Below are 56,461 nucleotides of genomic sequence, written 5' to 3'. Positions count from 1 at the left end.
GGCCTTGCGCTTGGCGGCCTCATCGGAATGTTGTTTGGCTCCGGTTTTGGCGGGATGGCAGGTCTGTTTGGCATGCTGGTTCAGGGCTTGCTCATTGGCGGCGCTATTATGCTCTTGATGCGCTTTTTGCGCTCCCGTCAACAAACACAAGCAGCTGGTGTGCATGCCGGTGGTCACGCCCCGCAGCAAAGCGCGCCTTTCAACTTTTCTAATGCAGGGGATGCCCCGTCAGGGCCCGATAGTGGACGCGGGTTTTCCATGCCGAACGTGGGTGGTGGAACTCACGAGTCTTCTAGTGCGTCCGTACAGGAAGAGCCTGTGTTCGCAAGCGCTGCTGATGATCAGATCGGGATCACTGGTGAGGACTTCGACCACTTCGAGGCAATGCTTGCCAAAGTCTGGAAGGCGTATGCCAGCGAAGACTACAGTGCCATTCGCGAACTCACCACTCCAGAGATCATGGGCTTTTTTGCCGAGGAACTGGGACAGGCCGCTTCCAAGGGACTTGTGAATGAAGTGCGCGATGTGAAGCTGCTGCAAGGAGATCTCTCTGAGAGCTGGCATGAGAATGGCAGTGATTATGCTACCTTGGCAATGCGTTACTCTTCCATTGATGCAATGCGCGAGCGTGCCACTAATAAAGTGGTTGAGGGCAACGCGGAAGTTGCTGAAGAGCGTACCGAGCTGTGGACCTTCATTCGCTCTGGCAATGAGCAATGGAAACTCTCTGCAATCCAGCAAGGCTAAAACGAATTCCATCAAAAGAAGAAGGGGCGGTTATCGCCCCTTTTTTATTGTCTCGTACCGTATTTCGTTTCTCTCTGAACTTCTTTGAAAGCAGATACCCATCACGCGGGATAGCTTTCGCGGACTTATGAACAGGTACACCTTTTTAGGTCTTTGCCACCTTGCCTATATGGCGGCGGGAGAAGAGTAGCATTAACGACCCTATAGCCATAACGGCTCCAGCCACAACAGCCATATTGGTTGTAGTGCTCTCCGGCATCCAGCCCAAGGTATGCCCCATACTTTCCAAAATTAGAGACATAAAAGGCAATATGGCAGCGGTTGCTAAGTAGTTTTGCCCTCCGACCAACGAAATTGCCTGCAAGGAAAAATACATGCTCATTCCGCGAAATGTCAGACCAACCAGAGTTGCAAAGAGCCACATATGCGGATTCCAGATATGGGCCAATTCCAGTCTGGGAAGAAAACTCTCTTGCAGGGAGCTGGCGCTCATGATGTCTTGCGGATTTGTGTCTCCGGTATAAAGAGAGGCAAGGGTGAGCATTACCAGCATAACAGTTGCACTTGAAAGCAGCATAACACCGCTCAATGATGCGGTTTGTCTGGGAGTGTTGCTTTGGTTGCTTGGGTGTAACTCGGCCACAATGGTGGCCAGCGCAACTCCTAGCTCGCTGGCCACCATCAGGTAGACAGCCGGATTGCTATAGGTTCCATCCAGTGCAGCGATGAGTGCAGCTGTCCCCAACACAATGGATAGGTGGCCGGGGAGTTCCCCCCGTGTGGGCCAGCGGGAAAACAACAAAGCCGTGGCAATTGCCGAAAAAGGAATGGCAAGAAACGTAAAGAAACCAGCATTGGCGGCACTAACGTATAACAGGGCTGCGGAGTAACTACAGGCAGAGAAGACCCGCAGGCCCCCATAGAGCCAAGTATAACCGCTGCGCATGCTGGCCAAAGCCCCATTGGCACGCCCACCAATCATGATCAGGAAAATTCCACCTGCGGCCATCTGGATCACGGTAAAAATCCACGGATCCAGATTCTGAGCCAACAAAATACCCTTGGTGACGACAATAAGGGTAGACCAGCTGAGCATGGCAAGTGCGCAGATCAGCATTCCTTTAGTATTCATTGAGTAAATTCCTGCTAACAAAACTCGCCGGTTATCTTTAAACCTTCAATTGCTGTTGCGCCATCCTCCCTGTGAATTTGGCGGGGAGTGGCACCTGCATAAGTTTCCAGATGATCAGCTAGTATCTGTGAGTGAGTAACGATCCAGATCTGCGTCCGCTCGCTGGCTTTGGCGATAACTTTCGCCAGCGGCTCCAGTAAATCAGGATGAAGGCTGCTCTCAGGCTCGTTCAGGGCCACAAAAGCGGGTAGTCGGTAGGACAGAAGACCGCCCAGCAAGGCAAGATACTGTAAGGTGCCCTCAGATAGCTCATGGGCGGGGAAGGCGCGCCGGAAGTCTTCGGTTTTTAAGGAAAACCGGCAGTCCGTTCCATCTGCCTCCACAAGAAGTCTGGTGCCGGGAAAGGCATCTTCCACGGCTTCATAAAGATCATGGGCGTCTGCCTTAATATGAGTAAGAGTAGCAAATACGGCTGCCAGATCATGCCCGTTTGAGGACAGTGTGGGAGTTGTCACATTCAAACTGGGGCGGCGCAGGGGAGAAGAGCTGTCACTTCTAAATCCATGAAAAAAGCGCCAGTCGCTCAAAGCATGGCGAACCATGTCAAGCTCGGGGAACCGGGCTCCATCGCGAATATGATAGAGGGCAGTTTCGGAACTGAGAACCTCGTTGTCATAGGTCAGGCGTTCCCCGTCTTTGGCTCGCAAGAATATACTTGGCCCTTTGCGTTGCATAAGAGGGACATTCCTGCGGCCCGCATTCAACAGCAGTTCCTCTTCCTTCACCATGCTTTCCAGCGGCAATGCGGCCTCTGTGGCTTGTGGAAGGCCAATCGTAATTTTGTATGTGAGATCCCCAAGAGTTGCCCGCAGGCGTATCTGGGGCTTTTCACGCACCCGCCGTTCTCCAGCCCACATGACACTTTCAACGCCGCCTTCCTCTGCGATAGCGCGGGTAACGCGCCCTCGTGCGGCCTGTTGTAAAAGTTCCAAGGCTCGGTAAAGGTTGGTCTTTCCCGTACCATTTTTTCCCACAAACACGTTCAGCGCCCCAATATTCATAAATAGCGAGCGAACAGAGCGGTAATTATCTATGCCAATGGCGGAGAGGGGGGGAAGGGCCATCTATCATCAATCACTTTTGTGTGGTTGGGTAAGTTTGAAGAAAAAGATTCTCACATCCTTTTGAGTGTCCATAATTTATAGAATGATTTTCACGCAAAATAAATGCGAGCCAGTTTGTGTCGTGTTGAAAGGTGTTGCCATGAATGAGAAAAAATCTCCAGCTCCGGATGAGCGCCTCGAATCCGACAGTTTTGGAAAACTCGCTGTTCCAGCAGATAAGTACTGGGGTGCGCAGACCGCACGTTCCTTGATAAACTTCCCTATTGGGGATGAGCACATGCCACTGCCTCTGGTGCATGCGCTCGGCATTGTGAAACTTGCGGCGGCAGGTGTTAATTTGGAAGAGGGATGGCTGGATGTCAGGCTGGCCGACGCCATCAAACAAGCTGCGGAGGAAGTTGCCTCCGGTGATTTTGATGGGGACTTCCCACTGGTCGTGTGGCAGACGGGTTCGGGCACCCAATCCAACATGAATGCCAATGAGGTGATCTCCAATCGGGCAATTGAGCTTTTAGGCGGAGAGATCGGCAGTAAAACGCCGGTCCACCCTAATGACCACGTCAACATGGGCCAATCGTCCAACGACACCTTTCCAACCGCCATGCACATTGCAGCAGTTCGGGAAATTCACGCCAGCCTATTACCAGCGCTGGATCATCTCACCGAAACCCTTGCCAAGAAATGTGATGAGTTTGCCGGTATCATCAAAATCGGGCGTACACACACGCAAGATGCTACCCCCCTGTCATTGTCTCAGGAATTTTCCGGTTATGTAGCGCAGCTGGAGCTGGGACGGGAGCGGGTAGAGCAGGGGCTGGTGGGGCTCTACCGTCTCGCTCAAGGAGGAACGGCAGTTGGAACCGGCCTCAACTCAACTCCGGCCTTTGCTGATAGATTTGCTGAGAAGGTGGCAGACATAACCGGCCTTCCCTTTATCAGTGCTGGTAACAAATTCGAGGCCCTTGCCTCCCATGATGCCTGTGTTTTTGCCCACGGTGCGCTGAATACGCTGGCGGTTTCCCTGATGAAGGTTGCCAATGATATCCGCTTTTTAGGCTCAGGCCCCCGTTCGGGCCTTGGAGAGCTGAGCCTGCCGGAAAACGAACCGGGGTCCTCTATCATGCCGGGCAAGGTGAACCCCACCCAATGCGAAGCCATGACTATGATTTGCGCGCAGGTGATGGGCAACCAGACCACTGTGTCCATCGCCGGAAGTAACGGGCATTTTGAGCTCAACGTGTTCAAGCCCGTTATTGCCTATAATTGTCTGCAGTCCATCCGGCTGCTCTCTGATGGCATGATGAGCTTTTCCGAGCGCTGCGTGGCGGGCATCAAAGCTAATGAGGGGCGTATCGAAGAGCTGCTTGAACGCTCCCTCATGCTGGTCACCGCCCTTGCCCCTAAAATCGGCTACGACAAAGCAACTGAAATCGCCAAAACCGCCCACAAAAACGGCACAACCCTACGAGAAGAAGCCCTACGCCTTGGCTATGTCACGGAAAAAGAGTTCGATGAAGTCGTGAGGCCAGATGAGATGATCGGGCCTAGGTAATACCAAACGGCATTATTGCACAGTTGTTGGTTTGTTTGGACCCCGGCTCATTGGCCGGGGTGATGGAGGAGTGTGAGATGGCGCCTGATAACCCCAGAGTCATACCGGACAAGCGAAGCGCCGATCCGGTATCCAGAGCATAAGCTATCGCCTGTGCTTTATGATTGTGAGAAGTAAAGCGGAGTGATTATCGAACCTGTTCCTCTATCTGCTTGATAATATCCAGCGTGCGTTCGCTAAAGTGGACCGGTGGATAGTAGAGTTCTTTATCAAACTCATGCTGCGCTATGATTTTTTCAAAACGCCCCCAGAAGTCACGCGTCATTGGCCCTAACCGTGATAACATGACGTGAATGTTGGCTGCGGGAAATGAGCCTATCCGCATCTGGTAGTCGCCTTTGCCGAAGTTTAGTTGGATGTTGCATTGAGGGAAAATCTTCGATTTTTTATTCCTCCCGCCCCCCGGAGAACGGTGAGCAATAGAACACTCTACGGTACCTATAACTTCACCGCCGCGCCAGATCCAAAATTCTTGGCTGGCTAGAACAGGCTCGATGCCATTGCGAAGGTCCGTATCCCAAGAACGTCTATCTTGATGAAGACAAAATGACCACGGATCGTTTGGTGAGAGGTACGATACTGTTAGAACATCCTCTCGTTGCAACTGTGCGTCAGCTTTTGACCACTTTGCTAACGCCTGTATTTCCGTTTCGGTACACCGCTTATGAAGAGTAAAGATGTTACTGATCCGTGTTGATGACCCCAAGAGATTTGCCAGAGTATTCGGAAGAAAACTGATGTCTGTCCTATACTTCTTATCATTGCGTGGAACTTTGGAAGGGCCATCAATATATTGAAACGTGCGCCTGTTACAGATGCGCCCCGGTATTGTTTCTGCGTAGTTTTCCCGACAATTGGGGATGAGTTTGTTTTGATCCCAAATAATCCGGAGACCGAGCTTTGAATCGCGATCACTTAAATCAACGGATTCCAGAATTTTTTTGTGTTGCGCTGGCGTTTGCGCCTGCACCAAGCCAGACGGAAGTGCTAGGCACAGTAAGGTGAGTGGAATAAGGTGTCTATATTTCCCGAAGAATGCTGTTTTCATTTTAACCGTGTAAGAGCAAGAGAGGCTTTGTTTGCAGTAGATACAGCTTCAAGCACAGCGCACCGAGATAACTCAGTGAAGTGTTTTTTGTTTAATTCAGAAATGATAGCCGTCTTTGGGAAATCGCGAAAGGTTGTTTTCGTTAAAAATACAATCTTAATGTGAGGACGGGGCCCCATTGAACCCCATCTATAACTCTTTGAAATGTAGTCTTAAGGCCACTTTACAACGGGAGGCATGGAGGAGAGGATCGAGGCAACGTTGCCGCCGGTCTTCAAGCCGAATATTGTGCCGCGATCATAGAGCAGGTTGTATTCCACATACCTGCCACGGCGGATAAGCTGTTCTTCCCGCTGTGCTTCGGACCAAGGCTTCAAGAAGTTTTTGCGCACCAAGTCGGGATAAATTTTGTCGAACGCCAGCCCAACATCCTTGGTGAAGGCCAGATCATCTTCCCAGCTGCCGGAGTTGTGATAATCATAAAATATACCGCCTGTGCCCCGTGATTCATTGCGGTGCTTCAGGAAGAAGTACTCATCGCACCAGTTTTTGTAGTGGTCGTAATCGGCTGCATCATGGGAGGCGCAAGCGTCTTTCATGGCGGCGTGGAATGCGACAGTGTCGGGGTCTTCTTGAGTGCGCCGTGCATCCAGTACGGGGGTGAGGTCAGCCCCGCCACCGAACCACTGACGGGTTGTCACCACCATGCGGGTGTTCATGTGTACAGCGGGTACATGGGGGTTTTGCGGGTGGGCGATGAGCGAGATACCGGAGGCCCAGAAGCGCGGGTCTTCATTGGCACCGGGAATTTGTCCGCGAAACTCGGGGGAGAATTCGCCGTGAACTGCGGAAACATGTACGCCCACTTTCTCAAAGACGCGGCCCTTCATCATGGACATGACACCGCCGCCGCCTTTTTCGCCGGAGTGGTCGGTACGCTCCCACGGCGTGCGCTCAAAACGACCTGCAGGCAGAGCCGATAAAGGACCGTTGGCGTCTCCAAGCTCGTCTTCCAGAGCCTCAAAACTTGCGCAAATCCGGTCCCGAAGTTTGGCAAACCAGTCCGTGGCAATCTGTTTTTTCTCTTCAATGCCCTCAGGAACAGGGCCGCCGCGCTCGCTCATTCTATCTACTTTCCCGCGTTGATCTTTGTGATGGTTCTAGGGAGTTTAACGGACTTCCTCAAGAGGTATCTGCCTTAAAAGGAACCCGTCTGACGAAGGGCTTCCCCTAAAACCATACCTGTAGAAACTGCAATGTTGAGGGAGCGCATGCCGTTCTTCATGGGGATGATAAGGCGGTGATCCGCGTAGTCGTGCACTTCTTGTGGTACGCCGGAACTTTCGCGCCCCATCAGCAGAATATCGCTCTTGCTATACTCAAACTCGGTGTAAACATGGGCGGCTTTGGTGGAGAGAAGCAGTAGACGGCGCTCTTCCTTTTGCTGCCAAGACTGAAAAACCTCCCAACTTTCATGGCGAACCAGCTTGGCACGCTCCACATAGTCCATGCCAGCACGCTTTAAACTATGGTCGGACAAGGGAAAGCCGGCAGGTTCAATTAAATGCACGCTTACATCCATGCAGGCTGCGAGGCGTAAGATGGTTCCCGTGTTCTGTGGAATATCGGGTTGGTAGAGAGCGATGTCAGGCATGGTTTCCTAAAATATATCTGTTTTGAGGTCTCATAGCACATTTCTGCACAGCCTGAGAGAACAGAGTTTCCAGAGTTACCGCAAATTTGTGTTGCATAAAAAGCACAGTGCAACCACTATTGGATTATGCGGTTTTTTGGGGCTAGTCACCTTATGGTGAACTACCTATAACGGGTCTCGTTGCAATGCAGCCACTGCAACACTAAGCGTCGGGAGTTCTTCACTTCTGGCATGGTTATAGGCATTAAACAGAGGGAGCATTCTATGAAAAATTCTGATGTAGTTTACACATCCGTTGTACTTCGCAATGGCTTCCGTTGGTGCCAGACCGGACCGACAGTTTAGCTTTATCTAGCTGTCTTCGGTTTCTAGCCGCAAAATTCAAACTCTAAATCACCTTTATATCTGGGCAGACTCTGTGCCTCGTTTGGCAAGGCACGTCTGAGCTACCCTCTGACTTATATTTCTGGGAGTTCCCCATGTCGTCCTTCGAAGTGTTGATGGCGCCAATGGCATCACGCGTGTGGTCACGTGCGTTTACAGTTAAGAACCGTGAGCCGCAGATCAAAGAGCAAGAAAAAGAAACCTTCCGCGAATTCGTAGTCCGCGCCGTAACATACCTAGCCATTGTTGCAATGATAACAGTCGCAGGGTTTGGTTGGGCATTCGTGTCATCGCTGGCTTCCATCGAAGAAGTGTATACAAGAACACAAACTATCTCCGGTTCGTCCTTTCGTGAAAGTCTATGGTATACGTTCATCGGTGCGATGGCAGTTGGCTTTGGTTTGGCTTCCTTGATCTGGTGCATTTTTTCAAACCCGCAGGAAGAGGAACCGGTTAACCGAAAAACCGATATCCGCTTTCGCTGATAACCAATGGTGAGTGGCTAAGCTGCTCACCTTTCATAGGTCATTGATATGTTTTCTTATTTTGAAAAGCTCGTCGATCCTTTTCATAGGGATGCTGTCACGGCTCCCCCAAAGACGTTCTGGGCGTTTCTTTGGTATTACTCCAAGCCCTTCGCACCTCTTTTGGCAGCAATTGTAGCGCTGGGAGCTGCCATTGCGATTTTGGAAATTTACCTCTTCACCTTCCTGGGTGATCTGGTTAACTGGCTATCCACCGAAAATCCTGAAACATTTTTTGCGGATAACTGGAAGTATCTGCTTTGGATGCTCGTTGTTGTTCTTGGGATTTTTCCGGCGGTAAGCATTGCTTGGGAAGTCGTTTTCCATCAAGGGGTTGTGGGGAACTTCCCCATGCTGGTTCGGTGGCGTTCTCACCGTTACCTTTTACGCCAATCCATGAACTTTTTCCAAAATGAGTTTGCCGGGCGTATAGCAACCAAATTGATGCAAACGTCCATAAGCGTGCGAGAGGTTGTGACACGGATAGTTGATATCTTTGTCTATGTCTCCGTGTACTTTATTGCCGCACTCATTGTAATGGCATCGGCGGACTGGAAACTGGCAATTCCTATGGTGTTGTGGTTTGCCGCTTATGTATGTGTGCTGTATTATTATGTTCCCAGATTGCGAGAAATTTCGAGGGTTCAGGCGGACAAGCGCTCGGACATGACTGGTAAGGTCGTCGATGCATATACCAACGTCACCACCATAAAACTTTTCTCCCATGCTGAGAGAGAGGAGAACTACGCCAAAAAGTCCATGCTTGGTTTCATGGATCCTGTTTACAAGCAGATGCGGCGGGTGACGGAGCTCAATATCTGGCTGACGGTGATCAACAAGCTCCTTCTGTTTGGTGTGGGGCTTACCTCCCTTTTGCTCTGGCAGCGCTCACTGGTGACAACCGGTGATATCGCTATCGCCGTTGCACTTGTATTCCGCTTGCAGGGGATGGCGCACTGGATCATGTGGGAAGTTTCCGGCCTTTTCGAGAATATCGGCACTGTGCAGGATGGCTTGAAAATGCTTTCCAAGGAAACAGAGGTGATAGACAGCCCCAATGCGACTGAATTGGAGGTGAGCAAGGCCTCTATTGATTTCCAGAATGTCCGCTTTCACTACGGTAAGGAAAGCGGTGTGCTGGAAAATCTGGTCCTTCACGTCAAAAGTGGAGAGAAGATCGGCATTGTTGGCCGCTCTGGCGCTGGTAAATCAACCTTGATGAACCTACTGCTTCGCTTCTATGACCTTGAAGGTGGCAAAATCCTGATTGATGGTCAGGATATTTCCATGGTCACGCAGGAGAGCCTTCGGGCCAAGATCGGACTTGTTTCCCAAGACACGTCGCTTCTTCATCGCAGTATTGAGGATAACATCCTTTATGGTTCGGAAGGGGCCACGCGTGAGCAGGTGCTTGAAGCAGCTCGAAGAGCCCATGCATTCGACTTTATTGAAGCCTTGGAAGATCAAGACGGCAGGCATGGCTTGGAGTCCATGGTTGGGGAACGTGGGGTGAAGCTATCAGGCGGGCAACGCCAACGCATTGCCATTGCACGCGTGCTTTTGAAAGATGCACCAATTCTTGTGCTTGACGAGGCAACTTCCGCATTGGATTCAGAAGTAGAGGCGGCCATTCAAGAGAGCCTTAGCGAGCTCATGGGAGGTAAAACCGTCATCGCCATTGCCCATCGCCTTTCCACAATTGCCGCCATGGACCGGCTGGTCGTTATGGATCAGGGCCAGATTGTAGAAATGGGCAGCCACAGGGAACTGCTACAGCAAAATGGCGTGTATGCGAGTCTTTGGGCACGACAATCCGGTGGTTTTTTGTCGCAGGACACAGTTGACGCCGCCCAGTAAGAATCAACCACAGGTGTCTCGCCTTTTCTATAAAAGGCGAGGCATTTACTCAGATTAAGAGAGAGACGTCGGGTTAACCGCGAAAAAAAACTCTTTTGAGTTGTGTCAATACCCCCAATTTTCGGTAATTCCCAAGTTACATGCGACAATAAGTCCACTTCGGCCTCTGGGTTCTAGACAACTGCGGCTAATGGTGGCAGATAACCTGCGACATAATGGGTGCGCATTCTGCGTACTATAATCTTAAATCATACTTTGCAGGACTTACCATTACCGTTTACAGTTAATGGTGTGTTGCAGAGGTGGGGTAGTAATCTGTTTCGAGAGGACGCGACCTTGGAACACACGGACACGGCCGAACCAACACGCCGCGATTTTTTATATATCGCAACGGGCGCAGTTGGTGCAGTGGGCGCAGCAGCTGCGGTATGGCCTTTTATCCATCAAATGAATCCGGATGCTTCGGCGCTGGCACTCGCTTCTATTGAAGTTGACGTTTCTGCTATTGAAGTTGGGCAATCAGTTACTGTGACTTGGCGCGGTAAACCGGTTTTCATCCGTCAGCGGACTGAAAAAGAAATTGCCGAAGCAAATGAAGTTGCAGTTGAGTCACTTCCAGACATCAACGCACGTAACTCCAACATTGCTGACAATGCCGAGGCAACTGACGTGAACCGCTCTGCGGACGGCAAAGAAGCCTGGCTCGTCATGGTTGGCGTCTGTACACACCTTGGCTGTGTGCCACTGGGTGAAGCCGGTGATTTTGGTGGCTGGTTCTGCCCATGTCATGGGTCTCACTATGACACAGCTGGGCGCATTCGTAAGGGGCCTGCTCCTGAGAACATGCTTATTCCGCCGTTTTCCTTCCTTGACGATGAAACAATTCGCATCGGTTAACGGTTAGAGTTCTGGAGGCAGCAATGGCTGGTCATACTCAATATGTGCCCGAAAGTGCACCTGCAAAGTGGCTTGAGCGCCGTTTGCCGGTTATTTCACTTATTCGCGGCAGCTTTGTAGATTTCCCTACCCCGAAAAACCTGAATTACTGGTGGACTTTCGGTGGTATTGCATTTTTCGTTCTGGTTGTTCAGCTGATCACGGGTATTGCGCTTGTGATGCACTACGCACCGAACGAAGCACTGGCGTTTGCGTCAGTTGAGCACATCATGCGTGATGTGAATTTTGGATGGTTGATCAGGTACATGCATGCGAACGGCGCATCCATGTTCTTTATTGCCGTATACATCCATATTTTCCGCGGTCTTTACTACGGTTCATATAAAGAGCCCCGTGAAATCGCATGGATTTTGGGCGTAATCATCTTCCTTCTGATGATGGCAACCGCGTTCATGGGCTATGTTCTTCCTTGGGGACAGATGTCCTTGTGGGGCGCAACGGTTATCACAAACCTGTTCTCGGCCATTCCGCTTGTAGGTGAGAGCATTACAACATGGCTGTGGGGTGGCTTCTCTGTTGGTAACCCAACTTTGAACCGTTTCTTCTCCTTGCATTACTTGCTGCCATTTGTGCTGGTGGGTGTGATCATTCTTCACATCTGGGCTTTCCATACAGTTGGAAACAACAACCCGGCAGGTATCGAGCCGAAGACGGAAAAAGACACAGTTCCATTCCATCCTTATTACACAATGAAGGATTTGCTGGCGATTGTGGTCTTCATGATCTTCTTCGCTTACTTCCTGTTCTACATGCCGAACTACATGGGGCACCCCGATAACTATATCGAGGCAAACCCAATGGTGACGCCTGCGCACATTGTGCCTGAATGGTACTTCCTGCCGTTCTACGCAATTCTGCGTGCTGTTACTTTTGATATCGGTCCAATCCCATCCAAGCTTGGCGGTGTGATTGCCATGTTCGGCGCGATTGCCATGCTGTTCATTCTGCCTTGGCTGGATACATCCAAGATCCGCTCAGCAACATTCCGTCCGCTTTACAGATTGTCTTTCTATCTGTTCGGCTTCACCTGTGTAATGTTGGGCTGGCTTGGTGCTATGCCTGCAGAGCAGCCATACGTGGGCCTGGCTCAGTTGTTCTCTGGTTTGTACTTCGCACACTTCCTGATCATTCTGCCAGCGCTCGGCTTCATCGAGAAGCCAAAAGCCCTGCCGAATTCCATCAACGACGCTGTGCTGGGTAAAACCGGTCACGGTTCTACGGCATAGGGTAGGGGAGACGTACAATGAAAAAATTCATCGCACAAAGCACCCGTGCTCTTGCAGTTGTTGCAGGTCTTGCAGTTGCAGCACCGGCCTTGGCGGCTGGTGATGGCCCTCATGTAGAGCGTCAGTCCTGGTCGTTTGGCGGCATCTTCGGTCAGTACGACAAATCGCAGCTTCAGCGTGGTTTCCAAGTGTATCAGGAAGTTTGTTCTTCCTGTCACAGCCTGAACTACGTGTCGTTCCGCAACCTTTCACAGGCAGGTGGCCCTGGCTTCTCCGAGGATGAAGTTAAGGCACTGGCAGCTGAATACATGGTTGAAGACGGTCCAGATCCTGAAGGGGATATGTTTGAGCGTGAGGGTAAACCTTTCGACCACTTCCCGGCACCATTTGCCAATGAGCAGGCTGCACGCGCTTCCAATGGTGGTGCCTATCCGCCTGATTTGTCTTTGATGGCCAAGGCACGTGCCGTGACACGCGGTTTCCCGCTGTTCGTGTTCGACATCTTTACGGTTTACGCTGAAAACGGTCCAGACTATCTCTATGGTCTCTTGACTGGCTATAAGGATGAAGCACCGCACGGTGAGGAAGTTCCTGAGGGTCAATACTATAACCCGAACTACATGTCCGGTCACTTCATCTCCATGGCTCCGCCTCTGTCCGACGAGCTTGTCGAATATGAAGATGGTACGCCAATGACTGTTGACCAGTACGCGCGTGATATCTCCGCGTTCTTGATGTGGACTGCTGAGCCTAAACTGGATCAGCGTAAGAGCCTTGGCCTTGGTGTCATGCTGTTCCTGATCCTGTTCGCTTCGCTGTTGTACTTCACCAAGCGCAAGATCTGGCGCGATGTAGAACACTAAGCATCAGCTTATTTTGCAATCTTAAAGGTCGCCGAAATTTCGGCGGCCTTTTTCTTTGTCATTTGTCTATTATTATGCATTGTAGATCCAGCAGTTAAACCGCATGACACTGGGAGATTATGGCATGAAATCGGTTCTTGGTATTGTTGGAGGGTCGGGCCTTTATAATCTGCCGTTTTTCAAAAATGGTCGTTGGGAAAGAATTGAAAGCCCTTGGGGCAAGGCCTCCGATGATCTTCTGATCGGTGAAGTTGATGGGCTTAAGGTTGTGTTCCTGCCGCGTCATGGCCGAGGTCACCTGCTCTCTCCCTCCCATATCAATTACAGAGCAAATATTGACGTGCTCAAACGGGCTGGTGTGACGGACCTTGTCTCCATCTCAGCTGTTGGTTCCTTGAAAGAGGAATATACACCGGGACATTTTGTCTTGGTGGATCAGTTTATCGACCGTACATATTCGAGGGAAAAAAGCTTCTTTGGGGAAGGTTGTGTGGCTCATGTATCTTTGGCGGACCCCGTCTCGCCAAAACTGCTGGAGATAGTTGGTGCGTGTTGCGTGGAGGAAAATCTGGACTATCACAGAGGCGGAACATATTTGGCAATGGAAGGCCCTCAGTTTTCAAGCAAGGCGGAAAGTCACCTTTATCGGCAGTGGGGGTGCGACGTTATCGGCATGACAAACATGCCCGAGGCCAAGCTCGCCCGTGAAGCGGAAATAAACTACTGCAGCATTGCTATGGTGACAGATTACGACAGCTGGCACTCTGACCACGGAAACGTGGATGTGCAGACAATCATCAAAGTGCTGCATGACAATGTGGAAAATGCCCAGAAACTGGTAGCTAGTCTGGTACAGAAATTTCCCCGCGAATATGTCCCTTGCCCGATCGGATCAGACTGCGCCTTGGAATATGCCATCATGACTGCGCGTGAAAACTGGGACAAAGAGCTTGTTGCGAAACTGGATGCAGTGGCTGGCCGTGTTCTTGATGTACAGAGCTAAGCACTGCCACAAAGGGCTTTGACGTGCTATTGCACCTTTAAGACGCATGGTCTAGTCAATTGCTCTCATGCAATAGTAGGTTCCTTCAGTTCCGTAAGTTCAAGGTAGAAACGTGTCTGATAATTCAATCTCCGATGAGTTAAAAAACTCGATCCGTACAATTCCAGACTACCCGAAGGAAGGCATTCTATTTCGTGATATCACGACCTTGCTTGGCGATGCGCGAAGCTTCCGCCGGGCAGTGGATGCTCTTGTTCAGCCATGGGCGGGTTCCAAGGTCGATCAGATTGCAGGAATAGAAGCGCGTGGATTTATTCTCGGCGGTGCGGTTGCTCACCAGCTTTCTACCGGCTTTTTACCCGTTCGCAAGAAAGGTAAGCTTCCCTTCAAGACCTTGGAAATGGATTATGACCTAGAGTATGGAAAGGATACCATCGAAATCCATGTTGATGCTATCAACTCGGGTGATAAGATTATATTGGTAGATGACTTGCTTGCAACTGGGGGGACAGCAGAAGCTGCAGTCAAACTGTTGCGCAGTGCCGGGGCCCAGATCGTGGCAGCCTGTTTTATTGTGGACCTGCCTGAACTGGATGGACGCAGCCGTCTGGAAGCGCTTGGTGTTCCTGTTCGTACACTTGTGGAGTTTGAAGGCCATTGAACGATAAAGCGAATAGAGAAGCTCCAGAGTTTTCTGAGGGCTTCCTAAAGGAATTTCACGAGCTGCTGGAATGGCGCCGGGATGTGCGCCACTTCAAAACCGATGCGTTGCGGGAAGGGGTTCTGGAGCGCTTGTTAGCCTTAACCGATCTGTCGCCTTCCGTTGGAAACAGCCAGCCGTGGCGATTTATTTTAATTGAAGATCCTGAGTTGCGCGGTGCGGCCTATGATAACTTCCAAGGTGCCAATGAGCAGGCTCTCAAAGGCTATAATGGGCAAAGAGCCGCTCTTTATGCGCAATTGAAGTTGTCGGGTATGCAAGATGCACCTGTACACCTTGCCGTATTTTGTGATGAAGATCCCGAGCAGGGCAGAGGTCTTGGGCGGCAAACCATGCCGGAAACACTGCGGTATTCAGTGGTATCTGCGATCAATACACTATGGTTGGGCGCGCGCGCAGAAGGCGTTGGTCTGGGCTGGGTCTCTATTTTGGAGCCGGAGGAGCTGAAGGACGTGCTGAAGGCGCCAGATCACTGGTCCTTTGTGGCCTACCTTTGCATGGGATACCCGCAGGAAGAAAGATCTGTTCCTGAATTACAGACACGCGGTTGGCAAAGTCGCACACCGTGGCAAACCCGTGTGTACAAAAATAAATTTTCAGAAGACCTATAAAATGAGGGGGAGATAATATGGGAGTTATCGTCAGACCAACCACCAATGAAGACCACCAGCTGCTGTCTGATCTTCTTGTGCGCCGTTGGACCAGTCCGCAAATCCTCATTGATGGCGATCTCATTGATGCATCGCGCCTGCCCGGTTTCCTTGCTATGGACAAGGGAGAGTTGGCTGGTGCGGTGACGGTTATTAAACGGGAACGGGAATGGGAAATATTGACACTGGACTCGTTACATCGGTGGGGTGGTATTGGCACTTCCCTGTTGGATGCAGTCGTGAAAGAGGCATTGGAATATCAAATTCCCCGCCTTCTGGTGCGCACTTCCAACGACAATCTAGATGCCTTCCGCTTCTACCAACGCCGCCGCTTTCGTTTGGAAAAGGTGGTTCCTGATGTCATTGACGAAGAACGAAAACTCAAACCCGAAATCCCACTTTCCGGCCTCTACGGCATTCCTTTGCATGACGAAGTAATCTTTTCCCGCGATTTGAGGGAAGGGGAATAAGCTCGGCCAAGGTTTGATTAGGTCAGAGCTTTTATTCCCAATAATGTTATTGAGCGGATATGCCTTAGGTTTCTGGATTTGCCCCCATCAGGAGATGCTTTTCAAAGTATTTCCTTATGGGGCAACCGCTTTAAAAGCGTATTTTCGTAAAGTGAACACCGGTTTTAGGCCAAATTATACTCGCACCGTGAGACAAAGCGGTGTTCAGGAGCGTATCCACTTCCAATCCTCGTTCTTTATCCATCCAAACAAACCGAGATCAGCTCACAAGGCTATGCTGCGTTCTTTTTGGGTTCTTTGATATTGAACTGTGATACTTGACCATCTATTGCTGCTTGCAAAAATGCTTCCCACTGCGAAATCATACCCTCGCGATTATAAGGAAGTATTTTTTGCAAAGACTTTTTACCAAGTCTCACGCGAAGATCATCATCGCTCATAAGTGTGGCAAGTTCTTTTGCCAAGCTTTCGCTATTACTTGGAGACACTGTTATACCCGTGCCACCTTCTGTCATGAAGGCAAGGGACTGGCAGTCACTCATCGAAATGCATGGCAGGCCAGAAGACATTGCCTCTCCGATAGCATTACTGAAGCCTTCAAATGTGGAAGGGAGACAGAATATCTGAGCGTCTTTGCAAACGCCTGCAACATCCTTGGTGGTTCCGGCTAGTTTAACTCTGTCCTCCAACCCTCTTTCTGCTATCAGAGCCGCGAGTTCAGACTTAAGGACACCTTCACCAATGAGAGTGACAGTCCACTCTGGAAACTTATCGCAAACCTTGCTGAAAGCATCGACGAGTAAGGCTGGACGTTTTCCTTCGACGAGGCGGCCGATAAACAGGATGTTCTTTGGGCGAGATAAGAGAGGTATATCGCGAACTTTATCAAACCGTTCATGGGCAATAAAATTGGGGATCAAAACAGTTTTGTGTAAGACTGTTTCAGGGAGGTTGTCCTTGAAAAAAGGCATAAGGACAGTAATACCAGCAAAGCTGGAAAGACATTGCAGTTCGTAAATTTCTTTTGTGCGCTTATAGTCAGCTGTTGCTTTGAGATTGTAGTCCAAAACCGGGTCTGACCTTAGAGCCAATATACTTGGAATGTTAGCTCGCTTAGATGCGGTAGCCACAACGGCCCCGGAACCGTGCAAAAAGTTAATAATCACATCTGGCTTCGATTTATTTAGAACGTCAGCCAGAGGTTCAACCTCTGATTTATTTTTATGTTTCCAGTATGAGTGCAGAATAAGAGGAAACTTTAATTGGATTTTTCGTGTAAAAATTTTCCAATAATTCGTCCGTGACTTTTTCTTTCTTTTCTTTTTTACAGGACTTTGTTGTGCTGTCGCTTCAGGAAGTTTTGGGCAAGGATGCAGATTGATGATTTTCAAGTTTTTTGAATAGGGGTAAAATGGCTCCCCTATTAATGGGTCATAAGTGTATAGTGACACCTCATGCCCCCGGTCCTCAAGTGTACTGGAAATTGAAAGTACTGCACGTTCAGCGCCACCAGTCATATTGACAAGGCGCCTCATGTAAAACGCTATTTTCATTTTATCTCTTGAATAAGTTAGCAGCATGCGCCGATAGCTTACGGCGTATTGAGTTGGTGGCTTTAATAGAACAGCGATCTACAGAATACAAGTTACTTTCTACCTTGGTAGAGGTGTCGAAATCTAGCATTTTCCCAAAAGTTAAGTTGTCTTTTGTTCTATAGTAACCTGCTTTGGGCCAGAAGGTTAGTTCACCAAATTTGGGAATATTATCAATATTGTATAGGTCTACTCGAGCATACTTAAACTCCAAGCTAAGTTTCTCCGCAATTTCTATCAGTTGATTCCAGTTCGGCGGTAATACTGTATCTGGATTCCCTCTGCCCATCTCGTGATCTAAATGAAGTTCGATTGGGGCGCCAAGCGCATTGAAGTTGACTTCTTTTGGTAAACCTGACTGTCGATCACTGATCACCTGAACCCATTTGACCTTACCATTGCTACAATGGAACTTATAATCAACGATAGGGCCGTTCATGAGTTCTTCTGCATAGACAAGGGGTTGAATATGCTGATACCCGTACTCAGACTTTTCAGTGCCATAAACCTTAGCAAGACGTTTGCGTAACTGCTTACTTAGTTTTTTGCGGTCAGTTTCGGGTGTTACAAGAAATGTGGAGCCGCTATCATGATTGGCTTTAAGGAAAAACCTTTCTGGTAAATCCGCTTCGAATATGAGGCGAGGATCATCTGCCACTTTATAGATATCTAATAGTACATCACTTCCAACCCGGCGGGCCACATATTGCCGCGAAAGTAGTTTGTCACAAAATACAACGTGCTCGGGGCGTTGATCATGTATCTTAAGCCATTGAATTTTTTCATTATAGCTTTCGGGGAATTCTAAATTCGGGTAGTGTCCAAATTTGTCAAAAAAATGCTGAGATACTACTCGAAATAACTCATCTTTACTAATCGTTGCTGTTTGGTATTTCTTGATTTTTTTCAACATATTCGTGTCCAGATCCGAAGTGATAAGGCTACTTCCTAGCCCATCTCATAAACTTCTTTAACGCAGATTGTTTCTTTCGTGGTTTGGAGAGCTCCACTAATGGCACATCTTCAAATTGGGGCAAAGCCTTTTCAAAGCCTGAGCCTTTCACATATTCAAACCATCTTTCCGCTTTTGCGTGAGCTGCACCGTCCCACGGTTTAATACGGTAGGAGTAATGTAGAATAGAGGGAGTTTGAGTTGCTTGTGTCAGCTCTTTTGCAGTGAAGCTATTTAGTTTTCCGGCATTTTGCTCAATCCACCCATCTTCAAATACAGATCCGTGAACATTCCACTCATATGGGATATAGCCAATGCACTTGTAGAAACAGCTATTGAGAATTTGCTGATCACCCAAGAAGATCTTCTTGGCGTTCTTCTCAATGTATTTGTGGCAGGTGGCGTCAAAGTCGATTTCCCTCATTTTAACGAGGTCGATGAGTAGAACGCCCGCATTTACGTTTCTGGCTTTTGAGGGAATGCCAAACTTCTTGGCGTAGCGTTTGCTGATTGTGTCTTGTGCGCCCTTGAAGAGAAGGTCGTCCATGGGGGTATCATAGAGTTTTGAGATACAGTCCAAGACAAGAAGATCACTGTCCAGATAAAGAACTTTTTTGCAGCAGGACGGCAGGAGGTTATGCATATTTAGACGATAGTAGGTTGCTTCAGAAATGCCACTGGTTGTTTTGATATCTTTGTAAGGGCCAGCATTGGCCACTATGAATTCTATTTTGAACGGAAACACACTTTGCATGCATTCAAAGGCCTGCAGCGTTTCAAGTGCAGGTTCGCGATCGGCAAGAATATAGATATTTAGGGCGGCATTACCTTCGTAATTTTGTAGAAGAGAATTAAGCGTAACAGCCGTATACTTCAGATAGTTCTGATCCGCTGCAAAGACAATATTAATAGGCATAAACTTACTCATGAACGTAAAAACTGTAATATTAAGAAGGGTTAGCAGCCGTAGTGGGCGGGTTCTTCGTTAAGAATCCTTCAAAATCTATTGCTTGTGGCGCGGTACCGCTTCCCTGCCTTAAGGCATAGCGTGCATATTGCTGCACAAAGCAGGCATACACGTCTTCTGGTGAAAGCCTGTTGGTTCTACGTGAAACAGGAGCTGCAATGTCGCTCGTAAACCCCCAATGACTATAGAATGAAACACCCACCGTATAAACTTGGCACCCCAGCAAGGCAGCTTCTAACCCGCCGCCGGATGTATTGACCATAACTGTTTTAAATACCGAGCAAAGTTGGGTGAATGATAGCGAAGGGTCCACCAGAACCATATCCAGTTGCTCGATAATCCTTCGTGTTTCTTCCTCGTTCTTTTCAAAGGGATGGGCTTTGAAATAGATAGGTCGCTCAGGGAAGGTGCGCCGTGCAATCTGAGCGAGTTCAAAGTTGGTTTGTGCTGCCGCTGTGGTCTCTATGGTGGAAGCGTCGCCGCTCACCTGTCCGGCAACGAGTACTGCCTCTTGAGGTGGTGTAAAGGTAACTGCGCCAGCAAATTGCGGGTACTTTTGAAAGCTGGAGTTTTGCAAACTGTCAATAAACTGGGAGAGGGCGGCGTCTTCTCGCCAAAAGCCTGACTGAACAGTGTTGAGCTTTCGTTCAAGATCGGTTGCAAGCCGTCCATCAAAATAGATCCCATTGTTATCCAGAATATAGCTAAAGGAATTGGCGTTTTTATCTTGTGCGCTCTTACCCCATATACTTGTCTCGATGCGGTATAATTGGGGTAGGGAAGACAGGCTCAGCCCCCAGCTGCGGTCGGCATAGCCTTTAATATAGACCGGGATTCCCGCGCGGTTCGCTTTTAAAAGTACTTTTGATAACAGATCTGCGGCAAAAGAGGGGAGGCGAACAACCTTCTTTTTAACTTTGTGAATTCTCCCACCAAAAATAGCTATGCCTTCTGGATGCTCCGCATACAAAATATCTTTTTCGTTTTTCGAGACAGACAAGGCAATGGCTGATTGACGCCCTATCGCTTTGCACAGGCGAGCTAGCAAGAGTGAAACGAAAAGCGAAATGATATCTATATAGACGCGAAGTTTTTTAAGCATAACGTTGCCGCTTATCTCGTCTTCTCACTTTGATGATGTTCAATCATCTTCAAAATACGGATGAAGCGGGAAAAAGACTGGGTAGAGGCAAAGGCAAAGCCTTTCCAGCCCCCAAAAATAAAGCGGCGTACAAAAAGGTACTTAAGCATTTCAAGAGGGTATTCGGTCACCAGACGTAGATAGAGTAGCCACACAGGTTTTTCTTTCTGAGTGTTTGCTGCCAGCTCCGACGTATAGTTCATTTTCGCCAGAGTGTGGCCCCAATCTCTAAAAGAGAAGTGGTGCTGACGCCCGTTCAAAGTTCCCATTTCATAGCCCTTGTCCAGTTCCATACGGTCATAGGAGGGTTGAAGCTGAATACGGGCATGGCGCAAGTCGTAAAAACGCGGGACTTTTCTATAATCCGCAAGGGGTCGTGGTTTTTTGTCACCGGGCAAAACCATGGTGTTGAGTACATTATAGCATTTGAAAGGGGGTTCCCCTTCGTTAAAAAGCTCAAGGATTTCCTTTTTCAGGGCAGGGGAGACCACCTCATCGGCATCAATATAGAAAACCCAGTTGTTAGCGCATTGTTTTTCGCCAAAACTGCGCTGCGGACCAAACCCTTCCCAAGGGTTATAGATAACCCTTGCGCCGTAGCTTTCTGCAATCTCAACTGTGTTGTCGGTGGAACCGGAATCTATGACGATAATCTCGCTGCCAAGGCCCACTATGCTTTCAAGGGTACGGCCCAGACGGTCCGCCTCATTATATGTTCTTAAAAGCACAGAAATCGGTGCAGGAATCCCTGTCATATTAATCAGCTCTTTTTCTTGCTAGGTGAGTCTTGTATATACCCCGAGTTGGTACGGGTGCAATCTCTTAGGGTGTTTTGCCCGTGGAACAAATACATTCAGTTTTTGCCCTCTAACGGGTGTTAAAGGCAGGAATAAGGAAGGCGACAGAACATTGGCAGATCAAGACATTGCAATGTGCATCACCAGCTGCGGACGGCTGGACCTTTTGGCGCCCACTCTAGACAGTTTCCTGCCTGATCATGCTTCGCATTTTTCCCAAATGCTGGTGATTGATGATGCCAACACAGTCGAGATTCGCGACTGGTTGAGCCAGACCTACCCCAAGGTTGAAACCATTTTAAATGAAGCTCAGCTGGGGCAGATGAAGTCCATCGATAAGATGTACTCCAAGGTTGAAGCTCCCCTTATCTTTCATGGTGAAGATGACTGGCTTTTTGAAAAAGGCAGCACAGTTGAAAGCTGTTTGAAGGTGATGGAAGCGGAGCCGAAGGTAAGTGTGGTTTGTGTTCGCAAAATTTCCGATCTACAAAAACGCTTTCAGGACAACTGCATCCGCAAGGAAATTGACGGAGTTCGCTATGCTTTGATGCCGCTGGATATTCACCCGGAATGGCTCAGCTTTTCCTTTAACCCTGGCATGACTCGTAAAAGCCTATGGGAGCAATATGGCCCCTATGCCCAATATGATACGGAAGAACGCATCAGCATTGTTATGAAACGCGACGGCTGGATGGTTGCTTTTCTTGATCCCGGTTCCTGCCACCACATCGGCGGCGGACAGCATGTTCACGACCCGTTCCAACCCAAAAGAGCCAGCACTTTTCCCGAGCGTATGAAACGTTCCTTTATGAAGCGCTGGCGACGTTTGCAACGCAAAATGGGACAGGACATCTAAGGAAAATTCACCCGAGAGTTCCTTGAGCTGCGGAGCGTTTTCTCCCAGCTCGTTGGGGTATGCTTGGCTAGGGATAATCGCCAGAGCAGGCCCATGAAATATTTTTAAAGGAATCCTTGCGCTTTTGAGTGGCAAAAGCGATGCTTACCAGCTCGGAGCTTGGTGAAAGCAACCGTACCTTTCTGGGTAAGTAAAGGTGCTTTTGCTTTGCGGATTTGGGAGAATCTCTCCGTGTCGGTGGTGTGCCAATGACTGTCTCATACAGGAATGGGTAGGCTTTTGCGAATAGCGGGGAGGTTTCATGTCAATTGGTTATGGCTCGCGGGCTTTACCTTTCGGAACATTTGACTATGTCATCGTCGGGGCAGGCTCTGCCGGGTGTGTTCTTGCCAATCGTTTGAGTGAAAATCCAAGAAACAAAGTGCTCCTGCTGGAGGCAGGGGGCAGCGATCATTATCACTGGATACATATTCCCATTGGCTATCTGTACTGTATCGGCAATCCAAGAACAGACTGGTGCTTTGAAACGGAAAAAGAGAAAGGCCTGAACGGGCGAAAGCTGATTTATCCTCGTGGTAAAGTGCTGGGGGGCTGCTCTTCCATCAATGGCATGATCTATATGCGCGGACAAGCAGCCGATTATGACCTGTGGCACCAACTTGGAAATCGGGGTTGGGGCTGGGATGATGTTCTGCCCTTCTATATAAAATCTGAGGATCATGCCTTTCGCAGTGGTGCCTTTCATGGGCAGGGAGGGGAAGTTCGGGTTGAGAAGCAACGCCTTCACTGGGATATCTTAGAGGCTGTTCAAGATGCTGCTGAAGAGGTTGGAATTCCTCGCAGGGACGACTTCAACGATGGCGACAACGAGGGCGCTGGATATTTCGAGGTAAACCAGAAGCACGGGCTCCGGTGGAGTGCAGCGCGGGGGTATCTCAAACCGATCAAAAATCGCCGAAACCTGACGATTATGACGGGGGCACAGGTTGAGAGGCTTCTGCTCGACGGTCGCCGGGTGCGCGGCCTCACGTTTTCCCATCACCAGAAACTGCATGAAGTAACCGCAGGACAGGAGGTTATCTTGTCTACGGGCTCTATCGGGACTCCGCAAATCCTGCAAGTCTCCGGTATTGGGCCCGTAAGCACTCTTAAAAGCCACGGGATCGAGATCAACCATGCTTTGGAAGGTGTTGGGAAAAATTTACAGGACCACTTGCAATTGCGCACCATTTTTAAGGTGGAAGGGGCGCAGACGCTCAATGAGCTCAATGCCAGCCTTTGGGGCAAGTTACGCATTGGTTTAGAGTATGCCTTGCGTCGTTCCGGTCCTTTATCCATGGCGCCAAGCCAGTTTGGAATCTTTACCCGCTCCCACGAGTATTACGCCACACCCAACTTGGAATATCATGTGCAGCCGCTTTCACTGGACCATTTTGGGGCACCTTTGCATAAATTCCCAGCCATTACAGTGTCGGTATGTAATTTGCGTCCCCAAAGCCGAGGAAGTGTCTTGGTTACATCCCCAAGCCTTCGCGATAAGCCGAAAATTCAACCCAACTACCTCTCGGCAAAAGAAGATCAGGAGGTGGCTATTACGGCCATCCGCCACGCGCGAAAGTTAATGGCAACGAATACCATGGCAAAGTACAATCCCCGTGAGATCATGCCGGGGCTTGCCTTTGAAACAGATGAGGAGCTGATACAAGCTGCAGGTGATGTTGGCACAACAATCTTTCATCCGGTGGGAACCGCTAAAATGGGTAATGATGATATGGCCGTCGTGGATGATACCTTGAAAGTGCACGGGCTTGCTGGCCTCCGCATCGCGGACGCCTCTATCATGCCCACTTTAACTTCAGGAAATACCCATGCCCCAACCGTGATGATAGCTGAGAAAGCAAGTGCCATGATTTTGGAGGGAACCTGAATATGAAGGAGAACAGCCAAGCACCGCAGCACAAATAAAAAGGCTCCATCTGGAGCCCGTTGTACGTGATAGGAAACTACACTATCCGTCAGCAGATTCTATCAGTTTCCGGCCTGTCATGTAGGCCTTTGGATCATTGATTGCATCCACCGCAAGAAGTTCGTTTTTACGGTAATACCAGAAAGACTGGGACCCTTCCCGCTTGCCTAGTTGGGTGACGACACTGTCGTAACCATGATTAAGGCCGGCGATTTGTAGCTTGATGTTATACTGGTCGGACCAGAACCAGGGGCGTGCCACATAGGTTTTATTGGCTCCCAGCATATTTTGGGCAACACATTCGGCATGTTCAACGGCATGGGGAACGCTTTCAAGGCGAATGCGTTCGCCGCGATATTCGAAGGAGGCGCAATCTCCGGCAGCCCAGATTGTGGGGTCGGACGTCCGTCCGTTTTCATCGGTCCATATTCCGTTTTCAATCTGTAATCCTGCTTCATCCGCCAGCGTTACTTCCGGTCGAATGCCAATGCCGATAATCGCGAAATCAACTTCCAAAGTGCTGCCGTCTTCCAGAATTGCGGATTGAACTTTCTCATCTCCTTCCAGCGTTTCAACGCCCACTCCCTCCAGAATTTTCACACCGTGCCCTTGATGAAGCTGACGGAAGAAATCGGAGGTCTGTTTGGCGGCCACGCGCTGTAAGATCCGCTCGGACTTTTCAATAAGGGTGACCTTCAAGCCCCGGGCCGCGGCAACGGCTGCCGCTTCAAGGCCAATATAGCCCCCGCCGACCACTAGAAGGCGGCGCCCTTCAACAAACTGGTGATTCATGCGGTCAATGTCGGCAAGGGTGCGCACGGTGTAGACGTTTTCAAGCTCACCACCTTGTGCCGCTGGTAGGCGAACCGCACGGCTTCCTGTTGTCAGGGCCAGTTTGTTATAGGCGATGTTTTCGCCTCCTACGCGAACGGTTTGTCCGCTGCGGTCAATCTGGGTGGCCTTGGCGTTTGTGAGGAGCGTAATCTCATTTTCTTCATAAAAAGCTTGCGGGCGCAGCAAAAGTTGCTCTGCATCCATCTGTCCGAGCAGATACTTTTTGGAAAGAGGTGGGCGCTGATAGGGAAGCATTGCTTCCTCTCCCACCATCGTAATTCTTCCAGTAAACCCGCAGGATCGCAACTTTGCTGCAAGCGAGGAGCCAGCCTGTCCGCAACCTATAATGACAAAATGAGGCATATGTATTCAGCTCAATAAATAAATGGTTCTGATTGCTTCCCAAGGGAAAGCTCTGAGGGCACTCTAGCACAGACCATTGGCACTTATCCCGCTAAACTTTAGGATATTCCTATGGTCTTGCACCATTGTATAACCAAAAGAGCGCCGTAGAGCCCCCATTTGTCAGGTTGCCAGCTGTGGAGCGCGGTAGAATGTTCGGTTGAATGTGCTTTCCGGTAGCTTCTGCACAACGCGGCAGATGATAATCATCACAACAACACAGAAAACAAAGCGCCCTATGAATGCCGCTGTCCAGTGCGCGCCAAAGGTCACCATGATAAGTGGATCTTCAATCAACCCGTGGCAGATGCACATAAAGCTCATGGAAAGAACGACCTCTTTTGGCGAAAGCTTGCCCTTTTGCGCCTCACGGATAATAAGCCCGCCGCCATAAGCAATGCCCAGCAGAACGCCGATCATGGTAATTGGTGTGGCCTGTTTACTGATACCCATCAAACGCAGGAGAGGGGAGAGAAGCCAGCTCAGGAAATCGGTGATCTTCAAAGCCTCAAATGCCCTGAGAAGAATGATGAGACCAAGGATGATCCAGAACAGACTAAAGAGGAAAGAGGTGCTGGAAAGCGTCCATTCTACCCAAGTTTCTTCCAGTTTCGGAGTGAATGGCAGCCACGAAAGGTCAACAGGATACTGGAGCATGTTGGTTGCCGAGTAAAACAGGTGTAGCGCCAATCCGTAGGACAGTCCCACAATCAGCCTGAATCCGGTCGAGTAGAGGGCAGAAAGCCCCGCCTTTCTCGCCACGCTCTGCTCAATTGGCATGTTATGGGCAATCAGGATTATCGACAGCAGTACGGTCACATCAGCCACACTGAATTCACTGCCCGGCAACAGCGTTACCAGAATGGCCACGGCCCCGTAGTTGCCAACCAAAAGCCCGGTAGCAAGAACCAATGCGGCCTCGGCAGGCAGACCAAAAATACCCATCACAGGGCCAAGACCCTTAGCCAAATAATCAATCAGTCCAATTTCCTGTCCGGCACGCACAAGCACCATCACAGGCACCATAATTTTCAGCAGGGTCCAGAACAGCGAAAGAGAGTCAAGAAACAGCTTTTTGGCTGAAGCAACAATATCGTTCATGTGAGTGATCCCGATTTCGCGCCGAACAGCGCGAGGGCAGCTATGGGGTTATGGGGTCCAACCACTTAAGGCAGGGAAACTACCCAAATGCGTATATACAAAACCCTTGGTGTTGTCATTTTAAAATATCGGGTAAGACTGTTGAGGTAATTGAGCGGTGAGCGCGAGGAGAGTGCCGAGTTCAACTACATCTTTTTGTGAAAGACTGTCTCACCGAAAATCTCAAATATTGCAGGTGGTTGGATCTATCTAAATAGCTGGTTTTACGGCGAACTCATAAGAAGCCAGTTTTGTTGGGCGTCTAGTGGGCTTGTAATGTCAGTGTACCCCAGATGCCTGTAGAACTTTAACGCGTCTCGGTTTGTTTTAACAACCTTCAGCGTGTGACCTGATCCATAGGTGCCGATAAGAAACTCAATCATTTTCCGCCCCAGACCAGCGCCGTGGTAGGTGTAGTCCAGATAGAGGGAATGAAGGAAGCGATTGGGAACTTGATAGCCTATAAAGCCGATAATTTTCCCTTTGTGTTTCATGATCCAGACATCTTCCCCACGGGTGATCTGAATAAAACTGCCTGAGTGAACAGGGTCGCTCGGGTCGTGAGGAAATGTTTTGCGGGCGACCTGCATATAAAGCTCACTTACCTCAAAAAGGTCAGCGGGCTCGTAAGCGGAAATGGTTATGTCTTCAGGATTAAAATTTAGCGTCATTCTATACTATTAAATAGGGTTAAAATAAGAGGTGTTCGGCAGTGCCCGTGCACTGGGCTCAGTGATACACTTGAGAGAAAGATTATGGATGATCTTTCTATGGATTTTCAGCGAAAACTTCTTTTGCTATGCTGATGCCGTTTAGTGCAGCCGGAAATCCTCCATAGCCCGACATTTGCATGATGATCTCGATGATTTCCTGCTTGCTCAAGCCAACATTCAAGCCGGATTGGATGTGTACTCTAAGTTGCGGTTCAGCATACCCAAGAATTGTCAGGGCGGCGATGGTGGCGATGACCCGTTCCCTCAAACCCAGCTCGTCTTCGCGGCTGTAAAGCTTTCCAAAAAGGGATTCTATAATGATCTCCTGAAGCTCCGGCGCAAGGTCGGAGCAAATTTCATTCATGGTCTTTGACGCCTTCTTGTTGACGCGGTCAAGAACGCGCTGGCCTTTTTCATGCAGATTCTCTGGGCTGTTTCCATCATTAGTCATTGGCTTCTCCCTGAGTTTAGCTTGCGACGCAGAAGACGCGGTACTGTGTGTGAACCGAAAGACAGCGAATATAATCACGCATATGACAGTTTAAGTTATCTACTGGTTCCATCAAGTAATTTATGGTCCAAGACGACATGGCTTGGCGTGCCAGTGTATCTGCCCCAGAAATCTAAGTGGTTAAGAAATTTAGGTTTCTTTCGTAGTGTGAGATTTAGGTGGGCTGCTTGATAACTGCGAGTCATTCAATTGATACCTATTCTAGGGAAATTTGCAGCTCCCTGTTTGCTCTATAGGGGGAGGGGCATTTATGACGGGTGATGACAGGCGCAAACAAAAGATTTCCATTGTTATTTTGGCCTACCCATTTGCATTGCTCTTCACCGCTGCGGGGCTCAACTGGTTTGTATTTGGGGTGGAGAGAGCTGTGGTTTCCATCCCCGTACCTCCCGTTGTGGCGGTGCTTGTGATGAGTGCTGTGCTGCTGCTTGCAAATCATAGCTGGTTGATGACGAGCACCGAGCTGGTCCGTTTAAGGCACAACATCAAGGCAACACCGGAAGAGTGGCAGGCAAGTGATTTCAGGCGCGAAGATGTGCTTGACGAGGGGAAAGATGAGCTGGAACGGCAGCATAACGCTCATCGCAATGCAACGGAAAACACTGTTTACTTTGTCTTTCTGGCACTGCTTATGGGCATGGTGTCGCCAGTTGTGGTTGCCGCGCAAATTTGGATAATCGGGTTTGCTGTTGGCCGTTTAGGGCACACATTTTCATATCTTAGCGGCAATGACAGTGCGCGCGGACTGTCAATGAGTATCAGCCTGTTGTCTCTTTATGGTCTGGCCAGCTACCTCGCTCTTGCACTTGTTGTTTGAGTGAGCCTTTTTAAATTTTCTCATCTGCATAAGAAGTGGAACGCGAAGTGGAGAACCCCTTCGCGTTCTCTTTTATCAAGTAGCCTTGGTCATGTGTCGGGTGTGCACACGCGCAGCCGGTGCCCATCCGGGTCAACTCCCACAAAGGTTGGGCCAAATACGGCGCAGTGTGGCTCTTGCTCTATTGTCACTCCAAGCTCGCTCCAGCGCGCATATGCGGCGTTGACGGCAGTTTCATCTTGCACCATGAAAGCGACTTCCCCCTTATGTCCCTCTCCGCCTGATACAAAATTCTCGGCCTGTGTAGACCAGAGCCCCAATATCATGGAGTTTTGTAGGTCAAAGGCCACATAGTTTGGAAATGCGGCTTGGGGTGGGCGTTCCAGAAGGTTTTCATAGAACCTGCGGCTGGTTTCAGTATTTTTCACATAAAGAATAAATAAGTTTGGCAATGCCATAGATTACGCTCCTTTTGTTGGATTGCCCTGTCTTTCTATTGGATAGCACTGTCAAAAACTGGCAGTATGGAGCCATGACCCGTCCAGAACGATTGCTTTGCCTGTTACAAATCCTGCGAGTGCACCGCTATCCGGTGAGCGGGGCGCACTTGGCTGAAGAGCTTGGCATCAGCATCCGCACACTTTACCGAGATATTGCCTCCCTTCAGGCGCAGGGGGCCGATATTGTGGGAGAGGCAGGCGTGGGATATGTGTTGCGCCCCGGCTTTATGTTGCCGCCTTTGATGTTCTCTCAAGAAGAGCTGGAGGCCTTGATGCTGGGTTTTCGCTGGGTTGCCAAAGTCGCTGATGATCCTGTGACCAAAGCCGCTCTTGGTGCCAAAGCCAAAATTGCGGCGGTACTACCCAAAGACTTGCAAGAGGAGTTGGAAAACTCGGCTCTTCTGGTGGGCCCGAGAACCGCTCAAGATGATGAGCAGATAAACCTTGAAGACTTAAGGAGCGCGATCCGCAATGAGCGGCGGCTCAAGATTTCCTACATGGATGAAGCGGGAAACAGCTCCGAGAGAACCATTTGGCCATTGGCTCTAGGATATTTTCAGGAAGTCAGAGTCTTGGTGGCCTACTGTGAACAGCGGGAGGACTTTCGGCACTTTCGCAGTGACCGCATCGTGAAAATGCAGGAGCAGGCGCAGCGCTATCCAAAAAGGCGCAGTGCGTTGCTGAAACAGTGGCGCCAGATACAAAAAGAGCAGGCTCCCCGCAGGCGTCAAACCTGATCTATCGATAGGAGGGGTAAAGAAAGAGTGGGGGCGAGAGGCAGGCTCTGGATACTCTTCCAGAGCCATTATCCTTATTTTCCTAGCGGATAGCTTTGTAAGCCTCTGCAATGCCGAGGAAATCGGCGGCTTTCAGGCTCGCGCCGCCCACAAGTGCACCGTTCACGTTCGCAAGTGCCATCAGTTCACCGGCGTTGGAAGGCTTTACAGAACCACCATAGAGTAAGCGAATTTTCTTACCATCTTCACCAAAGCGCTCCACTAAAGCGTTGCGAAGGGCCAGGTGCACATCGGCAACGTCCTGTGCCGTTGGTGTTTTCCCTGTGCCAATTGCCCAGATTGGCTCATAGGCGACAACAGTGTTTTCGCTTGTGGTGCCATCAGGCAGGCTGCCGGTGATCTGTTTTGTGACAACATCAATTGTCTCACCCGCTTCGCGCTGCTCAAGGCTTTCGCCAATGCATACAATAGCCAGAAGGCCAGCACGCCAGGCCGCTTCTGCCTTGGCTGCCACGTCCGCATCACTTTCACCGTAACCTTCGCGGCGCTCGGAATGACCAACAATCACGGCGCTGGCACCAACACTTTCAATCATCTCCGCGGAGATATCACCCGTGTGAGCGCCCGAGACAGCAGAGTGGCAGTTCTGCGCGCCCACCGGAATGGACTTTTCAGAGGCAAGCTGAGCCAGCAAAACCGCTGGGGGACAAATCATCAGCTCGACCTTGTCGGCAAGGGAATTGTCATAACCAGCCGCGACCTTGCGGAATTCTTCAAGGGAGGCTGGCGTCCCGTTCATTTTCCAGTTTCCAGCGACAAGTGGGCGAATAGTCATAGGCAGATGATCTCCGAGGAGTTGAACACAAAGGTTCATGTGTATGCAAGATAGGTGCCTTTTCTTGCCTTTTTGCCGCGATAATTCAAGAGAGGACTGTGAAATTTCTGTTCCAGAAGCGCTTAAGTGTGCGGTTGCTGCCTGCTTCGAGGTCCGATTGTGGGAAACTTTCACGCGAAGGGCTAGGAGAAATACGCGTACTCCTTTCAATACTTAAGCTGTTTTACTTAAGTATGATTAGTTAGGCAAAGAATAGGCGGGTTCGTATTTTCCCGTGATGAGAGATGTGCAATGAAAATCCCGTATTCTGTATCTTTAGCTATTAGAACTATAAACTGATTTATTGAAGTTCAGTAGATTCGTGTTCTTTTATATCGCTATTATTTTTATCACTATTGGAAAAATTGTTTAAAGCCTCTACATAGCTCTCCAGAAATTTACGAGATAACTCGGAGAGAAATCATGCGTGCACTTCTTCTTGGCGCTGCTCTATTGGCGGCACTTCCAGCTCAAGCTGACACAATTCGTGTGGGCATGTCTGGTGGCTACTTCCCTTTCACTTTTGTTAAGCAAGATAAGCTTCAAGGGTTTGAGGTTGATGTTCTCAATGCTGTTGGCGAGCAAACCGGTGATGACATTGAGTTTGTAACAATGAGCTTCTCTGGTCTTGTAGGCGCACTGGAATCCAACCGGATCGACACCATTGCAAACCAGATCACAATCACTCCAGAGCGTGAAGCCAAATTCACTTTCACCCAGCCCTACGTTTTTGACGGCGCACAGGTTGTCGTGAAAAAAGGCAATGAAGAAGAAATCAACGGTGTTGAAGCTTTGAAAGGCCGCAGTGTTGCTGTGAACCTTGGCTCTAACTTCGAACAGCTTCTGCGTGAACTGCCATACGCTGAAGAAATCACGATCAAGACATACGACAGCAATCTGGAGCAGGAAACAGCTCTGGGCCGCGTTGACGCCTTTGTTATGGACCGTGTGAGCGCAGCTCAGGTCATTAAAGAAACACCGCTGCCACTGGCCTTGGCAGGCGAGCCATTCTCTGAAATCCGCAATGCTATGCCTTTCCGTTCGGATGAAGAAGGCAAAGAGCTTGCAGCTAAAGTAGATGGCGCGTTAACTGCCCTGCGTGAGAGCGGTAAACTCACCGAGATCTCTCAAAAGTGGTTCGGTACTGATATTACCGCTAACTAAAGCAAAGAGTTAAAAGCCAATGCGAGCGTTTGATCTGGATTATATGCTGGGGCTTCTCCCGGTCTTATTAAAGTACCTGCCCTTGACCTTGGGTATGGCAACCGTGTCCATGGTTCTGGCGCTCGTTCTGGCCTCTCTTTTGGCGATTATTCGCGTGGCAAAAATTCCTGTTCTGGATGTTTTGACACGCGTTTTCATCAGCTTCTTTCGCGGCACGCCGCTGCTGGTGCAGTTGTTTTTGTTCTATTATGGTCTGCCGCAGCTGATCCCGAGCCTGACGGCAATGGGCGGGGTTACCGCTGCCATCATTGGCCTGACCTTGCATTTTTCCGCCTACATGGCCGAGAGTATCCGCGCTGCCATTTTGGGTGTGGACCGCAGCCAGTGGGAAGCGGCTAAGGCTATTGGCATGACAACCGCGCAGATGATGCGCCGGATCATCCTGCCTCAGGCGGCGCGCATTGCCTCGCCGACGCTGGTAAACTATTTCATTGACCTTATTAAAAGCACCTCCCTTGCCTTTACCCTTGGCGTGACCGAGCTTATGGGCGCTGCCCAAAAAGAGGCGGCAGGCAGTTTCCTATATCTGGAAACCTTTGTTGTGGTGGCCCTTGTTTACTGGGCGATTGTGGAAGTGCTGGCCGTCTTTCAACGGCTTTTAGAGGACCGACTGTCTAAGGCTGTAAACCGATGATCAAAATCCGCGGACTAACCAAAATCTATAATGGAACGCCGGTTCTGAACGGAATTGATCTGGACATTCAAAAGGGCGAACGCATTGTCATTATCGGCCCATCGGGAACCGGTAAATCAACTCTGCTGCGCTGTCTCAATTTTCTGGAAGAGCCGGATGCGGGGGAATTCAGTTTTGGTAACCTGACCGTGGATGCTGCTCGGGCAAAGCCAAAGGACATGCAGCAGGCCCGCCTTAAAACCAGTTTTGTCTTCCAGAACTACGCTCTGTTTTCCAACAAAACGGCCCGCGAGAATATTGCGGAGGGTTTGATATCCGTTCGCAAATGGGACAAGGCAGAAGCCTTTGCCCATGCCGACGAAATTTTGGAGAAAGTTGGCCTTGGCGATAAAGCGGAGGCATATCCCGCTTCTCTTTCTGGCGGGCAGCAACAGCGCGTGGGTATTGGCCGCGCCATGGCCGCAGATACGGATTTGATGTTGGTAGATGAGCCCACATCCGCTTTGGACCCTGAGTGGGTGGAGGAAGTACTCCAGCTCATGAAAAAGGTAGCCAACGAGCACCGCACCATGCTCATCGTTACCCACGAAATGGGTTTTGCCCGCGACATCGCCGATCGGGTCATCTTCATGGAAGGCGGCCGCATTGTGGAGCAGGGACCTCCGGAGCAAATCTTTACCAACCCACAGGACCCTCGTACACAGAGCTTCTTGCGTAAAGTGCTTTAAATGCCTGAGAAGCGCAGAGTGAACGTTGAATGGCGTCAAGCGCGAGATCTTTTTGTATAAGCGCAATGTATTTTTTACTGGCTATATTGCTCCATGAAAATCTCCGAATCACCGCATGATTCGGCCCACTAAAACCCTGTGGTTGTGCGGTAAAAGATCTTTCCACCTTCATTTGTAGAAATCCAGAGAACTGTACGCGTTTTTTCTTATAAAATGCATTTTTCTCACCCCAAAAAAATATGCTCAAAATGTAAGCATTTTATATTTCAATTTTTAATGAATCTGTATCTTCGTTCTTTTTTGTAGTTTTGTATTCTAAAATTACTTTTACGTTATAGTAAAGCTAAGTTAAATCTTGAGTTATATTTGCATAATACTTGAATTTATTTGTTTTAGGCCTGCCGTGTTCATGGTTACAGTTCATCGGCGTTTTACCGGTAGCGTATTCATTCAGTTCGGAAAGTTTATAGCAAAAATAACACCCAAAATCGGGGTCTAAAATGACAAAAAAAGTGACAACAAAAGACAAGGACGACACCATTGTCTTTAAAGGATCAGGTATGGGGAAGCACGAAGCCCGATCCTATAAAGTCTATTCCAATGGCGGCGATGATTTTATCAAGTTTAAGTGGAACAAGGCCCATTCGACGGCCACGTTCAAAGGGGCAGAGGTCTGGGCTGGAGATGGCGATGATACTGTCATCATCGACATCCAGAACGGCAGTTACCACGATAAATTCTATGCTTACATAGACGGCGGTTCGGGTGATGATCTGATTGATGCCAGTGAGGTGCCGGACAAAGGTAATAACTCTGATATCGAGTTGATCGGCGGTAGCGGTGATGACACCATCTATGGATCAAAAGGGGACGATCTCATATACGGTGACGGCCCCAATACCAACTACGCCGGTAGTGACGACTATATCGAGAGTGGTAAGGGTGATGACACCGTCTATGGTGGTTGGGGCAATGATACCATTTACTCGGGCAAAGGCTCGGATACCGTCTATGGTGGCAGTGGCAATGACTTCATTGATACCTACAATGGAGATGATGTCATTAAAGGCGGCTCTGGCAATGATGTAATTTATGCAGGAGAAGGCAGCGATACCATTGATGCGGGCGCTGGGGATGATGTAGTTCATGTGGGCGGCCGAGACGGCAAGTCCATCGACAGAGTCACTCTTGGCTCCGGTTCCGATTTGGTCATCACAGGCGGCTTGAAAAGCGAGTATGTCACCCCCGTAGACAAAAGCGGTGTAGACTGGACCTCATGGGCCACAGGTCGCGCTTTCGTTGAAGGTAAAACTGTAGCCACACAAGCGTTGATCGCGGGGGGAATGGCTGCGGCAGGCTCCACAGGGTTTGGCATTGCCTTCGGTTTGGCCGCCAGTGCGGCTTCAGCTGCCACCTTGAAAGCTCTGGCAAACAGCGGCGCCAGTTCTATCGTTGAGTACGCGCAGCAGGATTATGTCACCATCGCCGATTTCGATCAGCGCGAAGATGTGTTCGTGTATACGGCAACCTCCACTTCTAACGGTGCCTTGGACTATTTCACCGGCAATGTGAGCAGTTCTGGAGCCTATGAACTTTGGACCGATGTGGACAGCAAGTCCAATGGTGGGCTTATTGCGGAGGTCAATATCGATAGTGATCTGGTCACAACCATTATGGAGAAGGCTGATGCAGGTTCTTCCTCCAACGTTGTGCGGGAGCAGCTGGCCGAGCAGATGATGGATACGGCCTTCACAGTTCGCTATCAAGATGGCACCTACTATGATGCCGCTGGCCTAGAAATCTCTTCCAGCGATTTGTCAACGGAAATGGGCAACGGCGACACCCTGCGTGAAAATCTGGATGCGCTTGAGCTTGAAGATGGTCAGATGATCACCATGACGGGGGCCTATGCGGGCCTTATTCTGGAAGGAGAGGAAATCAGTTCTGCCAATGGCAACCTGTACTTGGCAGGTACTGACTACGGGGATGCAATTTATGCCATGAATTCCTCTTCCACCAATGCCATTCATAATGCTTTCCTGTTTGGCTTTGGCGGTGATGATGTGATCATTGGTGGAGATAAAGACGACACCCTGTTTGGAGGGGGAGGGGATGACACCCTGACCGGCAATGACGGTGCCGACACCTTCTACTTTGAAGAGGATGCAGGTAATGACACCATTACCGACTTTGAACAGGGTACCGATTTTATCGCGTTTGACGATGAGTTGGGTCTGGGCTTCTCCGACTTGAGTATTTCTGAAAGCGGTACACAGACTATTATTAGTTACTCTGAAGGTACCATCACTCTGGAAGGTACCCAGATCGCGGATACCCTTACAGCCTCAGACTTCATTTTCGCATAGTTTAAAGAGAGGGAGTACTTCTCTTTAAACAAATAAATAATAAGAAGTTCCAGTGAAATGGAACCCACAAAAAGAAGAGCTGTCCACGCCCCCTCAAGGTACGGCTCTTCTTTGAAAACTGAGACTGAACGCTAATCTGTTTCCTTTAAGGGGCTATAATGTAATCAGTCAATCTATACATATGGGCACCTCTGAAAATCAGTTTTTCTAGAATTTTTGCAAGACTAAAGAGCGTCCGCCTTTTTCCAAGGACAGGCCATTAGCGTTGAGCTTCCCGTTGCGGGGGTGTGCGGGATGTTTCTTCAAGGTACAGGCAGCTATTGCTGACGTGGTCCTACGATGTGCCGCGGGAATAGGCCATTTTTTGCTCAAGCTGTACCAGCCGTCGCATGTTATAGCTCAGGTTTTTCAGTCCAATATGTGCTTTGGCCCTGATCAAGCCGATGGATCGAACCAGTGTTCCGCCCATGTCATTGCTTTGAGCACCAAAGACATGCTCAACACGAACTCTGACCGAAGAACGGGTTTTATTGCCCTGCTGCTGCCTTTTGTTCAGCGGCTTGTTGCGCTTGCCTTTGCGGTGTACCTAGCTTTTCAAGCCTTTGTCTGCCAGCTTTTTCTCAACCTCAGCTGAGCGGTAGGCGCTGTCAGCCCACACTTGCGAAGAGGTATTATTCTCATCCAGAAGCGCGTCCACAGTTTGGCTATCATGCAGCGCTGCATCGCTTACCTCGTACCGGCGCACCAACTTATGCCGACGATCAATGTTTATGTGGTTCTTGTAGCCAAAATGGTTTTGGCCTCGCTTTTTCGTCCAGCGGGCATCCGTATCTTTCTGGCGAAGCTTAGAGGTTTTATCGGCCCAGTCCTTGGGAATTTCTCCAGACTTGATCGTTGCATTTTCCTCCCGCAGGTTGCGCTGTTTTGGTACAGGAACGATCGAAGCGTCAATAATCTGGCCGCCCATGGCCAGATAACCTTGCCCTTTCAAGTAGCTGTCAAAATCATCGAACAACGCCTTGATGGTACCCGCCTGAGCCAGCTGTTCTCGGTACATCCAAATGGTTTTGGCATCGGGAACACGATCCTCTAGTCCCAACCCTAAAAAGCGGATGAACGACAGGCGATCACGCATCTGATATTCAGCCTGATCATCCGACAGGTTATACAGGGCGCACAGGACAATCGCCTTGAACATTAAGACCGCATCCCAGGGTTTACGCCCCGCTTTGGACTTGCGACCTTGTGAGCGCTGACGCCAGATGCTTTCAAGCCGAGCGCGAAAACTCTCCCATGGAACGACTGCATCGATCTTTGCCAGCGGATCATTGCTTGCATCGAGATCCTTATAGCGAGTGGCAATATCAAAAAATCCAAGCTGCCCCATGAACCCTCAAACTCGTCATTTCAAGTCATTGACTATACAACAAAAAAGAAGAATTGGAATTTTTAGAGGTGCCCATATGTAGGATGGTCACGTGGTAAAGCTGGGCCATAGATAAGGTCTTCGCTAATCTATTGAAACCTCATAAAAGGAAGCCCTGCTGAGTCAGCTTAGGCTTGTTTTGCTCTTACTTATTCGTCATCGCTATTTTGAGGAATTAGATAGTATGCCAAAACAATATGAATCCCACTATTGGAGATAGTGTTTCTATGGGGAGGTGTCCGTGCTTGGAAAATTAATTGGCCGTGTCATAAGTGTTTGTGTCCGAGTTATCTTTATTTTACTAGTACTTTTGCTACTTGCATATGGTGGGTTGGAACTCTTTATTCATATATGGAGAACCAAGGCTTTAAGTAATGCATATACAGAGGAGGCGGTTAGAGCCCTTGCTCTTTATGCTGCTATGCCATTTCCGACAAAAGTTAATAATGACAACGATACGAATTACTGGGACTGGTCAGAGACTCCTTGTATCTTTACCACTAATCAGGTGCAACGTTTTGAGGGGGGGAGTAGAACCACTTGGGGTAATTGGCCTCAAGGTTCAGAGCCTGATTGTATTGATTTTTATGTATCGAAAATGCACAAATATGACCATTTGAGAACTATTCCATCGAGATGTACGCCTGTTCTGACTTTTCCTAATATGGGGGGAAATAATTTATCGTATGTCGTGCTGGCAGCCGAAGGGGCAAATACAAACGTATTGATTTCCAGCCGTTTTTCAAAAGAGGTTCAAGGATACCTTGAAAGCACAAGTAAATTACCCGGCTATTCGAGACTAGGCAATTTCGTGCAAGGCAAGGGGCTTGAAGGTGTTTCTCTGGAGCTTCTGGAGACAAAATCCTGCAATGGTTTCTCGCTTTTCCGTTATCAGGCGGAAGTAAAAGATCTACCCAAAATGGAGGCGAAGTTGAAAAATAACGGTTATATAGTCTATTTGAAATGAAAGGCCCTAGAGGCCATATCTTACCTTTTTAGTTTGTCACTTACACTGTCTCACTGCCCGTCCGCTTTACGTTCATCATAGCCCTGCTGTGCCCTCTCAATTTCAGGCATGTTTTCCAAAAACCAGAGATGGAGCGCGTAAAAAGGCTTTTGAAGCGAACTTCCTAGAGGTGTGATTGTGTACTCAACGGCAATGGGAGAGGTGGTGATGACGTGGCGTGTGACCAGTCCATTGCGCTCCAAACGCCTTAGACACTGGGTCAGCGCTTTTTGCGTGATGCCCTCCAGTTGGCGGCGAACCTCGTTAAAACGCATGGGGCCGGGGTTTAATGTGGTGAGCACCATCATCGACCATTTATCGGCAAGCTGATCAAAAACTTCCCTCCCGGGACAGGCCGCGGAGAAATAGGATGTACACTGATCATCATTCATCTGGGGTTTCCTAAAGTATACCTAGGCGCAATTAGGTGCCTGATTGACACTAGGTATACTTTGTATATCTATATCAGCCCTTTTACAACGGAGCTGCACAGTGCTGGACACTATATCAAAACATGACGTTCTTTTTCAGGGCTTTCGCCTAAAAACACTGGACCTTAAAAACCGCATTGTCATGGCCCCCATGACGCGCCTTGCTGCGCCTGAGGGAGTGCCGGGCGAGGCCAATGCCTCTTATTACCGCCGCAGGGCTGCGGGGGAAGTTGGGCTTATCCTTTCTGAAGGAACAGTGATTGACCGTCCAGCTTCAAGAAACGAGCGCGGAATTCCGTTCTTCCACGGCGAAGCTGCTTTAGCCGGTTGGAAAAGTGTTATTGATGCGGTTCATGCCGAAGGGGGCAGTATGGGCCCACAGATCTGGCACACCGGCTCAACAAAGGGAATGACCGGATGGGAGCCCTCTGAGACGGTTGAGAGCCCCTCCGGATTGGTTGCGCCAGATGTTCCGCGCGGAAACGCTATGAGCGAAGAGGCCATTGCCGATACTATTGCAGGCTTTGCACGAGCGGCGGCAAATGCCAAGGCTCTCGGGTTCGATACTGTTGAGATACATGGTGCCCATGGCTATCTGGTTGACCAGTTTTTCTGGAGCGGCACCAACACACGCACCGACCGGTTTGGCGGAGCAACTATCAAAGAGCGGTCGCAGTTTGCCCGCCAGATTGTTTCTGCAATCAGGGAAGCTGTTGGACCGGACTTTCCAATTATTCTTCGTGTCAGTCAGTGGAAGCAGCAGGACTATACGGCACGCCTTGCTCAAACTCCGGCAGAGATGGAACAGTGGCTGCAGCCATTGGTCGAGGCTGGCGTTGACATTCTGCACTGCTCACAGCGCCGTTTCTGGGAGCCGGATTTCCCGGAGATTGATGGCGAAAAAGGCCTGAACTTTGCTGGCTGGGCAAAAAAGGTTACGGGAGCGCCAACGATCAGTGTGGGTTCTGTTGGCCTTTCCGGTGATTTCATTGGTGCGTTTGGCGGTCAGGGCTCAGAAGCTTCCGAACTTGGCCAGCTGATAGAGCGGATGGAAAAGGATGAGTTTGATTTGATTGCAGTGGGCCGTGCGCTCATCAGTGACCCGAACTGGGTAGCGAAAATCAAAGAAGGTGACAGCGCCAATCTGAAAGGCTTTGAAGCCTCTCATTTGCAAGAGCTGGTCTAATTTAAATTGAACTTGAGCGCTCCAAGGCAATTCATTGTCTTTGGTAGCGCTCCAGTTTGACTATGCGCCTATCTCATGGCGTGATGGCACCCTTCGCAACATCATTCCCCGTTTTTGATCCTGAGAAAAACCGAATTTCCCATAGAACTGATAGGCTGTGTTCTCCTTGCCGGTGAGCAACATGATTTTATAGGCTCCCGCCTCCCATGCAGCTTTAATCAGGTGTTCCATAGTTTTGCTACCGATGCCTCTCCCCTGAAACGCTTCAAGCGTAATGACGTTCTCAATAAGGCAGTAGGGCCTGCCACCCCATGTCATGTTTGGTAGCACATGCAAGGTTGCCATGGAAACCACGCGCTCACCCAGCTGGGCGCCGAAGATGGTCGTATCGCTGTGCTCTACTATTTTAGCAAAGTGCTCTTTTGCTGCTTCTCCCTCAAGTAGGATAGGAGGGCCTTTGAACTCATTATAAAGCGTAATGGCCTGCTGATAGTCTTCGGGAACTAGGGGCCGCAGGGTAATCTGGTTTTGCGTTGTGTTTGTCATCACTTGTGTTTTCAGTTGATTCCTATCAAGTTGCATTGGTTGTATAGGAGAGAGAACTTGCAAGCACCCGTCTATACCCTGCCAGATACCAATGTGCCGATCTTGGGACCAATTGAGACACTTGATTTTTTTCATCAAGGATCGGTTCAGCTGTCTTCAAAGATCACTCCATTGGAGGCTTGGCGAATTATTATGTCCCAGCCCATGCCGGTTTTGAATTTGGCTTTTCGGATTAGGGATGCGGTCTGTTCGCTTTTTGGTGTGCAGAAAATAGGCGGCTTTTCCGGCACTGTTCCCCAAACGGTGGTAGCCGGTCAAAAACTTGATTTCTTTATGGTGGAACACATCTCAAGCGATGCGTTGGTGCTGACGGGTCGGGACCGGCATCTGGATGTGATGACCTCCATTGTTACTCAGGGTCAGATGTTGACGATCACCTCTTCTGTGAAAGTACACAATAGGTTCGGCTGGCTCTACATGATACCGGTCGCGCCAGCCCACAAGCTCATAGTGAGACAAAACCTTCGGCAATTGAAACGGGAACTTTCCTCTTGAGAAGGGCTTAACTATTCCCAATAGTCTCCCAGCTGCCTATGTGCCTGATCCAGTTTGCGCGCTCGTTCTTTGGCCGTATCTCCAAGTTTTTCAGCTGTTAAATGCACCAGTGTCTCGATAAGAGCCAGCATTGGTACATGAGTGGGAAATATGCCCGAACTTCGGGAGGGGATGACAAAGCTATGATCAGCACTTTTTAAGGCCGGACAGCGCAGGCTATCGGTGATGATAAGGGTTGGAATGCCTTGGCTTTTGAGCAGTCTTTCGGTCTTAATGGATTGGGCTGCAAACGGCTCGCCTGCGATGATAACCGCCAGATCCTCCGTCCCAAGTCCCTCTAGCTCACTGGCTGGAGAGCTTCCGCTACACCCAAGAACACGCCAGCCATTTCCGAGCCACTCACCCAAATACCCAAGGTAAGCTGCAAGACCGGCAGAACTGAGCGCCCCAACCACAACAATATTTCTTGCGGCGCTCAGCGCACCTGCTGCCTGTTCCAGCGCTTGTGGTGGGGTGTTTGTTGCCAGTGCCTCCAAAGTGGCCGCATGGGCCGCGCAGCTGTTGGTAAAAGAGTTTGATGCCGAAGGGAAGCTTTCTTTTGTTAGGGAGGAGGCAAAGGACTTGGGCAGTTCACTGCGGCAGACCTCCCGCATGGCCTCGTAACTTTCAAACTTTAATGCTCGAGCCAGACGGGAGAATGTTGAAGGGGGCAGCTTTGCGTCCAGAGAAATTGCCCGAAGGCTCCTTGCGGCCACATCAATTGGATTTTCCAGCACAAAGTCCGCAGCAAGTTTTAGTTTGGCACTTAACCCTTCGTAGTGGGGCGTGATGTATTGATAAATAGTCTTACTGCTCATCTGGCCAAGGCTCCAATTTAATTGTGATTCATATGTTTCATATCTATTGAAAAAGTGAAACATATTAATTAACTCTTTTGTACAAATAAACGAAATGCAGAGCCCTCCAGCAAGAGGTCCAACGAAAATGCCCCATATTTTCCCCCGTCATACACATGTGCAGCCCCCCGTTATTCATTCGGGTCAAGGGTGCTACCTTTTTGATAAATCAGGTAAAAAGTATCTGGACGCCTGCGGCGGCGCTGCTGTTTCCTGTCTTGGTCACTCCGATGAAGACGTGAAACAGGCTATCAAGCAACAGGTGGACCAAGTCGCCTACGCCCATACCGGCTTTTTCACCAGTGAGCCAGCCGAGCAACTGGCAGATAAGCTAATCGCCCATGCTCCTGAAGGGTTGGAGCGGGTTTATCTGGTGTCCGGTGGGTCGGAGGCGGTGGAATCGGCACTCAAGCTGGCCCGTCAGTACTATCTGGAAAAAGGGGAGGTCCAGCGTCACAACATCATCGCCCGCAGGCAGAGCTATCACGGTAATACGCTAGGGGCCTTGGCTACAGGGGGAAACGAGTGGCGGCGCAAGCAGTTTGCCCCGATGCTGATAAAAACCCATCACATCGCCCCGTGTTATGCGTACCGTGACCAGCTTGAAGGGGAGAGCCTCTTTGACTATGGCCAGCGGGTTGCCAATGAGCTTGAGAGTAAAATTCTACATCTTGGGCCGGAAACGGTTATGGCGTTTGTCGCCGAGCCCGTGGTCGGGGCAACTTCCGGTGCTGTGCCTGCTGTGGAAGGCTATTTCAAGCGTATACGCGAGATATGCGACCACTACGGTATCCTGCTCATTCTGGATGAGGTTATGTGTGGCATGGGGCGGACAGGGACCTTGTTTGCCTGTGAGCAGGACGGTGTTGCACCTGATATCCTTTGTATCGCCAAGGGGTTGGGCGCAGGCTATCAGCCCATAGGAGCTATGCTTTGTTCCAGTGAAATCTACAGGGCGATTGAAGAGGGGTCAGGATTTTTCCAGCACGGGCATACATACATTGGGCACCCAACCGCTGCAGCTGCCGCTCTAGCAGTTCTTACCAAGCTCACAGATGGATTGGTGGACCGTGTTTTACCCATGGGAAAAAAGTTGGAGGCAGCACTGCGCAACTCCTTCTCAGATCATGAGTACATTGGCGATATTCGCGGGCGTGGGTTGTTTTGGGGAATTGAAATGGTGCAGGACAAGGCAAATAAGCAGCCATTTGCCTCGGCACGAAGCCTTGCAGGAAAGATCAAGAAAGCTGCATTTAAAGCTGGCCTTATGTGTTACCCGATGAGCGGAACCATTGATGGGCTAAACGGCGACCACATTCTTCTCGCTCCCCCGTTTATTATCGAGGATGAGCACATAAATGAGATTGTGGAGATTCTGGATGTGGCATTTAAAGAGGTTTTGAATGATAGCTAAAAAGTTCCTAATTCATTACGCCTGCTTCTGGCAGTAAACGATACGCTTTTATTTTGCCAATTGGTGTAAATGGAAACTCATATCTAAAGTACCTGCTAAGGAGTAGGAAATGCCCTGGGAAAAGTCGTTCGACATAGAAGAGGCAGTGGATCAAGCAGCTAAACTTTTCGGTGCGAAAGGTTATGAAGCGACATCTCTGGCTGATCTTCTGGCTGCTATGGGCATAAATAAAGGCAGCTTCTATAATGCCTTTGGCAGTAAAAGAGGCTTGTTTATCCGAAGTCTTCTAAAGCATCAGCTTGATGTGGAAAAGGCAGCGAGGGAGCGTATTTCCGAAGTTGACGATCCCGTGCGTGCTATCACAACTTTGTTTGAGGTGATGATTGCCGAGGGTGATCCCGATAAAAGCGGTAATGGAAATTTCATGGTGAATACCGCTCTTGACCTGCCTAACCATGATGAGGAAACTGTCAAAACCGTCAAACGGGGTTTTTCGTTAATTCAGAATTTTTTTATGATGCAAATCGAATTGGGCCAGAAGTCCGGCGTAATTCCCTCTTCTGTCAAAGGAGACGTGACCTCTCGGTCCCTTCTTGCTTTGCTTGTGGGGCAATGTGTTCTGTCCAGAGGTGTTTTTGATCAAGATGAGCGGTTACTTTCGGGGCAGCAGGTGCTGAAATTACTGGAAGTAAAGCCTTGATTAGCTGCTATTGCGTTCCTATTTTAGTTTGTACTGATCGGTTTAAATCACTATATAAACGGACGGAGACCCATGTCAGACTTTAAAACATATACTCCCGAAAATGCTCCCGAGGCTTCCAAGCCCCTCTTGGAAAAGACAAAGAAGGCATTTGGTTTTATTCCAAACCTCTATGGGACAATGGCCGAGTCCCCGGCAATTTTGGAGGGCTACATGAGCCTTGCCGGTATTTTCGGCAAGACCAGCCTGTCTGAAACAGAGCGTCAGATTATTATGATGACCAACAATCGCCTGAACGGTTGTGAATATTGTATGGCGGCCCACTCCACAGTTTCGCAGATGAAGAATGTTCCTGCTGACGTGATAGAAGCCTTGCGCAATGGCACAGAACTTGCCGACCCCAAACTTGAAGCCCTGCGTAAATTCTCGGAAGTTATCAATGAAACGCGTGGTTGGCCTTCCGAAGAACAAGTGGACGCTCTTTTGGAAGCGGGATACACACGGCAGACTGTTTTGGAAGTGGTTTTGGGTACAAGCCTTAAGGTGATGTCCAACTACACCAACCATATTGCGCACACGGAAGTAGATGCCCCCTTCAAAGCCAATGCATGGTCGGCTAAGTAAACTCTTTTTCTCGCTGCAAAAGTGAGGCTACCTGCCTCTCTATGTTTTGGGGGAGCAGGTGGCTTTCCGCCCCGATAGCAGGTCATTACAGCGTATCGCTGAAAAGTGGGCACCAGTTTTCGGAGTGATATACGCACTACAACATCTCACTGCTGTAGGGTGTGCCCACGTTTCGAGTTTCCTTAGGGAATAAGGAGGTTCAGTGCCTTGGGATGCAGCTCAATGGTGTATTCCCGCTCTATAGGCAGCAGCTCACCGTCTATTGCACAGTGATTTTTACTGGACATTTTCTCCAGTCGTAAGTGGATTGTTCTGGCAGTTGAAACTTTGATGAGGGAGCTTTCGTTCCACCTTCCAAAAGCAATGTCTTTTGCAAGCTGATAAAGCTTTGGGACCGAAATCTTGCCCACACTATAGATCCCCAGCTTCCCCCCTTGAAGGTCATCTGCAAAAGGCAGGTGCCCTGAACCGAAAAGATTGTTGGAGACGCCAAGGATACTTAGGTGTTTGTGCTGTTCTGGAGAGCCGTCACGGGTGAACTTGACGCAGTGGAGTGCGGGTTCTGCCCGGGTGCTGAAGAAGGCTTTAATTCCAGCCCAAACCTTTGTCAGTCTGCCGCTGTAAGTATAATGACTGCGCTTGTTAACCAGCTTTGGATAGACACCAATAGTAAAGAAGTGCAGGAAAGAGCGGCCATTCACAACGGCAATATCTATGGAAGTTTGTTGTCCGCGTGCAAGAGCTGTAACGCACTCATGAACGTCCAAGGGCAGTTTAAGTGAGCGGGCAAAGAGGTTCATGGTTCCGGCAGGGACGATCGCAAGTGTTTTTCCCGAGCGCCAAGCCGCCTCCGCTGCCGCAGAAATAGTTCCATCACCTCCAGCTGCCAGCAGAAGCGATACCTCTTGCCTTGAGCATTGCTCAGCAAGAACTGTTTTAAGTTCGCTTCCGTTCACTCTAAAGCAGGCCACGGTGCGCTCTGCAGTGGCAAACTGCTCGCGGATGGCGCGCTCCAATCTGCCTAAATCAATTTGTTTCAAGGAGCCACTGCGTGTGTTCAATATAGCTGCAACTTGCATCAACCGCCTCAATTTTGGAATGAAATATAGGAAAAATGGCTTTAGGAAGCCTAAAACTGGCGGGGCCGACACTAAAGATACAAGGAAAAGGGCGGGATTGAGCTCCCTTTTTATATTTGTTGTAATTTTTCTTAAAATTGTATGTTTCGGGCAAGCTACTTCAGATAGGCTATCTTTCTAACTATAGAAGCAACTGCACGAAGGCAGGCAAACGAAAGGATCTAGTCATGGCGATTTCTCTCGAAACGACACCCGCTTATGTGGAAGCAGCCAAGGCGTCCTCAACGGACAGTGATGCCCTTGATGCCGGTGATATGGATGTTCTTTCTGTATTACCTTCAAAGCTGTCAGAGTACAGACCTGTTGCAGTTGACATTGATAGTTCTTCAAAAGACCTTGACTCGGAAGCCGGAGGCAAGCAAAACGATGAGCACTTTCCCCGTTTAGCTCCAATGAGCGATCAAACCAGCGGCGCATTGATTGCTATTCAAGCAGAGCAGTCCCTCACTCAAGACAGTGAAGCCGCTTCAGAAGTCTCTCGGGAAGAGGCTGTTTCCTTTGGTGAAATGGTTGATGAGATTTCAAAGGGTTTACAAGACGGCTCTAACTAAGAGTGGATGGGGGCACTGACGCCCCCGTTTCCGTTTTTATTCCGAATTACTCTGCTTTTTCTGCAAGCTTATTAGTAATGTCGCTGGCATCGTGGCGTTCGGCAAGCTGGTTGTTTTCATTGCCGAAAGTACGGTTCACTATACTGCCTCTTTGAACAGCAGGGCGCTTTTTAATTTTCTCCGCCCAAGCCACCACGTTCTTGTAGTCTTTCACAGACAGGAACTCGGCAGCATCATAGGCAAGACCCAGAACGACAGCGCCATACCAAGGGTAGATGGCAATATCTGCAATTGTATACTCATCGCCGGCTATGTATGGCCGTTCGGCGAGTGTCTTATCGAGAAGGTCCAACTGGCGCTTCACTTCCATTGTAAAGCGGTTGATGGGATACTCGAATTTTTCCGGAGCATAAGCATAAAAGTGGCCGAACCCGCCGCCAAGGTAAGGGGCCGCGCCCATTTGCCAGAACAACCAGTTCATAACCTCTGTTTTCTTGGCAGGGTCTTCAGGCAGAAGCGCGCCGAACTTTTCGGCAAGATAAAGCAGGATGGAACCGGATTCAAAAACTCTCAAAGGCTCTTTAGTGGTTGTATCAAGAAGAGCAGGGATTTTTGAATTTGGATTGACCCCGACAAACCCGCTAGAGAACTGGTCCCCTTCGTGAATTTTGATAAGCCACGCGTCATATTCTGCACCGGTGTGCCCCAACGCCAGAAGCTCTTCCAGCATAATTGTGACCTTAACGCCGTTGGGCGTGCCAAGGGAGTAAAGTTGCAACGGGTGCTTGCCAACTGGCAGTTCTTTTTCGTGGGTGGACCCTGAAATCGGGCGGTTGATGTTTGCAAATTGCCCGCCGTTCGACTGTTCCCAAGTCCACACTTTAGGGGGGGTATAGGTGCTTGTCTCACTCATGAGCTGATGTCTCCCTTGGACGTTGCAGCTGATCTTGTTCATGGCAGGATTAGGTGCCGTGATAATACCTTAAGTAGGATTACTGCGTTCGCTTTCAAGAGAGATGCCAAATGGAATTCAATCGGGAGTAGGGGTGCGTCCTTGCAAAATTGCCGAAATCTGGCTGCGTTCTATATTTTGGCCGCAATGAATAATGACCACACGCTTACCTTTCCACTTGTTACCATGGGAACTCAGGCCCGCAAGGGATGCGGCAGCCGCTCCCTCGCACAATGTGTGGGTGGTCTGGAACATGGTTCGCACTGCTTCGGCAATCTGGCTGTCACTTACACGAATAATGTCCTCTGCCAGTTCACGAATAATTGCGAGTGCTTCGGGGTTAGGGGCGTTAACGGCAATGCCTTTGGCAAAGGTATTGGTGGACCCAACGGAGATAAGCGCCCCGCGCTCGAAAGAACGGGCGTATGTATCCGCTCCTTCCGCAACAACTCCGTAAATGGGTATTTTAAGTCCGAGCAGCTCACGGGCGCAAATAAGGCCGCAAATTCCAGTGCCAAGACCAATTGGAACAAAGATCGCATCAACCTTGGGGCGCGCCCGTAAGAGCTCAAGTGCATAGGTACCGGTACCCGCCACCAATTCGGCACTGAACGCAGGGACTGTGAACTTATGGGACTCTTCGGAGAGGGAAGCGGCAAACTCCTGTGCCTCTTCCAGCGACTGCCCGTGTTCAATAACAAAAGCGCCGTGGGTTTGTAGGGCATCGCTCACTTCACTGGACGTTCCTTGGGGAACCACAATGGCCACCTGCAAGCCATATTTTCTGGCGGCAAAGGCCAGCCCTAACCCTTGATTTCCGCTTGTTGCTGCGATCAAATTTGTTTTTTGGTGATAATGCTTGCGCATATGGTGGGCATAGACCAGAGCGCTGCGAACCTTGAAGGATCCTGTGGGGGCATAGTTTTCGTGCTTAACATAGACCTCACACTTCATTGCGGCATTAAGGCTTGGCCACGAGTAAAGCGGGGTAGGGGCCATGTGAGCGCCAACAACATCGCGGGCATTTTCTAATGCGGCAAGAGTAAGCATGTTGGAGCCTCCGCTTCGAGTGTGTCAGACCTATATGTGCGCCTGACCCAAAGGAAGAGACTGGCCAGACACCTAGCGTACCCCATTACAATAAGTGCTAATGTTCCGTAAGGATACGCATTAAGAAATGAGCAAGGGTATGTGTTGCGAATATGGTATCCGCAACACATACGCCGGTTACTTTCTCAAATGTATTCCCAAGAAGTGAGAGCCACGCTTTTCTGTATGCGTGCTCCAGATCGCTACTCTGTCAAAACACGTTGGGACGGGAAGGTAATTTCAACCAGCGTGCCTTGGTTTTTTTGCGAGGTAATAGAGAAATTGGCGCGGTTGGCCTCCGCCATTGCTTTTGTGAGCGGCAGGCCCAGCCCGGCCCCTTCTCCGCCTGCTGTAGATCCAAGCTGGCGGAAAGGCTCTAGGGCAATGGCCAGCTCATCCTCCGACATTCCAACTCCGGTATCGCGTACGCGCAGCTTCACTTCTCCTGTGGGCTCATATTGTAGTGAAGCGATAACCTGTCCGCCCTCTGTATTATGGGTTATGGCGTTGGACAGGATGTTCAAGAGAATTTGCCGCAGCATTCTTGCATCCGCCACAACAGGGGGGACTTGATCCGACTGACTGGTCCGAACGATAATTTTGTTCTGGCTCGCCTGTGGTTGCATCAGGCCAATACATTCACCCAAGGTCTCACTCAGGGAGACGGCTTCAAAGTTCAAATCCATCTTGCCAGATTCAATCTTGGCAAGGTTCAGCAGGTCATTAATCAAGCTCATGATGTGTTGACCGGAGCGCTCGATATCATGCAGATATCCCCTGTAGCGCTCATGTGTCATCGCTCCTGCCTTATCTTCCAGCATCACCTGCGCAAAGCCGATGATTGCATTCAGGGGGGTGCGGACTTCATGACTGATTTCAGAAAGAAACTCCGATTTTTGTGTGCTGGCCTGCTCCGCTTCAATGCGCGCTTGGGTCAGCTCCGCCTCACTGTCTTTCCAGTCTTTGATATTCCTGAGAACAACACAAAGGGGACCGTTATTTCCCTTTTCAATCCGGCCCATTGTCATAAACAGCGGAAGGGGAGAGCCATTTTTGGTTTTACCCAGTACTTCCCGCCCATCTCGCAATATGCTGCTGATGCCGTTGGAGGAAAGCCCCTCCACATAATCCATGGCACTGTCATGGCTTTCGGGCATGAGATAGGTGGTGAAGGGTTTGCTTATCAGTTCATCTTCTTCCACGCCCAAAAGCGCTTCTGCCGACAGGTTCGCGCTGAGAATCTCGCCACTGGAGTTAATGGTCAGTACGCCATCAACTGCTAGAGAGAGAATAGCCTCCAGCTCTTTTATACGCTTAACTTCCTTGAGACTTGACGGAGCTGTCGCACGAACGGATTGTTCTGGTTCCTGTCTTTTTTCCGCAGTCGCCTTTTTTCTGGTACTCAGGGGCGGCGATGAAATGAGGCTCAGGGAAATCATGAGGGCATTGCCCCCCTCCCAAGGAACGCAGTGCATTCGTGCATCTGCAGGGACGATGGTTCCATCAGCTTTACGCACACGAACTTGCCGGTCGATTGTTTCATCTTTCAGATCGACAGGTTTGTCCGTTTCCGCAAAAATCGCCTCAAGACCACCTGACCCGTCCAGATCACTGAGGGTTTCATAGTCCAGCAGACTGAGCAGTGTGTCATTGGCGTAAAAGATCTCCCGATCCCGTACAATCGCAACTCCAATGGGAAGCCGGTCCATCAAGCGCGGATCAATAGGAGAAATTGCGCTCTTGTCACCTTTATTCCTAGGAGCTTTTTTCGGCTTGGGGGCCATTTGCGCCAGCGGGGCGTTTTGGGGTGTTGCACTGTCCTGTTCCATGTGCCTGATAGGGACTTTCACAGATCCCAGCTGGGTAACGGTGTCCTTGGCCGGTTTTGCAACGTCATGGGTAGCTTTGAGTGTAGGGGCGGGAACCTCCACCCTTTTCTCCGGTTTTCCAAGAGCCTTGGCTATACGCTCAAAAGCGTCCTTTTCCGGCTTTGAAAGGTTGGATGTTCCAGCAGGGGCAGGTTTGCGGTCTATAAACCGCACAATATTGGAGGTTAGCTCAGCAAGGCTACGCGGAGTATTGTCCTTTATTTTTCGAGCTGGTGCATCTGGAAGGCTGGCGATCGCTTCCTCAAAGGAAAGAGCAGGCGTATCGACTGGCTCCTCCTCTTCTTCTACGGGAAGTTCGGAGTCGTCGGGAGAGGTGAGGGCAATACTGACGACCTCTTGGTCACCAGCCTGTGCAGTCTCCTCAGTTACCTCTGCAGAGAGTGGAGCCACTTCTACAAGCTCTTGAATTGCCTCAGCTTGAACTTCGTTGTCCTGCGCAACGTCTTCTTCTGGGCTGTTTTGAGCCTCTTCGAATATCTCACCGGTTTCCAGCTCCACAGGGATGTCCTGCCCCAGTGCCCCGCCTTCCACTGAAGTATCCTTGGCCGGAGTGGTTAGCCCGGCATAATCTTCCTCCAGCTCGTCACGGCTTGTATCGTCGGCAGGTGGGATCGCTTGGGCTCCAATCTGAAACAGGTCGAGCGTTTCCTCTTCTGTTTCAGGTTCAGTCTTGTGGGTGCTTACGGGGAGGGCCCGTTCGCTAATCTCGTAGATTTCAAGAGGGTCGACCACACTGTCACACGTGTAGGCACGCACGCTGTGAATGACGCCAAAGCCGTTGAAACCGAGCAACTCTTTCTCATCGTCAAAGATAGCATGGGCTGAAAGGCTAATGGGAACACGCAGGCGTGAGTTACAAATGGGCCAATCGACTACCGCACCTGTAAAACTCTCGTGTTGTTTCAGGGCGGTCGCTATTTGCCCTGCATCATCCATATTCAAATCGTGCAAGAGGTCATGCCAGAGCTTATCAATCAAGGCAGGGGCTTGTGGTCCAACACACATTTCGAACTCTTTGGACAGCTCAAGCAAGTGCCCTTCGCCATCCATACGCCAGGTAAAACGGATGGGTCGCTGTCTGCGTCGGAATTTGAAGTCAGCCACTTAAACAATCCTCTGAGCGATACGACATACGATTGGTTTTTAGCAAAAAAAGGACCCTCATCTTCGCCATCTTCGTCACTGACACAAAATAATACGTTATTTCAAAGGATCAGGTAAGCGGTTTGTCTCAATAATGCTAGTTGCCTCTTAAAATACTCCTCGTTCTTTATACCTGCGTATAAATACTGGAGAAATATTCGAATGTGCGGAAAATGCGGTAGCGAGCTTAGCCGGAAGTTGGCGAGGCTGTCGACTGGGGCAATTATAGTGAGCCTTTAATCCACGATCTTTTTGGCCGTGCAATGTATATGAGCGGGAAAAATAGAGAGTTTTGAAAAATATTCTTTCTATGCTCTTGATAATTATAGAGTAAATTTCCCTCTGTAGATTACCCTTGCAAAAGTAATAGGGAATCAGATCAATTAGCTCCATGTAATTCAGTAATTTACTTGGTAATTTATACTGGGTTTTCTCTTTGTCTCGTTGATTTGCTAACTAATAAATATTTATTATTCCTCTAAGTCATTACTCTATCAGACTTAATTCTCTCAAATGAAAATAGTTCATATTGCGGTGCAAAAATATGTTGCAATGCAATATGAATCGCTTATCTTAGTCATAGTTGACCTGACGGAAACGGTTGCTGGTTCAAGGCTTGAGACTTCGTCAGAGAAAAATCCAAACTGGATAACGGAGTGATGATAATGGCTGTGACTGAAACTGCCACCAAGACTGCACCTAAAGGTCGGACTGCAAAAGCAGCGGCTACCCCTAAATCTACACCCAAAGCCGATACGGAGATGTTTGCTATGAATACAATGGAAGTTCCTGCATTCCTACGTGAAGCAACTGAAAAAAGTGTTGAACAAGCCAAAGATGCTTACACCAAAATGAAGTCCGCTTCTGAAGAAGCTACAGACCTTCTTGAAGAAGCTTTCGAGACAACTCGTGAAGGCGTTTTGGAGCTCAACCTTAAAGCTGTAGATGCTGCCAAAACAAATTCGGATGCTGTCTTTTCTTATATGAAAGACATGTTTGGTACAAAAACCCTGTCTGAAGCTATTGAGCTTCAATCCTCATTTGCCCGTACACAGTATGAAGCTGTCACTGAGCAGGCCAAGGATATGCAGGAACTTGCAACCAAACTTGCAACCTCTCTTTCTGAGCCTGCAAAAAACGCAATTGAAAAAGCTGCCAAAGATTTCAAGGTTGCTTAAGGCCTAAAGCCTGAGTTCCGTGGAACTCAGGATTGAAATTACCGGGCGTACTTTTCACAGGTCCGCCAACAAGTCGGCGCTTCCCTCCGGTCCTCCTCAAGGGGAAGCGTCGATTTTTTCATTTTTCTGAATTTTCGCATGTCTTAAGAGGTGCTGAAGCAGCGCCTTCGCAGGTTTTTTGCGAAGAAAATGACAGAAGTCCCCCTAATGACCCTCAAAAATACGCGTATAATTACTTATTTTTGTTGGGTTCTGTGGACTTTTGAAAAAATGATGGAATCACCCACTTGCCAACGAAAAAAAATAAACCTATGTTCCGCGAACTTGGCGAGCAGACGTAGCTCAGTTGGTTAGAGCGTCGGATTGTGGCTCCGAAGGTCGGTGGTTCGAATCCACTCGTCTGTACCATTTCGCTAAGTACTCATATTCAAAATACCTTTCTGAAAATTCAAATATGACTGCCTTGCGAGGCTCTTGTATTCATGCGAGAGATCTGAGCATTGTTCATGCATACATCCTACAATCTATCTCCTATATAATGTGAATAGTTTTGCCGCCATGCTCTACATTCAGTGAGATGTTTCATTGAAACACTTCACCGAAGTAAGTGTTGCTTTTTCGCTTATCTCAATCCGACCACCGCCACTGCCCTCCCGAGTCAATACGGTGGCCATTGGCCTATATTCGCAGAAGGCACTAAAAAAGCATAAGACAAGCACGTCGCGTTTATTCACATTCACGCCTCGCACTCCAACATTTATATTTCAAGCGAACTCTTGCCGTTTGAGTGGACACAATCATACGGAGCGCGCTTTAACCTGAAACGCTATAAAGTTAAGTGGGATTATGCCAGGCGTTGGAGGGGATGCAAATTGAACCTCGTGCCAAAAGACGGGCGGTCCTGATAAGGCTTGCTGAGATGAACTGGAACTTTCCTCCATCATTCTTGCAGTGAATAACCACATCTATATGTCCGGAGGGGTGCTCAATTTGAATAACTGTGGGCTGGTCATCGCTTTGGCTTAAGGTTGGAGTGTAAAAATCTTCGGCTATGGTGCCCTTATAAAGCATAGATGTTGCAATACATTGGGCACCGGTTAGCGCCATGGAAGGGTGGGGAGCCCATGGAGTAAAGTAGCGGGCGGTGATATCGCCTCCATTTCGTGCCTTGGCCAGGGCTGCAAATTTGGGAATAACTTTGCGGCCCGTGTCGCCCAGTCCCATGAGCTGGCCAGCTTTCAGATGAATCCCTTCAAGCTTTGTTAATAGTTCTTTATTTGCTGCGAGCTCTTCAGTGCTTTCATAGCCACTGATGTTGATATCGCTGGCGCGCACAAGAACCAGCGGCATCGCCACATCGACACAGCTTACTTCCAATCCGTCAATGAGCGTGCGTGGTTCGCCTGTCGGCAGTATTTTTCCAGTGCTGGATCCTACAACCCCTCGAAACTCCAGAACAATGCCTGCAGCGGTACCTGGCACCCCGTCAATATGAGTGCTTCCTTCATATTCCACACACTTTTCCGGGGTTTTTACTTTGGCGGTGATATGTGCGCCTGTGTTTACCGCTCTGATCTTAACGTGTGTGATGTAGTTTTGTGCTTCCACCAACCCCATTTCAATGGCGGCAGGTCCAACACCGGCAAGTATATTGCCGCAAGTGGGGCCAAAATCTACAATTCCTCTGGCTCCATCAACCTGCGCAAATAAATAGTCAACATCGGTGGAGGTGTCGCTGGAAGGAGAAAGTATGGCAACCTTCGTTGTGACCTCTGAACTTCCCCCGATGCCATCGATGTTCAACGGATGTCCTGCACCCATTGCGGCTAGGAGGGTGTTTTCAAGCAAGTTCCGGTCTTCCGGCAAATCTTTGCGCTGAAAGTAGGCTCCGCGCGAAGTGCCGCCCCGCATAAATAGAAATGGGATCTCTAACTGGGGCATGCGATGGCCTCCTTTAAGGTGCTCCAAGGTAGCTGCATGAAGATCATCCCTTAAAAAAGTTGACTATTTTTGACTAGGAAAGAAACTTGATGTTTTGGCATGGTTAGCGCTGAAGTGTCTCTTACTGGAAAATAAGAGGTTTTCTCAGGCGTTACCTGTGAAAACCAAAGTTTGAAATGGTCTTCCTTCATCTTGCTCGAAACTTTTCCTTGCGGAAATACAACGGATTGCCCTTGTTCGACAGGAGGAACCATAGTGTCACCTCCAGCATCACTTGGAGGTACGGTGCATTGCGCTTTTATGAAAAAGGCCGGCAGTTAGAGACGAAACGAAACGACCTCTTGGGAACAATTGAGGATGTGGCCAAAACAGGAGATCCGCAGGCAATTAGGGCTTGGGAGATGCAGCTCCGCGATTTGTCTGAGCAAATCAACCGTCGGGATAAATGGCTTATCGCAATATTTTCCTCTCTCTTATCGGCCTTCGTGTCCGCTCTGGTTTCCTCTTTCGTTTCGTGGTTAATCGCATTTGTCTTCCCAAATCTGGCCCAGTGGACAGGCATGGGACAATGAGATGGCGCTCTGTAGCTCTGTAGCTCTGTAGCTCTGTAGCTCTGTAGCTCTGTAGCTCTGTATGTGCTTCCTTTCTCCCCACCTCCCCCTCACTCCAGACGGGAGAGGGGGATAATCTTTTGCGGAGAGGGGATAAGTCGGGCGGGTGTGCGGAGTGTTAAGGACGTTTGGCCCATACTCTGATCAACCCACGCTTTCCTCTCAGGTCCTGTTGCCGGTTGATCGTAAAGGCCCCACTCTTTCGCGGTCAGCTCCTGATTGGCATTTTATATGGACATTTCTTCGCACAAAACCGGTCGCTGAGCGTACACTTTGCGGTGAAATTCCAGCTTTTGCCCGAACTTGAGAGTACACTCTCGATCTAACGGCTTGTTCTGAACTCGGTTTTCGCTGAAGCGTTCCTGTTGCTCTTTGTACGCATTTCATAAAATCTGCTCATGTTCTGCCATTTGAGTTAGCACTGGCCGCTCACGGTAGCGGGCGGGAGTAAGTCTCTTCCCAATCCCGTTTTACCAACCTTAGAGCAAGAAGGGGAAGAGGGGGATAACCGCCCCTCCATCATGCCCGCTCAGTATTCGCTTGACGCTTCCTTTTCTCGCGGGCGCAACAGCAGGCGATCTGAGCCCACTGGCTTGGCAAATACTTTTGAATAGTCCGTCCGCAATCTCCGATCTTGTGCTTGGTGTGTTAATGAACCTGCTGGTCTTTTGTCTCTTCCCCAAGAGCAAAATCTGGTTTGAAAGGTGAAGGGTGAGCGGACTGTCCATTTCACTCTTCTGTTGCGCTCTTATAGTTACCTCCCAACCTCCCAACCTCCCAACCTCCCAACCTCCCAACCTCCCAACCTCCCAACCTCCCAACCTCCCAACCTCCCTGCCTTCTGATTTCGCACCACCTTGCTTTACCGCTGGTCTCTCGCCCTCTCTCCCTTCTCTTGGTGGTGCCATAGCGGTCGACTGAGTGCCTTACCGCTCCCGAGGGTGTCATCCCGGACAAGCGAAGCGCTGATCCGGGATCCAGAGCGGTTTGAGTGTCGGTCTCCCATCGGTTCCGGAGTAAAGGGCGGAGGTCGCTGAAGAGGGGAGGGGGCTCTCTCTCTCTTATAGTGGCGGTTCTTTCCTATAGGGTGGCGCGTCTGCCTGAGCGCCCCGAGTTCCTTTTGGCAAAGCCGCTTGTGTGGGGAGGTAGCCTTAGCCGCTGCGGTTTGTCCTTCGTTCTGCGTTGGTGGTGTTGGTTCACATTGGTGTGTTGTTTGTTGATGTGTGTATCTGTGGGAATTGATTGTTTGTTAACAAGTTGAGAGATTGGCTGTTTTCTGGGGTTTGTGGGGTGTTTTGGTGGTGGTGTATGGGGGTGGTTTGACTCGTATTGGTTTAATTTTGATATTTTCTCGTGTTTTTGTGCAGATTGTTGGATTTGGTTGTTGACGGGTTGGAGGGATGTGCTTATAACCCGCTCCACACCAACGGGGCGGCCCACTGAGGCGCCGGTTCAGAGGTT

53 protein-coding genes, 1 tRNA gene and 1 pseudogene (1 of these 55 cut by a window edge) are annotated in these 56,461 nt (G+C 49.5%); 29 read left to right on the top strand and 26 right to left on the bottom strand.

Features of this window, described 5'->3' with window-relative positions:
* On the top strand, nt 1–747 hold the 3' portion of the coding sequence (locus P6574_RS16405; protein ID WP_310621333.1) for a Tim44 domain-containing protein. It extends 297 nt beyond the left edge of the window; 747 of the gene's 1,044 nt are visible here — the last part of the coding sequence; the start codon falls outside the window, past its left edge; it ends in the stop codon at nt 745–747.
* Between the two features lie 145 nt (nt 748–892).
* On the opposite strand, the gene P6574_RS16400 is transcribed toward P6574_RS16405, so the two are convergent.
* Together P6574_RS16400 and P6574_RS16395 are read right to left on the bottom strand one after the other, a co-directional pair.
* Complete coding sequence (locus P6574_RS16400) at nt 893–1,879, bottom strand: EamA family transporter (RefSeq protein WP_310621332.1); 987 nt, start codon at nt 1,877–1,879, stop codon at nt 893–895.
* A 14-nt stretch (nt 1,880–1,893) separates the two neighbouring features.
* Nucleotides 1,894–3,003: an AAA family ATPase gene (locus P6574_RS16395; protein ID WP_310621331.1), complete on the bottom strand. Its 1,110-nt coding sequence runs from the start codon at nt 3,001–3,003 to the stop codon at nt 1,894–1,896.
* A 139-nt stretch (nt 3,004–3,142) separates the two neighbouring features.
* On the opposite strand from P6574_RS16395, the gene fumC reads away from it, so the two are divergent.
* Nucleotides 3,143–4,555 carry a class II fumarate hydratase gene (gene fumC / locus P6574_RS16390; RefSeq protein ID WP_310621330.1) on the top strand — a complete coding sequence of 471 codons (1,413 nt, stop codon included), beginning with the start codon at nt 3,143–3,145 and terminating at the stop codon, nt 4,553–4,555.
* Between the two features lie 187 nt (nt 4,556–4,742).
* Here fumC and P6574_RS16385 read toward each other — a convergent pair whose 3' ends face one another.
* The 3 genes from P6574_RS16385 to P6574_RS16375 form a co-directional block, all read right to left on the bottom strand.
* Nucleotides 4,743–5,663 carry a hypothetical protein gene (locus tag P6574_RS16385; RefSeq protein WP_310621329.1) on the bottom strand — a complete coding sequence of 307 codons (921 nt, stop codon included), beginning with the start codon at nt 5,661–5,663 and terminating at the stop codon, nt 4,743–4,745.
* Between the two features lie 212 nt (nt 5,664–5,875).
* Nucleotides 5,876–6,787, bottom strand: a complete 912-nt coding sequence (hemF, locus tag P6574_RS16380) for an oxygen-dependent coproporphyrinogen oxidase (protein WP_310621328.1) — start codon at nt 6,785–6,787, stop codon at nt 5,876–5,878.
* A gap of 74 nt (nt 6,788–6,861) precedes the next feature.
* Nucleotides 6,862–7,317, bottom strand: a complete 456-nt coding sequence (locus P6574_RS16375; RefSeq protein WP_310621327.1) for a tRNA (cytidine(34)-2'-O)-methyltransferase — start codon at nt 7,315–7,317, stop codon at nt 6,862–6,864.
* A 479-nt stretch (nt 7,318–7,796) separates the two neighbouring features.
* On the opposite strand from P6574_RS16375, the gene P6574_RS16370 reads away from it, so the two are divergent.
* The 9 genes from P6574_RS16370 to P6574_RS16330 all read left to right on the top strand — a co-directional run bounded on the left by P6574_RS16370 (nt 7,797) and on the right by P6574_RS16330 (nt 15,972).
* Complete coding sequence (locus P6574_RS16370; protein ID WP_310621326.1) at nt 7,797–8,186, top strand: hypothetical protein; 390 nt, start codon at nt 7,797–7,799, stop codon at nt 8,184–8,186.
* Between the two features lie 48 nt (nt 8,187–8,234).
* The gene (locus tag P6574_RS16365; RefSeq protein ID WP_310621325.1) at nt 8,235–10,082 is read left to right on the top strand and encodes an ABC transporter ATP-binding protein; all 1,848 of its coding nucleotides are present in this window, start codon (nt 8,235–8,237) and stop codon (nt 10,080–10,082) included.
* Between the two features lie 336 nt (nt 10,083–10,418).
* Entirely contained in the window at nt 10,419–10,979 is a 561-nt protein-coding gene (gene petA, locus P6574_RS16360; RefSeq protein WP_310621324.1) for a ubiquinol-cytochrome c reductase iron-sulfur subunit, read from the top strand.
* Nucleotides 10,980–11,002: 23 nt separating this feature from the next.
* On the top strand, nt 11,003–12,265 hold the full coding sequence (locus tag P6574_RS16355; RefSeq protein ID WP_310621323.1) for a cytochrome b: 1,263 nt from the start codon (nt 11,003–11,005) through the stop codon (nt 12,263–12,265).
* A 17-nt stretch (nt 12,266–12,282) separates the two neighbouring features.
* Nucleotides 12,283–13,128, top strand: a complete 846-nt coding sequence (locus P6574_RS16350; RefSeq protein WP_310621322.1) for a cytochrome c1 — start codon at nt 12,283–12,285, stop codon at nt 13,126–13,128.
* A gap of 124 nt (nt 13,129–13,252) precedes the next feature.
* Nucleotides 13,253–14,131, top strand: a complete 879-nt coding sequence (locus P6574_RS16345; RefSeq protein ID WP_310621321.1) for an S-methyl-5'-thioadenosine phosphorylase — start codon at nt 13,253–13,255, stop codon at nt 14,129–14,131.
* Between the two features lie 127 nt (nt 14,132–14,258).
* Nucleotides 14,259–14,792, top strand: a complete 534-nt coding sequence (locus tag P6574_RS16340; RefSeq protein ID WP_405048156.1) for an adenine phosphoribosyltransferase — start codon at nt 14,259–14,261, stop codon at nt 14,790–14,792.
* Nucleotides 14,789–15,463, top strand: a complete 675-nt coding sequence (bluB, locus tag P6574_RS16335; protein ID WP_310621319.1) for a 5,6-dimethylbenzimidazole synthase — start codon at nt 14,789–14,791, stop codon at nt 15,461–15,463. Before P6574_RS16340 ends, bluB begins: the two co-directional genes overlap by 4 nt.
* Nucleotides 15,464–15,480: 17 nt before the next feature.
* Nucleotides 15,481–15,972 (top strand): GNAT family N-acetyltransferase, encoded by a 492-nt coding sequence (locus tag P6574_RS16330; RefSeq protein WP_310621318.1) that lies wholly within the window; start codon nt 15,481–15,483, stop codon nt 15,970–15,972.
* 272 nt (nt 15,973–16,244) lie between these two features.
* On the opposite strand, the gene P6574_RS16325 is transcribed toward P6574_RS16330, so the two are convergent.
* From P6574_RS16325 to P6574_RS16305, 5 genes are read right to left on the bottom strand one after another with little or no spacing between them, the layout of a single operon-like run.
* A complete protein-coding gene (locus P6574_RS16325) occupies nt 16,245–17,489 on the bottom strand; it encodes a glycosyltransferase (protein ID WP_310622181.1) in 1,245 nt (414 codons plus the stop codon).
* 37 nt (nt 17,490–17,526) lie between these two features.
* Nucleotides 17,527–18,477 (bottom strand): ATP-grasp fold amidoligase family protein, encoded by a 951-nt coding sequence (locus P6574_RS16320; protein WP_310621317.1) that lies wholly within the window; start codon nt 18,475–18,477, stop codon nt 17,527–17,529.
* Between the two features lie 28 nt (nt 18,478–18,505).
* Nucleotides 18,506–19,432 carry a glycosyltransferase family 8 protein gene (locus P6574_RS16315; protein ID WP_310621316.1) on the bottom strand — a complete coding sequence of 309 codons (927 nt, stop codon included), beginning with the start codon at nt 19,430–19,432 and terminating at the stop codon, nt 18,506–18,508.
* 31 nt (nt 19,433–19,463) lie between these two features.
* Nucleotides 19,464–20,585, bottom strand: coding sequence for a capsular polysaccharide export protein, LipB/KpsS family (locus tag P6574_RS16310; protein ID WP_310621315.1), 1,122 nt, complete (start codon nt 20,583–20,585; stop codon nt 19,464–19,466).
* Nucleotides 20,586–20,596: 11 nt separating this feature from the next.
* On the bottom strand, nt 20,597–21,379 hold the full coding sequence (locus P6574_RS16305) for a glycosyltransferase family 2 protein (RefSeq protein ID WP_310621314.1): 783 nt from the start codon (nt 21,377–21,379) through the stop codon (nt 20,597–20,599).
* Nucleotides 21,380–21,533: 154 nt separating this feature from the next.
* Between P6574_RS16305 and P6574_RS16300 the strand changes: the two genes are divergently transcribed.
* Nucleotides 21,534–22,277: a glycosyltransferase gene (locus tag P6574_RS16300; RefSeq protein ID WP_310621313.1), complete on the top strand. Its 744-nt coding sequence runs from the start codon at nt 21,534–21,536 to the stop codon at nt 22,275–22,277.
* Between the two features lie 301 nt (nt 22,278–22,578).
* A complete protein-coding gene (locus tag P6574_RS16295; protein ID WP_310621312.1) occupies nt 22,579–24,204 on the top strand; it encodes a GMC family oxidoreductase in 1,626 nt (541 codons plus the stop codon).
* An 81-nt stretch (nt 24,205–24,285) separates the two neighbouring features.
* Here the strand turns inward: P6574_RS16295 and P6574_RS16290 are convergent, their stop codons facing one another.
* The 4 genes from P6574_RS16290 to P6574_RS16275 all read right to left on the bottom strand — a co-directional run bounded on the left by P6574_RS16290 (nt 24,286) and on the right by P6574_RS16275 (nt 27,783).
* Nucleotides 24,286–25,440: an NAD(P)/FAD-dependent oxidoreductase gene (locus P6574_RS16290; protein ID WP_310621311.1), complete on the bottom strand. Its 1,155-nt coding sequence runs from the start codon at nt 25,438–25,440 to the stop codon at nt 24,286–24,288.
* Between the two features lie 162 nt (nt 25,441–25,602).
* Nucleotides 25,603–26,580 (bottom strand): nucleoside recognition domain-containing protein, encoded by a 978-nt coding sequence (locus tag P6574_RS16285; RefSeq protein ID WP_310621310.1) that lies wholly within the window; start codon nt 26,578–26,580, stop codon nt 25,603–25,605.
* A 263-nt stretch (nt 26,581–26,843) separates the two neighbouring features.
* Entirely contained in the window at nt 26,844–27,290 is a 447-nt protein-coding gene (locus P6574_RS16280; RefSeq protein ID WP_310621309.1) for a GNAT family N-acetyltransferase, read from the bottom strand.
* A gap of 97 nt (nt 27,291–27,387) precedes the next feature.
* Nucleotides 27,388–27,783: a carboxymuconolactone decarboxylase family protein gene (locus tag P6574_RS16275; protein ID WP_310621308.1), complete on the bottom strand. Its 396-nt coding sequence runs from the start codon at nt 27,781–27,783 to the stop codon at nt 27,388–27,390.
* 310 nt (nt 27,784–28,093) lie between these two features.
* On the opposite strand from P6574_RS16275, the gene P6574_RS16270 reads away from it, so the two are divergent.
* The gene (locus P6574_RS16270; RefSeq protein WP_310621307.1) at nt 28,094–28,660 is read left to right on the top strand and encodes an MAPEG family protein; all 567 of its coding nucleotides are present in this window, start codon (nt 28,094–28,096) and stop codon (nt 28,658–28,660) included.
* Between the two features lie 89 nt (nt 28,661–28,749).
* Here the strand turns inward: P6574_RS16270 and P6574_RS16265 are convergent, their stop codons facing one another.
* On the bottom strand, nt 28,750–29,118 hold the full coding sequence (locus P6574_RS16265; protein ID WP_310621306.1) for a VOC family protein: 369 nt from the start codon (nt 29,116–29,118) through the stop codon (nt 28,750–28,752).
* Between the two features lie 74 nt (nt 29,119–29,192).
* Between P6574_RS16265 and P6574_RS16260 the strand changes: the two genes are divergently transcribed.
* The gene (locus tag P6574_RS16260) at nt 29,193–29,897 is read left to right on the top strand and encodes a helix-turn-helix transcriptional regulator (RefSeq protein WP_310621305.1); all 705 of its coding nucleotides are present in this window, start codon (nt 29,193–29,195) and stop codon (nt 29,895–29,897) included.
* Between the two features lie 82 nt (nt 29,898–29,979).
* Here P6574_RS16260 and tpiA read toward each other — a convergent pair whose 3' ends face one another.
* Complete coding sequence (tpiA, locus tag P6574_RS16255) at nt 29,980–30,732, bottom strand: triose-phosphate isomerase (protein WP_310621304.1); 753 nt, start codon at nt 30,730–30,732, stop codon at nt 29,980–29,982.
* Nucleotides 30,733–31,194: 462 nt separating this feature from the next.
* On the opposite strand from tpiA, the gene P6574_RS16250 reads away from it, so the two are divergent.
* The 4 genes from P6574_RS16250 (at nt 31,195) to P6574_RS16235 (ending at nt 35,723) form a co-directional block, all read left to right on the top strand.
* Entirely contained in the window at nt 31,195–31,935 is a 741-nt protein-coding gene (locus P6574_RS16250; RefSeq protein WP_310621303.1) for an amino acid ABC transporter substrate-binding protein, read from the top strand.
* A gap of 19 nt (nt 31,936–31,954) precedes the next feature.
* Nucleotides 31,955–32,629, top strand: coding sequence for an amino acid ABC transporter permease (locus tag P6574_RS16245; protein WP_310621302.1), 675 nt, complete (start codon nt 31,955–31,957; stop codon nt 32,627–32,629).
* Nucleotides 32,626–33,357: an amino acid ABC transporter ATP-binding protein gene (locus P6574_RS16240; RefSeq protein WP_310621301.1), complete on the top strand. Its 732-nt coding sequence runs from the start codon at nt 32,626–32,628 to the stop codon at nt 33,355–33,357. The genes P6574_RS16245 and P6574_RS16240 overlap by 4 nt, the downstream gene beginning before the upstream one ends.
* A gap of 500 nt (nt 33,358–33,857) precedes the next feature.
* Nucleotides 33,858–35,723 carry a calcium-binding protein gene (locus P6574_RS16235; protein ID WP_310621300.1) on the top strand — a complete coding sequence of 622 codons (1,866 nt, stop codon included), beginning with the start codon at nt 33,858–33,860 and terminating at the stop codon, nt 35,721–35,723.
* A gap of 334 nt (nt 35,724–36,057) precedes the next feature.
* Here the strand turns inward: P6574_RS16235 and P6574_RS16230 are convergent.
* Nucleotides 36,058–37,110: pseudogene (locus tag P6574_RS16230) on the bottom strand (IS5 family transposase).
* Between the two features lie 280 nt (nt 37,111–37,390).
* Here P6574_RS16230 and P6574_RS16225 point away from each other — a divergent pair.
* On the top strand, nt 37,391–38,116 hold the full coding sequence (locus P6574_RS16225) for a hypothetical protein (RefSeq protein WP_310621299.1): 726 nt from the start codon (nt 37,391–37,393) through the stop codon (nt 38,114–38,116).
* A gap of 50 nt (nt 38,117–38,166) precedes the next feature.
* Here P6574_RS16225 and P6574_RS16220 read toward each other — a convergent pair whose 3' ends face one another.
* Nucleotides 38,167–38,547 carry a winged helix-turn-helix transcriptional regulator gene (locus P6574_RS16220; RefSeq protein ID WP_310621298.1) on the bottom strand — a complete coding sequence of 127 codons (381 nt, stop codon included), beginning with the start codon at nt 38,545–38,547 and terminating at the stop codon, nt 38,167–38,169.
* A 103-nt stretch (nt 38,548–38,650) separates the two neighbouring features.
* Here P6574_RS16220 and P6574_RS16215 point away from each other — a divergent pair, with 103 nt between their 5' ends.
* Nucleotides 38,651–39,772, top strand: coding sequence for an NADH:flavin oxidoreductase (locus P6574_RS16215; RefSeq protein ID WP_405048155.1), 1,122 nt, complete (start codon nt 38,651–38,653; stop codon nt 39,770–39,772).
* Nucleotides 39,773–39,832: 60 nt separating this feature from the next.
* Here P6574_RS16215 and P6574_RS16210 read toward each other — a convergent pair whose 3' ends face one another.
* A complete protein-coding gene (locus tag P6574_RS16210; RefSeq protein WP_310621296.1) occupies nt 39,833–40,318 on the bottom strand; it encodes a GNAT family N-acetyltransferase in 486 nt (161 codons plus the stop codon).
* Between the two features lie 57 nt (nt 40,319–40,375).
* Between P6574_RS16210 and P6574_RS16205 the strand changes: the two genes are divergently transcribed.
* Nucleotides 40,376–40,873, top strand: a complete 498-nt coding sequence (locus P6574_RS16205) for a DUF2867 domain-containing protein (protein ID WP_310621295.1) — start codon at nt 40,376–40,378, stop codon at nt 40,871–40,873.
* Between the two features lie 11 nt (nt 40,874–40,884).
* Here the strand turns inward: P6574_RS16205 and P6574_RS16200 are convergent, their stop codons facing one another.
* Nucleotides 40,885–41,730 (bottom strand): MurR/RpiR family transcriptional regulator, encoded by an 846-nt coding sequence (locus P6574_RS16200; RefSeq protein WP_310621294.1) that lies wholly within the window; start codon nt 41,728–41,730, stop codon nt 40,885–40,887.
* A gap of 127 nt (nt 41,731–41,857) precedes the next feature.
* Here P6574_RS16200 and P6574_RS16195 point away from each other — a divergent pair, with 127 nt between their 5' ends.
* The 3 genes from P6574_RS16195 (at nt 41,858) to P6574_RS16185 (ending at nt 44,507) form a co-directional block, all read left to right on the top strand.
* Entirely contained in the window at nt 41,858–43,183 is a 1,326-nt protein-coding gene (locus P6574_RS16195) for an aspartate aminotransferase family protein (RefSeq protein ID WP_310621293.1), read from the top strand.
* A 109-nt stretch (nt 43,184–43,292) separates the two neighbouring features.
* On the top strand, nt 43,293–43,883 hold the full coding sequence (locus tag P6574_RS16190) for a TetR/AcrR family transcriptional regulator (protein ID WP_310621292.1): 591 nt from the start codon (nt 43,293–43,295) through the stop codon (nt 43,881–43,883).
* 72 nt (nt 43,884–43,955) lie between these two features.
* Nucleotides 43,956–44,507, top strand: coding sequence for a carboxymuconolactone decarboxylase family protein (locus tag P6574_RS16185; RefSeq protein WP_310621291.1), 552 nt, complete (start codon nt 43,956–43,958; stop codon nt 44,505–44,507).
* 182 nt (nt 44,508–44,689) lie between these two features.
* On the opposite strand, the gene P6574_RS16180 is transcribed toward P6574_RS16185, so the two are convergent.
* Nucleotides 44,690–45,586: a diacylglycerol/lipid kinase family protein gene (locus P6574_RS16180; protein ID WP_310621290.1), complete on the bottom strand. Its 897-nt coding sequence runs from the start codon at nt 45,584–45,586 to the stop codon at nt 44,690–44,692.
* A 227-nt stretch (nt 45,587–45,813) separates the two neighbouring features.
* Between P6574_RS16180 and P6574_RS16175 the strand changes: the two genes are divergently transcribed.
* Complete coding sequence (locus tag P6574_RS16175; RefSeq protein WP_310621289.1) at nt 45,814–46,197, top strand: hypothetical protein; 384 nt, start codon at nt 45,814–45,816, stop codon at nt 46,195–46,197.
* 46 nt (nt 46,198–46,243) lie between these two features.
* Here P6574_RS16175 and yghU read toward each other — a convergent pair whose 3' ends face one another.
* The 3 genes from yghU to P6574_RS16160 form a co-directional block, all read right to left on the bottom strand.
* Nucleotides 46,244–47,110 (bottom strand): glutathione-dependent disulfide-bond oxidoreductase, encoded by an 867-nt coding sequence (yghU, locus tag P6574_RS16170; RefSeq protein WP_310621288.1) that lies wholly within the window; start codon nt 47,108–47,110, stop codon nt 46,244–46,246.
* Nucleotides 47,111–47,227: 117 nt separating this feature from the next.
* Nucleotides 47,228–48,199, bottom strand: a complete 972-nt coding sequence (locus tag P6574_RS16165; protein ID WP_310621287.1) for a threonine dehydratase — start codon at nt 48,197–48,199, stop codon at nt 47,228–47,230.
* A 242-nt stretch (nt 48,200–48,441) separates the two neighbouring features.
* A complete protein-coding gene (locus P6574_RS16160; protein ID WP_310621286.1) occupies nt 48,442–51,231 on the bottom strand; it encodes a PAS domain-containing sensor histidine kinase in 2,790 nt (929 codons plus the stop codon).
* A gap of 704 nt (nt 51,232–51,935) precedes the next feature.
* Between P6574_RS16160 and P6574_RS16155 the strand changes: the two genes are divergently transcribed.
* On the top strand, nt 51,936–52,448 hold the full coding sequence (locus P6574_RS16155; RefSeq protein ID WP_310621285.1) for a phasin: 513 nt from the start codon (nt 51,936–51,938) through the stop codon (nt 52,446–52,448).
* Between the two features lie 331 nt (nt 52,449–52,779).
* A tRNA-His gene (locus P6574_RS16150) sits at nt 52,780–52,856 on the top strand.
* Between the two features lie 426 nt (nt 52,857–53,282).
* Here the strand turns inward: P6574_RS16150 and P6574_RS16145 are convergent.
* Entirely contained in the window at nt 53,283–54,389 is a 1,107-nt protein-coding gene (locus tag P6574_RS16145; RefSeq protein ID WP_310621284.1) for a 4-oxalomesaconate tautomerase, read from the bottom strand.
* 50 nt (nt 54,390–54,439) lie between these two features.
* Nucleotides 54,440–54,643 carry a hypothetical protein gene (locus P6574_RS16140; protein WP_310621283.1) on the bottom strand — a complete coding sequence of 68 codons (204 nt, stop codon included), beginning with the start codon at nt 54,641–54,643 and terminating at the stop codon, nt 54,440–54,442.
* A gap of 36 nt (nt 54,644–54,679) precedes the next feature.
* Between P6574_RS16140 and P6574_RS16135 the strand changes: the two genes are divergently transcribed.
* Complete coding sequence (locus P6574_RS16135; RefSeq protein WP_310621282.1) at nt 54,680–54,961, top strand: hypothetical protein; 282 nt, start codon at nt 54,680–54,682, stop codon at nt 54,959–54,961.
* Nucleotides 54,962–56,461 lie beyond the last annotated feature (1,500 nt).

The sequence above is a fragment of the Pseudovibrio sp. M1P-2-3 genome, assembly GCF_031501865.1.
Classification (GTDB): domain Bacteria; phylum Pseudomonadota; class Alphaproteobacteria; order Rhizobiales; family Stappiaceae; genus Pseudovibrio; species Pseudovibrio corallicola.
This window is presented reverse-complemented; position numbering and strand designations above follow the sequence as displayed.

What these genes read in the sequence shown, in the direction of transcription:
- P6574_RS16330 (WP_310621318.1), top strand. Translation starts at nt 15,481, where the DNA reads ATGGGAGTTATCGTCAGACCAACCACCAATGAAGACCACCAGCTGCTG.
- P6574_RS16275 (WP_310621308.1), bottom strand. Translation starts at nt 27,783, where the DNA reads ATGACTAATGATGGAAACAGCCCAGAGAATCTGCATGAAAAAGGCCAG.
- P6574_RS16365 (WP_310621325.1), top strand. Translation starts at nt 8,235, where the DNA reads ATGTTTTCTTATTTTGAAAAGCTCGTCGATCCTTTTCATAGGGATGCT.
- P6574_RS16285 (WP_310621310.1), bottom strand. Translation starts at nt 26,580, where the DNA reads ATGAACGATATTGTTGCTTCAGCCAAAAAGCTGTTTCTTGACTCTCTT.
- P6574_RS16345 (WP_310621321.1), top strand. Translation starts at nt 13,253, where the DNA reads ATGAAATCGGTTCTTGGTATTGTTGGAGGGTCGGGCCTTTATAATCTG.
- P6574_RS16185 (WP_310621291.1), top strand. Translation starts at nt 43,956, where the DNA reads ATGTCAGACTTTAAAACATATACTCCCGAAAATGCTCCCGAGGCTTCC.
- P6574_RS16355 (WP_310621323.1), top strand. Translation starts at nt 11,003, where the DNA reads ATGGCTGGTCATACTCAATATGTGCCCGAAAGTGCACCTGCAAAGTGG.
- P6574_RS16240 (WP_310621301.1), top strand. Translation starts at nt 32,626, where the DNA reads ATGATCAAAATCCGCGGACTAACCAAAATCTATAATGGAACGCCGGTT.
- P6574_RS16310 (WP_310621315.1), bottom strand. Translation starts at nt 20,585, where the DNA reads ATGCTTAAAAAACTTCGCGTCTATATAGATATCATTTCGCTTTTCGTT.
- P6574_RS16175 (WP_310621289.1), top strand. Translation starts at nt 45,814, where the DNA reads ATGGCGATTTCTCTCGAAACGACACCCGCTTATGTGGAAGCAGCCAAG.
- P6574_RS16190 (WP_310621292.1), top strand. Translation starts at nt 43,293, where the DNA reads ATGCCCTGGGAAAAGTCGTTCGACATAGAAGAGGCAGTGGATCAAGCA.
- P6574_RS16270 (WP_310621307.1), top strand. Translation starts at nt 28,094, where the DNA reads ATGACGGGTGATGACAGGCGCAAACAAAAGATTTCCATTGTTATTTTG.
- P6574_RS16320 (WP_310621317.1), bottom strand. Translation starts at nt 18,477, where the DNA reads ATGTTGAAAAAAATCAAGAAATACCAAACAGCAACGATTAGTAAAGAT.
- P6574_RS16395 (WP_310621331.1), bottom strand. Translation starts at nt 3,003, where the DNA reads ATGGCCCTTCCCCCCCTCTCCGCCATTGGCATAGATAATTACCGCTCT.
- P6574_RS16315 (WP_310621316.1), bottom strand. Translation starts at nt 19,432, where the DNA reads ATGCCTATTAATATTGTCTTTGCAGCGGATCAGAACTATCTGAAGTAT.
- P6574_RS16250 (WP_310621303.1), top strand. Translation starts at nt 31,195, where the DNA reads ATGCGTGCACTTCTTCTTGGCGCTGCTCTATTGGCGGCACTTCCAGCT.
- P6574_RS16210 (WP_310621296.1), bottom strand. Translation starts at nt 40,318, where the DNA reads ATGACAAACACAACGCAAAACCAGATTACCCTGCGGCCCCTAGTTCCC.
- P6574_RS16385 (WP_310621329.1), bottom strand. Translation starts at nt 5,663, where the DNA reads ATGAAAACAGCATTCTTCGGGAAATATAGACACCTTATTCCACTCACC.
- P6574_RS16180 (WP_310621290.1), bottom strand. Translation starts at nt 45,586, where the DNA reads ATGCAAGTTGCAGCTATATTGAACACACGCAGTGGCTCCTTGAAACAA.
- P6574_RS16145 (WP_310621284.1), bottom strand. Translation starts at nt 54,389, where the DNA reads ATGCCCCAGTTAGAGATCCCATTTCTATTTATGCGGGGCGGCACTTCG.
- P6574_RS16370 (WP_310621326.1), top strand. Translation starts at nt 7,797, where the DNA reads ATGTCGTCCTTCGAAGTGTTGATGGCGCCAATGGCATCACGCGTGTGG.
- P6574_RS16350 (WP_310621322.1), top strand. Translation starts at nt 12,283, where the DNA reads ATGAAAAAATTCATCGCACAAAGCACCCGTGCTCTTGCAGTTGTTGCA.
- P6574_RS16295 (WP_310621312.1), top strand. Translation starts at nt 22,579, where the DNA reads ATGTCAATTGGTTATGGCTCGCGGGCTTTACCTTTCGGAACATTTGAC.
- P6574_RS16375 (WP_310621327.1), bottom strand. Translation starts at nt 7,317, where the DNA reads ATGCCTGACATCGCTCTCTACCAACCCGATATTCCACAGAACACGGGA.
- P6574_RS16305 (WP_310621314.1), bottom strand. Translation starts at nt 21,379, where the DNA reads ATGACAGGGATTCCTGCACCGATTTCTGTGCTTTTAAGAACATATAAT.
- P6574_RS16280 (WP_310621309.1), bottom strand. Translation starts at nt 27,290, where the DNA reads ATGACGCTAAATTTTAATCCTGAAGACATAACCATTTCCGCTTACGAG.
- P6574_RS16140 (WP_310621283.1), bottom strand. Translation starts at nt 54,643, where the DNA reads ATGGTTCCTCCTGTCGAACAAGGGCAATCCGTTGTATTTCCGCAAGGA.
- P6574_RS16195 (WP_310621293.1), top strand. Translation starts at nt 41,858, where the DNA reads ATGCCCCATATTTTCCCCCGTCATACACATGTGCAGCCCCCCGTTATT.
- P6574_RS16245 (WP_310621302.1), top strand. Translation starts at nt 31,955, where the DNA reads ATGCGAGCGTTTGATCTGGATTATATGCTGGGGCTTCTCCCGGTCTTA.
- P6574_RS16165 (WP_310621287.1), bottom strand. Translation starts at nt 48,199, where the DNA reads ATGCTTACTCTTGCCGCATTAGAAAATGCCCGCGATGTTGTTGGCGCT.
- P6574_RS16290 (WP_310621311.1), bottom strand. Translation starts at nt 25,440, where the DNA reads ATGCCTCATTTTGTCATTATAGGTTGCGGACAGGCTGGCTCCTCGCTT.
- P6574_RS16265 (WP_310621306.1), bottom strand. Translation starts at nt 29,118, where the DNA reads ATGGCATTGCCAAACTTATTTATTCTTTATGTGAAAAATACTGAAACC.
- P6574_RS16235 (WP_310621300.1), top strand. Translation starts at nt 33,858, where the DNA reads ATGACAAAAAAAGTGACAACAAAAGACAAGGACGACACCATTGTCTTT.
- P6574_RS16200 (WP_310621294.1), bottom strand. Translation starts at nt 41,730, where the DNA reads ATGAGCAGTAAGACTATTTATCAATACATCACGCCCCACTACGAAGGG.
- hemF (WP_310621328.1), bottom strand. Translation starts at nt 6,787, where the DNA reads ATGAGCGAGCGCGGCGGCCCTGTTCCTGAGGGCATTGAAGAGAAAAAA.
- P6574_RS16155 (WP_310621285.1), top strand. Translation starts at nt 51,936, where the DNA reads ATGGCTGTGACTGAAACTGCCACCAAGACTGCACCTAAAGGTCGGACT.
- yghU (WP_310621288.1), bottom strand. Translation starts at nt 47,110, where the DNA reads ATGAGTGAGACAAGCACCTATACCCCCCCTAAAGTGTGGACTTGGGAA.
- P6574_RS16400 (WP_310621332.1), bottom strand. Translation starts at nt 1,879, where the DNA reads ATGAATACTAAAGGAATGCTGATCTGCGCACTTGCCATGCTCAGCTGG.
- tpiA (WP_310621304.1), bottom strand. Translation starts at nt 30,732, where the DNA reads ATGACTATTCGCCCACTTGTCGCTGGAAACTGGAAAATGAACGGGACG.
- P6574_RS16260 (WP_310621305.1), top strand. Translation starts at nt 29,193, where the DNA reads ATGACCCGTCCAGAACGATTGCTTTGCCTGTTACAAATCCTGCGAGTG.
- fumC (WP_310621330.1), top strand. Translation starts at nt 3,143, where the DNA reads ATGAATGAGAAAAAATCTCCAGCTCCGGATGAGCGCCTCGAATCCGAC.
- P6574_RS16325 (WP_310622181.1), bottom strand. Translation starts at nt 17,489, where the DNA reads ATGACTGGTGGCGCTGAACGTGCAGTACTTTCAATTTCCAGTACACTT.
- P6574_RS16220 (WP_310621298.1), bottom strand. Translation starts at nt 38,547, where the DNA reads ATGAATGATGATCAGTGTACATCCTATTTCTCCGCGGCCTGTCCCGGG.